Annotated in this window: 43 protein-coding genes, 3 tRNA genes and 1 pseudogene (2 of these 47 cut by a window edge); 27 read left to right on the top strand and 20 right to left on the bottom strand. The window is 40.2% G+C overall.

Features of this window, described 5'->3' with window-relative positions:
• Nucleotides 1–1,423: the 5' end (the start) of a hypothetical protein gene (locus tag ABIS04_RS10235; protein WP_350430999.1), read on the bottom strand. Its footprint begins 2,720 nt before the window's first position; only the first 1,423 of its 4,143 coding nucleotides appear in the window; it begins with the start codon at nt 1,421–1,423; the stop codon falls past the left edge of the window.
• A gap of 941 nt (nt 1,424–2,364) precedes the next feature.
• On the opposite strand from ABIS04_RS10235, the gene ABIS04_RS10230 reads away from it, so the two are divergent.
• Complete coding sequence (locus ABIS04_RS10230; RefSeq protein ID WP_350430998.1) at nt 2,365–4,110, top strand: protein adenylyltransferase SelO family protein; 1,746 nt, start codon at nt 2,365–2,367, stop codon at nt 4,108–4,110.
• Between the two features lie 291 nt (nt 4,111–4,401).
• Here the strand turns inward: ABIS04_RS10230 and ABIS04_RS10225 are convergent, their stop codons facing one another.
• A complete protein-coding gene (locus tag ABIS04_RS10225) occupies nt 4,402–6,291 on the bottom strand; it encodes a methyl-accepting chemotaxis protein (protein ID WP_350430997.1) in 1,890 nt (629 codons plus the stop codon).
• A gap of 1,138 nt (nt 6,292–7,429) precedes the next feature.
• Between ABIS04_RS10225 and ABIS04_RS10220 the strand changes: the two genes are divergently transcribed.
• From ABIS04_RS10220 to ABIS04_RS10195, 6 genes are all read left to right on the top strand, one after another.
• Nucleotides 7,430–8,074: a GntR family transcriptional regulator gene (locus ABIS04_RS10220; protein ID WP_350430996.1), complete on the top strand. Its 645-nt coding sequence runs from the start codon at nt 7,430–7,432 to the stop codon at nt 8,072–8,074.
• 54 nt (nt 8,075–8,128) lie between these two features.
• Nucleotides 8,129–9,007 carry a methylisocitrate lyase gene (prpB, locus tag ABIS04_RS10215; protein WP_350430995.1) on the top strand — a complete coding sequence of 293 codons (879 nt, stop codon included), beginning with the start codon at nt 8,129–8,131 and terminating at the stop codon, nt 9,005–9,007.
• 103 nt (nt 9,008–9,110) lie between these two features.
• Nucleotides 9,111–10,235 carry a 2-methylcitrate synthase gene (prpC, locus tag ABIS04_RS10210; RefSeq protein WP_350430994.1) on the top strand — a complete coding sequence of 375 codons (1,125 nt, stop codon included), beginning with the start codon at nt 9,111–9,113 and terminating at the stop codon, nt 10,233–10,235.
• 87 nt (nt 10,236–10,322) lie between these two features.
• Nucleotides 10,323–12,914: a Fe/S-dependent 2-methylisocitrate dehydratase AcnD gene (gene acnD / locus ABIS04_RS10205; RefSeq protein WP_350430993.1), complete on the top strand. Its 2,592-nt coding sequence runs from the start codon at nt 10,323–10,325 to the stop codon at nt 12,912–12,914.
• Between the two features lie 89 nt (nt 12,915–13,003).
• The gene (prpF, locus tag ABIS04_RS10200; protein WP_350430992.1) at nt 13,004–14,173 is read left to right on the top strand and encodes a 2-methylaconitate cis-trans isomerase PrpF; all 1,170 of its coding nucleotides are present in this window, start codon (nt 13,004–13,006) and stop codon (nt 14,171–14,173) included.
• A gap of 472 nt (nt 14,174–14,645) precedes the next feature.
• The gene (locus tag ABIS04_RS10195) at nt 14,646–16,832 is read left to right on the top strand and encodes a sodium:proton antiporter (RefSeq protein ID WP_350430991.1); all 2,187 of its coding nucleotides are present in this window, start codon (nt 14,646–14,648) and stop codon (nt 16,830–16,832) included.
• Nucleotides 16,833–16,924: 92 nt separating this feature from the next.
• Here ABIS04_RS10195 and bcp read toward each other — a convergent pair whose 3' ends face one another.
• Nucleotides 16,925–17,392: a thioredoxin-dependent thiol peroxidase gene (gene bcp / locus ABIS04_RS10190; RefSeq protein ID WP_140235569.1), complete on the bottom strand. Its 468-nt coding sequence runs from the start codon at nt 17,390–17,392 to the stop codon at nt 16,925–16,927.
• An 86-nt stretch (nt 17,393–17,478) separates the two neighbouring features.
• Complete coding sequence (locus ABIS04_RS10185) at nt 17,479–18,015, bottom strand: ACT domain-containing protein (RefSeq protein ID WP_350430990.1); 537 nt, start codon at nt 18,013–18,015, stop codon at nt 17,479–17,481.
• A 282-nt stretch (nt 18,016–18,297) separates the two neighbouring features.
• Here ABIS04_RS10185 and dapA point away from each other — a divergent pair, with 282 nt between their 5' ends.
• The 5 genes from dapA (at nt 18,298) to ABIS04_RS10160 (ending at nt 26,302) form a co-directional block, all read left to right on the top strand.
• A complete protein-coding gene (dapA, locus tag ABIS04_RS10180; protein ID WP_350430989.1) occupies nt 18,298–19,182 on the top strand; it encodes a 4-hydroxy-tetrahydrodipicolinate synthase in 885 nt (294 codons plus the stop codon).
• A gap of 4 nt (nt 19,183–19,186) precedes the next feature.
• On the top strand, nt 19,187–20,284 hold the full coding sequence (bamC, locus tag ABIS04_RS10175) for an outer membrane protein assembly factor BamC (protein ID WP_137227008.1): 1,098 nt from the start codon (nt 19,187–19,189) through the stop codon (nt 20,282–20,284).
• A gap of 511 nt (nt 20,285–20,795) precedes the next feature.
• Nucleotides 20,796–21,878 carry an efflux RND transporter periplasmic adaptor subunit gene (locus ABIS04_RS10170; RefSeq protein ID WP_350430988.1) on the top strand — a complete coding sequence of 361 codons (1,083 nt, stop codon included), beginning with the start codon at nt 20,796–20,798 and terminating at the stop codon, nt 21,876–21,878.
• Nucleotides 21,875–24,970 carry an efflux RND transporter permease subunit gene (locus tag ABIS04_RS10165; protein WP_350430987.1) on the top strand — a complete coding sequence of 1,032 codons (3,096 nt, stop codon included), beginning with the start codon at nt 21,875–21,877 and terminating at the stop codon, nt 24,968–24,970. The genes ABIS04_RS10170 and ABIS04_RS10165 overlap by 4 nt, the downstream gene beginning before the upstream one ends.
• Nucleotides 24,971–25,073: 103 nt before the next feature.
• Nucleotides 25,074–26,302 (top strand): IS3 family transposase gene (locus ABIS04_RS10160; RefSeq protein WP_350430986.1). Its coding sequence is split into 2 segments (ribosomal slippage): nt 25,074–25,425 and nt 25,425–26,302, totalling 1,230 coding nucleotides; the frame shifts between segments, so codons are not numbered across the junction.
• Nucleotides 26,303–26,472: 170 nt separating this feature from the next.
• Here ABIS04_RS10160 and ABIS04_RS10155 read toward each other — a convergent pair.
• Together ABIS04_RS10155 and fadE are read right to left on the bottom strand one after the other, a co-directional pair.
• Nucleotides 26,473–26,901 (bottom strand): PaaI family thioesterase, encoded by a 429-nt coding sequence (locus tag ABIS04_RS10155; protein WP_350430985.1) that lies wholly within the window; start codon nt 26,899–26,901, stop codon nt 26,473–26,475.
• A 91-nt stretch (nt 26,902–26,992) separates the two neighbouring features.
• A complete protein-coding gene (fadE, locus tag ABIS04_RS10150; protein WP_350430984.1) occupies nt 26,993–29,440 on the bottom strand; it encodes an acyl-CoA dehydrogenase FadE in 2,448 nt (815 codons plus the stop codon).
• Between the two features lie 259 nt (nt 29,441–29,699).
• On the opposite strand from fadE, the gene ABIS04_RS10145 reads away from it, so the two are divergent.
• Entirely contained in the window at nt 29,700–30,476 is a 777-nt protein-coding gene (locus ABIS04_RS10145; protein WP_350430983.1) for a class II glutamine amidotransferase, read from the top strand.
• Here ABIS04_RS10145 and ABIS04_RS10140 read toward each other — a convergent pair.
• The 3 genes from ABIS04_RS10140 to ABIS04_RS10130 form a co-directional block, all read right to left on the bottom strand.
• Entirely contained in the window at nt 30,462–31,454 is a 993-nt protein-coding gene (locus ABIS04_RS10140) for a DUF3108 domain-containing protein (RefSeq protein WP_371833601.1), read from the bottom strand. The two genes, ABIS04_RS10145 and ABIS04_RS10140, sit on opposite strands and share 15 nt — an antisense overlap.
• A 43-nt stretch (nt 31,455–31,497) precedes the next feature.
• A complete protein-coding gene (locus ABIS04_RS10135) occupies nt 31,498–31,842 on the bottom strand; it encodes an MGMT family protein (RefSeq protein WP_137227013.1) in 345 nt (114 codons plus the stop codon).
• A gap of 114 nt (nt 31,843–31,956) precedes the next feature.
• A complete protein-coding gene (locus ABIS04_RS10130; protein WP_371833600.1) occupies nt 31,957–32,640 on the bottom strand; it encodes a hemolysin III family protein in 684 nt (227 codons plus the stop codon).
• 255 nt (nt 32,641–32,895) lie between these two features.
• Between ABIS04_RS10130 and ABIS04_RS10125 the strand changes: the two genes are divergently transcribed.
• On the top strand, nt 32,896–33,507 hold the full coding sequence (locus ABIS04_RS10125) for a hypothetical protein (RefSeq protein ID WP_350430982.1): 612 nt from the start codon (nt 32,896–32,898) through the stop codon (nt 33,505–33,507).
• 78 nt (nt 33,508–33,585) lie between these two features.
• Here ABIS04_RS10125 and rrtA read toward each other — a convergent pair whose 3' ends face one another.
• Together rrtA and queC are read right to left on the bottom strand one after the other, a co-directional pair.
• Nucleotides 33,586–34,215, bottom strand: a complete 630-nt coding sequence (rrtA, locus tag ABIS04_RS10120; RefSeq protein ID WP_350430981.1) for a rhombosortase — start codon at nt 34,213–34,215, stop codon at nt 33,586–33,588.
• Between the two features lie 201 nt (nt 34,216–34,416).
• On the bottom strand, nt 34,417–35,124 hold the full coding sequence (gene queC / locus ABIS04_RS10115) for a 7-cyano-7-deazaguanine synthase QueC (RefSeq protein WP_350430980.1): 708 nt from the start codon (nt 35,122–35,124) through the stop codon (nt 34,417–34,419).
• Nucleotides 35,125–35,334: 210 nt separating this feature from the next.
• Here queC and queE point away from each other — a divergent pair, with 210 nt between their 5' ends.
• A complete protein-coding gene (queE, locus tag ABIS04_RS10110) occupies nt 35,335–36,003 on the top strand; it encodes a 7-carboxy-7-deazaguanine synthase QueE (RefSeq protein ID WP_140234271.1) in 669 nt (222 codons plus the stop codon).
• A 66-nt stretch (nt 36,004–36,069) separates the two neighbouring features.
• On the opposite strand, the gene ABIS04_RS10105 is transcribed toward queE, so the two are convergent.
• The 4 genes from ABIS04_RS10105 to ABIS04_RS10090 form a co-directional block, all read right to left on the bottom strand.
• Entirely contained in the window at nt 36,070–37,131 is a 1,062-nt protein-coding gene (locus tag ABIS04_RS10105) for a PLP-dependent cysteine synthase family protein (protein WP_350430979.1), read from the bottom strand.
• A gap of 361 nt (nt 37,132–37,492) precedes the next feature.
• Nucleotides 37,493–37,577, bottom strand: a tRNA-Tyr gene (locus ABIS04_RS10100).
• A 29-nt stretch (nt 37,578–37,606) separates the two neighbouring features.
• Nucleotides 37,607–37,691: transfer RNA gene (locus ABIS04_RS10095), tRNA-Tyr, on the bottom strand.
• Nucleotides 37,692–37,779: 88 nt separating this feature from the next.
• Nucleotides 37,780–37,864: transfer RNA gene (locus tag ABIS04_RS10090), tRNA-Tyr, on the bottom strand.
• A 125-nt stretch (nt 37,865–37,989) separates the two neighbouring features.
• Between ABIS04_RS10090 and ABIS04_RS10085 the strand changes: the two genes are divergently transcribed.
• The 3 genes from ABIS04_RS10085 (at nt 37,990) to ABIS04_RS10075 (ending at nt 41,480) form a co-directional block, all read left to right on the top strand.
• Entirely contained in the window at nt 37,990–38,487 is a 498-nt protein-coding gene (locus ABIS04_RS10085; protein ID WP_350430978.1) for a VC2046/SO_2500 family protein, read from the top strand.
• 133 nt (nt 38,488–38,620) lie between these two features.
• The gene (locus ABIS04_RS10080; RefSeq protein ID WP_140234268.1) at nt 38,621–38,908 is read left to right on the top strand and encodes a DUF406 family protein; all 288 of its coding nucleotides are present in this window, start codon (nt 38,621–38,623) and stop codon (nt 38,906–38,908) included.
• A 340-nt stretch (nt 38,909–39,248) separates the two neighbouring features.
• The gene (locus tag ABIS04_RS10075; RefSeq protein WP_140234267.1) at nt 39,249–41,480 is read left to right on the top strand and encodes an EAL domain-containing protein; all 2,232 of its coding nucleotides are present in this window, start codon (nt 39,249–39,251) and stop codon (nt 41,478–41,480) included.
• A 183-nt stretch (nt 41,481–41,663) separates the two neighbouring features.
• On the opposite strand, the gene ABIS04_RS10070 is transcribed toward ABIS04_RS10075, so the two are convergent.
• Nucleotides 41,664–42,155 carry a YchJ family protein gene (locus ABIS04_RS10070; RefSeq protein ID WP_350430977.1) on the bottom strand — a complete coding sequence of 164 codons (492 nt, stop codon included), beginning with the start codon at nt 42,153–42,155 and terminating at the stop codon, nt 41,664–41,666.
• Nucleotides 42,156–42,160: 5 nt separating this feature from the next.
• On the bottom strand, nt 42,161–42,748 hold the full coding sequence (locus tag ABIS04_RS10065; protein ID WP_350430976.1) for a DUF4440 domain-containing protein: 588 nt from the start codon (nt 42,746–42,748) through the stop codon (nt 42,161–42,163).
• 120 nt (nt 42,749–42,868) lie between these two features.
• On the opposite strand from ABIS04_RS10065, the gene smrA reads away from it, so the two are divergent.
• The 3 genes from smrA to ABIS04_RS10050 all read left to right on the top strand — a co-directional run bounded on the left by smrA (nt 42,869) and on the right by ABIS04_RS10050 (nt 46,959).
• Nucleotides 42,869–43,471, top strand: a complete 603-nt coding sequence (gene smrA / locus ABIS04_RS10060) for a DNA endonuclease SmrA (RefSeq protein ID WP_350430975.1) — start codon at nt 42,869–42,871, stop codon at nt 43,469–43,471.
• 558 nt (nt 43,472–44,029) lie between these two features.
• Nucleotides 44,030–44,671: a TetR/AcrR family transcriptional regulator gene (locus ABIS04_RS10055; protein WP_140234265.1), complete on the top strand. Its 642-nt coding sequence runs from the start codon at nt 44,030–44,032 to the stop codon at nt 44,669–44,671.
• An 11-nt stretch (nt 44,672–44,682) separates the two neighbouring features.
• On the top strand, nt 44,683–46,959 hold the full coding sequence (locus ABIS04_RS10050) for an acyl-CoA dehydrogenase (protein WP_350430974.1): 2,277 nt from the start codon (nt 44,683–44,685) through the stop codon (nt 46,957–46,959).
• Between the two features lie 266 nt (nt 46,960–47,225).
• On the opposite strand, the gene pyk is transcribed toward ABIS04_RS10050, so the two are convergent.
• Together pyk and ABIS04_RS10040 are read right to left on the bottom strand one after the other, a co-directional pair.
• Nucleotides 47,226–48,665 (bottom strand): pyruvate kinase, encoded by a 1,440-nt coding sequence (pyk, locus tag ABIS04_RS10045; protein ID WP_140234263.1) that lies wholly within the window; start codon nt 48,663–48,665, stop codon nt 47,226–47,228.
• 423 nt (nt 48,666–49,088) lie between these two features.
• Nucleotides 49,089–49,943, bottom strand: a complete 855-nt coding sequence (locus ABIS04_RS10040; RefSeq protein ID WP_137227030.1) for a MurR/RpiR family transcriptional regulator — start codon at nt 49,941–49,943, stop codon at nt 49,089–49,091.
• 335 nt (nt 49,944–50,278) lie between these two features.
• Between ABIS04_RS10040 and zwf the strand changes: the two genes are divergently transcribed.
• From zwf to ABIS04_RS10010, 6 genes and pseudogenes are all read left to right on the top strand, one after another.
• A complete protein-coding gene (zwf, locus tag ABIS04_RS10035) occupies nt 50,279–51,748 on the top strand; it encodes a glucose-6-phosphate dehydrogenase (protein WP_350430973.1) in 1,470 nt (489 codons plus the stop codon).
• A gap of 9 nt (nt 51,749–51,757) precedes the next feature.
• A complete protein-coding gene (gene pgl / locus ABIS04_RS10030) occupies nt 51,758–52,456 on the top strand; it encodes a 6-phosphogluconolactonase (RefSeq protein WP_140234261.1) in 699 nt (232 codons plus the stop codon).
• A gap of 11 nt (nt 52,457–52,467) precedes the next feature.
• Nucleotides 52,468–54,294, top strand: a complete 1,827-nt coding sequence (gene edd / locus ABIS04_RS10025) for a phosphogluconate dehydratase (protein WP_137227033.1) — start codon at nt 52,468–52,470, stop codon at nt 54,292–54,294.
• 20 nt (nt 54,295–54,314) lie between these two features.
• Complete coding sequence (locus ABIS04_RS10020; protein ID WP_137227034.1) at nt 54,315–54,959, top strand: bifunctional 4-hydroxy-2-oxoglutarate aldolase/2-dehydro-3-deoxy-phosphogluconate aldolase; 645 nt, start codon at nt 54,315–54,317, stop codon at nt 54,957–54,959.
• A 521-nt stretch (nt 54,960–55,480) separates the two neighbouring features.
• Nucleotides 55,481–55,888 carry a hypothetical protein gene (locus ABIS04_RS10015; RefSeq protein WP_350430972.1) on the top strand — a complete coding sequence of 136 codons (408 nt, stop codon included), beginning with the start codon at nt 55,481–55,483 and terminating at the stop codon, nt 55,886–55,888.
• A 233-nt stretch (nt 55,889–56,121) separates the two neighbouring features.
• Nucleotides 56,122–56,808 (top strand): annotated as a pseudogene (locus ABIS04_RS10010) (aspartate/glutamate racemase family protein).
• A 163-nt stretch (nt 56,809–56,971) separates the two neighbouring features.
• On the opposite strand, the gene adhE reads toward ABIS04_RS10010, so the two are convergent.
• Nucleotides 56,972–57,671 carry the 3' end of a bifunctional acetaldehyde-CoA/alcohol dehydrogenase gene (gene adhE / locus ABIS04_RS10005; RefSeq protein WP_350430971.1) on the bottom strand. The gene runs 1,898 nt beyond the window's last position, so the window shows 700 of its 2,598 coding nt (coding positions 1,899–2,598); the start codon falls outside the window, past its right edge; it ends in the stop codon at nt 56,972–56,974.

Raw genomic sequence — 57,671 nt, 5'->3', positions numbered from 1 at the left:
TTGCTACAGCACAAGCCAATAAAAATTTAATTGCTGATGCCTCTAATTTACCTTCTCTAACTTCAGTTCTTAAACGGCTAACCTGAGAACTAAGCCTTCCTTTAAGTGATTTAGTTTGAGTCAGAAAGAATACATATTCCAACAATGAACCGTTACCACTGAACCCTAACCAAGCTTGTTCAAAAGATGGATAAGGCTTGGCAACTCCTTTTTCTATCAAATTAAAGTAAATATGCTTAGCTTCCTCTTTGGAAAGCTGAAGCTGAACAAGGGCCGGGAAACCTAACTGATCATTTGAAATATTTTGTCGTGCCAAATCTTCTTCTCTGATTGATATGAGGATTTTTATGTTTGGCCTTTCAAGCAAAGCAGCTACTAGAGATGTCCAATCTGGATCCCTTGGGCTAACATCGATGTACAAGTATAAAGTCGCATCGAATATTGCTAATTGATCTGCAATAGCTAAAGCTATTGTTTGAGCGTGGGCTCGGTCTTCAATAAATTTAACTTGTAGTCGCCAGGCTTCAGGAACATATTCATATAGATAACGATAAGCTAAAGAGGTTTTTCCCTGACCTGATGCACCGTGAATAATGACTGTTTGAGATATTTTAAATTGGTTATCTATTTCTGTTAGTTGATCTTGCCTAAGGATATCTAATTGAGCTTGAATATGACTAAATCTAGTTGATACTCCTCGGTAGTATTCTTTCTCTAAACTATGTTTTTCGATGGTGTTATTGCTTTCTAAAGGTGTTACGGACTTAAACCATTCGTGATGGTGTGCCTCTCGCTCCGCAAAGTATCGACCTATTGAATTGATTTTTTCAAAAAGTATTACGTGAGTGATTTTCGTTCTTTTTTCTGATGCCTCTAGCAACCAAGAGGTTAACAATGATAATGCATGCTCAGTTGAACCTGATGTTAATGTTTTCCTCAAGCACTCAGAAATATCAAAGTCCAACTGCTCCTCCACGACAGAGCCCCAAACTAAACTTTTAAATAGTAGGTCAATTTGTGAATTACAAATTTTTAATTTTACTAATTTCTTCCTAAGCTTATTTTGGTTAGCCGCTTTATTTTTATCTGAGATAGACCATGCACTTTTAAGTTCATTACCTATTGTACCAAAGCTAATCACTTCTACTCGTGGGGACCCATTACTCTTTAATAAATCTAAGCTGCGATGAATAAATGTATCAGCTTTATCAGCCACGATGAAATCGGACAGAGTAAGAGGATCACTAAGTGCTTTTACTTGTACAGCTCTTACTAATTTTTCGCCTTGGTATACAGCTAAATCCTCGTTACCTTCTGGCTGAAAAATTAACCCAGAGTCTTTCGACTGTAGAATTTCGTGCAAAATGTATAAAGTTTGAAGTCTGTAACCTTTTAAAGCAGCTTTTGCACCTGAATTGCTCACATAATCCCTTATTCATTTGAAACCGACTGACAATCTAATATATTGATAACTTGAGTAAATTTCAACCAAAAACAGAGCCGTATATGGACGTTCCATACCCGTGAAGACAAAACTCTGCTGCTGGGGTAATTATTACTCCAGCTTTTAGTCAATCGTGTTATGACAATCTCTGTGTTTAATCGATGCGACTCATTTCCGCTAGAAGCGGGTGTATACCATTTAAGTGAGAAGCTTCTAAAACCAAGAAAAGACGGCACAGGATAACTTCTAGATTGTGCAAAAACCTTTCAGATTAGCTTTTCTATAGCCAAAGCTTTACTAGCCTTATTTACCTTTTGAACTGCCAAACTCACAATGGGGCAAAAACGAGTTAGTTTTATTGACTTGGAAATGGACCAGTTCAACTCTGAACTAGAGGGCGTTGAAGAAAATAGCGTGAATCCTGACATGGATGTCAGGCTAGCTTTCGGGGTACAGGATGTACCATCGGAAGCGTTAGCATTTTCGAATAAGTCCGAGGCGGAATAACAATAAAGTCAAAAGCTGGATCAACCCCATGGCGACCTTTTCGCTGTTTGAAAATGTTGCGGGGCGGCTGGGTGATCCAAGAGGGAACAGCCGTTGGTTTCCTTTTGGTCTGGTGTGGGTGAAGCGCCACGACGTTAGTGGCCGCAGGCCATAGCAGATATGATGGATCATCATATGACATGATCTCAATTTTGCAGATGCAGCAAGCTAAGCTTTCCATTAGTACAACGAGTCGTTACCATGGATGTCGGTTGTATTCATTTATCTCTGACTCTTTCAAATATCACAGCGCAGGCCTTCGACATATATGCTGACAAGATCCGCTTCCAGACATCGAAAAAATCGAATAATCGTCGACACGATGAACCATCAAGTTGTGAACAACCCTTCGACTCAAACAACAAGGTATCCCAATGACTAATCAACTGTCCCAGAAAACATCCGTTACTGTCGAGACAGTTGACGATCTCGCTAAATTGAACAACTACTCGTTGATGGACACGCTTAACTGTGATCCTGACGCAACATCAAACGGCGTCGACCACGCGCCGCGACAAGTATTCTCTGGCCACTACGTTCCTGTAAAACCGACTCCAATTGAAAATCCAGAGTATGTAGCACACAGCAACAGCTTCTTTGCTGAATTGGGTTTTGCCGACAGCATGGCGCAGTCTGCCGATTTTATGAGCTTATTCTCCGGCGACCTTTCAAACGTTCCTGAGCCAATGAGCAAGGTTGGGTGGGCATGCGGGTATGCACTGTCTATTTTTGGTACCGAATACATCCAACAATGTCCGTTCAGAACGGGTAATGGCTACGGCGATGGTCGAGCGGTTTCTGTGCTAGAAGCAGTGATTAACGATAAACGCTGGGAAATGCAGCTTAAAGGCGGTGGCCGCACGCCATATTGCCGCGGTGCAGACGGTCGCGCGGTGTTGCGCTCTAGTGTGCGTGAGTTTCTCGCACAAGAGCACATGCACGCGCTTGGCGTGCCAACGTCTCGTTCGCTGAGTTTATATGTGTCTAAAACCGAGACTGTCCAGCGGCCTTGGTATTCTGAGGGCTCTAACGCACAAGATCCTGACCAAATGATCACCGAGGCTGTTGCTATCTCGACGCGTGTGGCACCCTCGTTTATTCGGGTTGGTCAACTTGAGCTATTCGGTCGCCGCGCCCGTAAGCAAGAACACCCTCAAGCGATGGCAGAGCTTGAACAGTTGATGTTGCATTTAGTTGACCGTGAATACGCTGATGTTATCGACCAACAACTCACTAATGAAGAAAAAGTGTTTTTGTTGGCGCGCGAGTTCCGTAGTCGTCTGACGTCATTGATAGCGAACTGGATCCGTGTTGGTTACTGTCAGGGTAACTTTAATAGCGATAACTGTGCCGCTGGTGGCTTCACTCTCGATTACGGTCCGTTCGGATTCTGCGATGTGTTTAACCCACAATATCAACCTTGGACGGGTGGCGGTCAGCACTTTGCGTTTTTTAATCAAGGTGTAGCTGCAGAACGTAATTTCTTGATGTTTTGCACGGCACTAAGCCCATTACTGATGTCTAAACCAGATTATCTAGAACAGCTCCAGCAGTTGGTTAATGGCTTTTCAGCTGAGATGGAAGCAAAAATGGAGCAGATGTGGGCGGCTAAACTTGGACTTAACACTTTTGATACAGCGCTATTTAATGAGCTTGAAACGCTTATGCTGCAAACGCCAGTGGATTACACCCTGTTTTTCCGTGAGCTTTCGTCACTGCCTGATAATATTGGCCCACTGACAAAAAGCTTCTACCGAGATTTATCACAAGGGCCAAAGGGGTTGGAGCAACGCTGGTCTGCTTGGCTAGCACAATGGCAAACACTGCTCGACAGCTCTATGGTCGGAAGCACTAGCAGCGCGAATATGCCGCGCAACTGTGATGAGATCGCTTCGCAGATGAAACTCGTTAACCCTAAATATACCTTGCGAGAGTGGTTGCTGGTGCCTGCTTATCAACAAGCCAGTGTTGGCAATTATTCGTTGGTTCGAGAACTACAGGACGTTATGACGCAGCCTTACGCTGAGCAGTCTCAGGACGTTGAAGACAAATACTATCGAATCAAGGCATCTGAATTCTTTGGGGTAGGTGGTTGTTCGCATTTAAGCTGCTCGTCGTAACGTTTAGGCTATTGATTGTTAAGACGGATTACTCTGCCATTGAGGTTATGAATGGGTTTACATGGATTGGGTGATTCTGCTTTGGTTAAATCAATGGATAACTGAGATATGGTTATGATTGTATAACCGGTTTATTATTCATTGAGTCATTTCGATTACCGAGAAAATGACACTTGTAACGTTAGCCTAAGAATTTACCTTGAATAGATAAACTATAACATTATAAATTCTTAGGCTATCTGCATATCACCTTACTAAGTACACAATAAAAGGATTGTGTTGATTAAATCATTATTTTAATTTGAATTGCGCTAACAATTTTTCTAAGTTCTCTGCTAATTGATTTAAGTGCTTAGATTGATTAGCGCTATTTTCTGCATTTTTCAAGAAGTCTAATGATACGTTTTTAATCGATTCAGTATTTCTTGACACCTCATCAGTAACTTGGTTCTGTTCTTCTGCGGCAGTGGCTATTTGCGTTGACATATCATTAATGTCTTGAATTGCTGATTTTATTTTAACAAAACTAGTATTTGTTTCTGCTGCATTTTCTACACTGGATATTGCCAATGTATGACAGCTTTCCATGGATTTAACCGCAGTTAAAATAGTGTTGTTGAAAGCAGTTATCATGGACGAAACTTCTTCCGTAGATTGATGGGTGCGTTGCGATAACACTCGTACTTCATCTGCTACGACCGCAAATCCTCGACCTTGCTCACCGGCACGAGCAGCTTCAATGGCTGCATTTAATGCTAATAAGTTAGTTTGATCTGCAATGCTACGGATGGTTTCAACAATGGAGTTAACTTGTAAACTTTGTTTATCTAACTGAGTAATAATCGTTGCTGCACTATTTACTTCATTAGATAATTTATTAATGGATTCTTCACAACTGGCAGCAACCACTTGGCCTTGATTACTCATAGCAACGGAATGATTAGACGTTTCTGCTGTTTTTTCTGCATTACTAGCAATTTCATTAGTTGCTGAAGACATTTCTGTTACCGCTGCAGCCACCATGTTTATTTCATCTTGTTGTAGTCTACCGCTTTTCGTCTGTTCAGATGCTGAATGAGCAATGCTACTTGCTTCTTGGGTTAACTCTTCTGTTACTTTAGATATTTTTAATAAGATACCTTGGAGATGTTCAGAAAAATTATTAAAATTACTCGCAAGCTTACCTATCTCATCATCAGAATTAACGGGTATACGTTGGGTTAAATCACCGTTTCCTTCAGCCGCCAATTGTAATGCATCAGATACTGTCATTAAACTGGTCAAAAATAGCTTAATACCTTTTAATGCAAGAAATAGAAATAATGCAATTAATACCACTGCCAGAATAATAAGAAAGTTCATTAAATCACGTACTGGTTTTAATAAAACAGATTTTTTCCCAGCCATAACAATATAAAAAGTAGTATTCTCTAAATGTGTTTTTGAGGCAAAGTACTTTTCACCATTAAATTCCAATTCCAAAATTTTATTATTTAAACTTGTATTTTGTACCAAATCGTTCGTTAGAGTAGAGTTCAATTCTGAAAGAGGTTTGGTATTCAGATTGGCCTGTGGATGAGCGATAATAGTTCCTTTATCAGATACTATGAAGGAAAACCCATCACCAGGTACATTCAGTTTAGTAATGGTATTGACAAGGTAGTCTAAATTAACATTACCGCCTACAGCACCCACAACCTTACCACTAGATTCAATTTTTTTTGCTATACCTATTGCGATTTCACCAGTAGATGCAGAAGTAAAAGGATCTGTGGTGATAACGTCATTACTTGTTAACGCCATTTTGTACCACCCCCGTACTCTAGGGTCATAATCTTCTATGGTATTCAATCCTTCTCTTCGATAGGTATCACCATTTTCAATGCCATAATATGCGAGTGATAATGAAGAGCCTGCCATTACTGTTTCTATCAAAACAGCAATTTCTTTAGGGTCTGATAAACCCTGAACAGAAGTTGATAACGCCTCTATCCCGTTGCGCTTTACTTCTAACCAGTCTGATAATCGAGCCGCATTAATCGACCCAGTATCGATTAAATTATTAGCTATAGACGTTTGAGTTTGTTCATTAATATTATAAATAGCGACGGTTGTTAAAATACTAGAAAGTAAAATAAGCATTAATGAAGATAAAATAAAAATTTTCTTAAAAAGAGACATATATATACCTATAGAATGTAAGGGTTTTTAGAGTTTTTATACAATTATAGTATACAAAACGTAACTTTCAGCTTGACTTTCAACATAATTTTTTAGCATGTTTTTAGCATAAATAGTACTAAAAACGTCATTCCCCAATGATGATTTTAAATAGATTTTACTGCACATTTACCCATAATATCTTCTATATTAAACGACTTAACGTTAGCTTAAGTGATGGATAACTATTTATCGGCTGAACATCAGTTAAATTTAACCTTTAATCTTCTTCAGTGAAAAATGACCAAGCTTTATGATTATTACCCTTACATTTCTCTTGCTTTAATTCTGTATTTTTAATCTATATTCCTATCTTAGAAGATAATATATACAAATATTATAAAAGATAATTGATTCCACAATACAACAGTCTAGACCATGTTATTGACTTGCTAAGTAATTTTTCTTTATATATCCATTTCTATTTATTGTGAATGAGTCGTAAGAATAAAAAAAAGTTCGTAGATAATGAATTTTCTTGAAGAGAAAGAGATAAGAAACAACACCATGGTCTTTTGAAACTATAGTAGTTGAATAAAACTGTACACTGATATCCGGCAAGCTTTCGAGGGCGAAGCTCTATAGTGTTAGTTGTTGCAGGCAAAAAAAGGCCTCTATATCAATAGAGGCCCAATAATCTTATTCAGAATAAAAGCGATACCTTTAATCAGCCTCTATCCCCATTCCCATAGCAGATAGAGGCTGAGTAAAGTCACCAAGCATTGAGTAGACACTCAATTGTAACTCATCAATCTATGACCAATCAGTTTGCAACCAAACAACGCCAAAGTGTGTACCAAAACGAATAAACGTCAGCGAATTATAGTTATTAAAAGGGGGATGTCACTGACGTTATCCTTCTATTAATTTTGCTCCAACTTTGCCATTGCGACAATTGAATATCCCCTATCTGCGGCATTTTGTCGCAGGGGGGAGTCTTCCCTATAAACCTCTCTACATTGAGAGCAAGACAAAATTTACTCGTCAAGTAAATTATTGTCGACAATAAGCACCTTTTTTGCTTGTTATGTATTCAATAGGTGTTATATTGTCGACAACTTGTTGTGATAGATCAATTTTAAATGCCTAGGATACAAGCATGAACCAGCCGATTACTTCTGCAGATAAGACCTTTGTAGCCCTTAGAGACGATATAGTCGAAGGTCGTATTCAGGCCGGCTATAAATTGAGCGAAACTGAATTGTCGACAAAGTATGCTGTGAGTAGAGCCGTGATCCGTGAAGCCATTAACCGATTAGAGTCGTGCCATATTGTTGAGCGAAAAGCCAACGTAGGGGCTCGTGTGGTTGCGTTATCTCCACAAGGGTTGATAGAGCTGTATCAAGTTCGTGAATCACTTGAAGGTATGGCGGCACGTTTAGCGGCGACAAATATGAGTGATAACGAAATTGCTGATTTAAGTGCTTTATTACAATCTCACTTTGATGAAGTTAAAGGTGGCGAGTCTTATTACCAAGAAGCTGGCGATGTTGATTTTCATTATCGGATTATTTTAGGCAGTAAAAACAAACACCTAATTTCAATGCTGTTTGATGGCATTTATCATTTAGTGCGCATGTATCGGGTGCAACTTGGCATGGCGGGTCCTCGTGTAACAACTGCCTATGATGAACACAAACACATTGTTCAGGCCATTTCAAATCGTGACGCAGAATTAGCCGAAATGCTGATGCGCCGCCACATTATGTATTCTAAAAACAGTATTGAACATAAATTATCGTAACGACTTATCTGTGGCGTTAGTGTCCACGGTCTTAATTGCATAGAGGGAAATATCATGAGTGCAGGTAAAAAATTTCGTCAAGCATTAGCTAACAACAAACCACTGCAAATTGTCGGTACCATTAATGCTTATGCCGCCATGATGGCCAAGCAAATTGGTCATCAAGCGATTTACTTATCTGGCGGCGGCGTGGCTAACGCCTCTTATGGTTTACCCGATTTAGGCATGACATCGCTAACTGACGTGCTTGTTGATGTGCAGCGTATTACTTCAGCCTGTGATTTACCTTTGCTGGTGGATATTGATACGGGTTGGGGGGGGGCATTTAATATTGCCAAAACCATTCGTGACATGGAAAAAGCTGGCGCTGCAGCGGTACACATGGAAGACCAAGTGGCACAAAAGCGTTGTGGCCATCGCCCAAATAAAGAAATTGTCCCAGTAGAAGAAATGGTCGATCGGATTAAAGCAGCCGTTGATGCCCGTATCGATCCTGACTTTTTCATTATGGCGCGCACAGACTCGTTTGCTCAAGAAGGGTTAGAAGCCGCTATTGAACGCGCTAAAGCGTATGTGGCAGCGGGTGCTGACGGTATTTTTGCTGAAGCGATTCAAACAGAAGCGCATTATCGCGCCTTTGCTGAGGCTTTAGATGTGCCTATTTTGGCTAATATTACTGAATTTGGCCAAACTGAATTATGGAATAAGCAACAATTAGGTGAGTGGGGCGCTGCAATGGTGTTGTACCCATTGAGTGCATTCCGTGCGATGAACAAAGCAGCTGAAAATGTTTACAGCGCAATTTTAACCGATGGCGACCAAAAAGCAGTGGTTGATACCATGCAAACTCGTATGGATTTATACGACTATCTTGGTTATCACGATTATGAACAAAAATTAGACAGTTTGTTTGCGGAAGGTAAAAATAAATAGCGGCCTCAGTACAACAATAAGACTCGATTACAACTAAAATAACAATAGCCTACAACCGCGATTTAGCAGTGCTAAATCGTGAAAGCAAAAGAAGGAAAATATCATGGTAGACAAGAAATTATCAGGCGCAGGATTACGCGGTCAGAGTGCTGGCGAAACAAAATTATGTACTGTTGGTAAATCAGGTTCAGGCCTAACGTACTGCGGTTACGATGTCTCTGATTTAGCCGATAACGCTACCTTTGAAGAAGTCGCTTATTTATTATTTAATGGTGAGCTGCCGACTCAAACGCAATTGAGTGCTTATAAAACCGAATTAACTGCGCAACGTGATCTACCTGATGCGCTTAAATCGGTATTGAAGCTTATTCCTGCCGATGCACATCCAATGGATGTGATGCGAACAGGTTGCTCATTTTTAGGCAACCTCGAACCAGAAGTTGATTTTAGTCAACAACATAAAGCGGCGAACCGTTTACTAGCCGCATTCCCGGCCATCATGTGTTATTGGTATCGTTACACTCACGACGGTGTAGAAATTGATTGCACCACGGATGAAGAATCCTTGGGTGGTCATTTCCTTAAATTATTACGCGGTGAAACACCGTCAGAACAGCACCGTAAAGTCATGGACGTGTCGTTGATTTTATATGCTGAGCATGAGTTTAACGCATCAACCTTTACCGCTCGAGTGTGCGCATCAACTTTGTCTGATATGTATTCATGTGTCACTGGCGCCATTGGTACTTTACGCGGCCCTTTACACGGTGGCGCAAACGAAGCTGCAATGGACATGATCCAAAAGTTCAGTTCGCCAGCAGACGCCAAAGCGCAGATGGCATTGATGTTAGAACGTAAAGAAAAAATAATGGGCTTTGGTCATGCCATATATAGCGTATCTGATCCACGTAATGTGATTATTAAAAAGTGGTCTGAAAAGCTGGCACACGAAAATGGCGACACTTCTTTATACGACATTTCAGTCGCCTGTGAAGAGTTTATGTGGGACACCAAAAAGCTATTTTGTAATGCAGACTTTTTCCATGCATCGGCTTACCATTTTATGGGCATTCCAACTAAATTATTTACCCCAATCTTTGTCTGTTCGCGGTTAACCGGCTGGGCGGCACATGTGATGGAACAGCGCTCTAACAACCGGATTATTCGTCCAAGTGCAGATTATGTAGGAAGTGAGCCGCGTAAAGTGGTGCCTATTAGCCAACGTTAATCGGTTTGCCGAGTATCATTATGATGACTCGGTTTTTTTCGATATAGATTAGCGCTTATTACTTACATATTTATTGTGGATGAAGTTATGAATACTCAATACCGTAAAGCCTTACCTGGCACCCAATTAGATTATTTTGACACCCAAGAGGCTGTTGATGCGATTGAGCCTGGCGCCTTTGCCAAGCTTCCTTATTGTTCTCGCGTATTTGCCGAGAACTTAGTGCGTCGTTGTTCGCCAGAGACACTTACTGATTCGTTAAAACAACTGATTGAGCGCAAAAGTGATCTCGATTTTCCGTGGTATCCGGCTCGCGTGGTTTGTCACGATATTTTAGGCCAAACCGCGTTAGTCGACTTAGCGGGGCTGCGTGATGCCATTGCAGAAAAAGGCGGTGACCCATCTAAAGTAAATCCAGTAGTACCGACTCAATTGATTGTCGATCATTCATTAGCGGTAGAATATGCAGGTTTTGACAAAGACGCCTTTGAAAAAAACCGTGCTATTGAAGACCGCCGTAATGAAGACCGTTTTCACTTTATCAATTGGACCAAAACGGCGTTTAAAAATGTTGATGTTATCCAACCGGGTAACGGCATCATGCATCAGATTAACTTAGAACGTATGTCACCAGTGGTGCATGCACAAAACGGTGTTGCATTTCCTGACACTTTAGTCGGTACCGATAGCCATACACCGCATGTTGATGCTTTAGGCGTAATAGCCATTGGTGTGGGCGGTTTAGAAGCAGAAAGTGTTATGTTAGGCCGCGCATCATATATGCGTTTACCTGATATTATTGGTGTTGAGGTTACGGGTAAGCCGCAACCGGGCATTACAGCAACGGATATCGTTTTAGCGTTAACAGAATATCTTCGTGCGCAAAAAGTGGTGTCATCTTACCTAGAGTTTTATGGCGAAGGGACTACCCATTTAACCCTTGGCGATCGCGCAACCATTACCAACATGACCCCAGAATATGGTGCCACTGCTGCGATGTTTTATATCGATAGACAAACTATCGATTACTTAACGCTAACAGGTCGTGATGACGAGCAAGTTAAATTAGTCGAAACTTATGCTAAACAAGCTGGATTATGGGCAGATACCTTAACAAACGTAGTTTATGAACGGGTACTGCATTTTGACCTATCTTCTGTTGGGCGTAATATTGCTGGGCCATCAAACCCGCATAATCGCGTACCCACTTCAGAATTAGCCGCGCGTGGTATTAGTGGCGTGGTTGAAAACGAACCCGGTAAAATGCCCGATGGCGCGGTGATTATTGCTGCCATTACCAGTTGTACTAACACCAGTAACCCACGCAACATGATTGCAGCAGGTTTATTGGCTCGCAATGCTAATGCACGTGGTTTATTACGTAAACCTTGGGTGAAATCATCGCTGGCGCCAGGCTCTAAAGCAGTGCAATTGTATTTAGAAGAAGCAGGTTTATTGCCTGAGCTTGAAAACTTAGGTTTTGGCATTGTCGGTTTTGCCTGTACCACGTGTAACGGCATGAGCGGCGCGCTCGATCCGGTGATTCAACAAGAAGTAATTGATCGCGACTTATACGCCACTGCAGTGTTGTCGGGCAACCGTAACTTTGACGGTCGTATTCATCCTTATGCCAAACAAGCATTTTTAGCATCACCTCCCTTGGTCATTGCTTATGCCATTGCCGGTACCATCCGTTTTGATATTGAAAAAGATATCTTAGGCATCGATAATCAAGGCCAAGCGGTTACGTTGAAAGACATTTGGCCAACCGATGAAGAAATTGATGCAGTTGTTAAAGCAAGTGTTAAGCCTGAGCAATTCCGTAAAGTCTATGAGCCAATGTTCGACATTAAAGTCGAGTATGGCAGCCATGTAAATCCACAATATGATTGGCGTCCGCAAAGCACATATATACGCCGCCCACCTTATTGGGACGGAGCCTTGGCGGGTGAGCGCACCATGAAAGGTATGCGTCCATTAGCAGTGCTTGGAGACAACATCACCACCGATCATTTATCGCCATCAAATGCGATTATGCTCGACAGTGCGGCAGGGGCATATTTACACAAAATGGGTTTGCCGGAAGCTGACTTTAACTCTTATGCCACTCATAGAGGCGATCACTTAACTGCGCAACGTGCGACGTTTGCTAATCCAAAACTGTTTAACGAAATGGTTCAGGAAAACGGTAAGGTTAAACAAGGGTCACTTGCGCGACTAGAGCCTGAAGGCAAAGTGACCCGCATGTGGGAAGCCATTGAAACTTATATGGAACGTAAGCAGCCACTGATTATTATTGCCGGCGCTGATTATGGTCAAGGTTCGTCGCGTGACTGGGCAGCCAAAGGCGTGCGTCTTGCAGGGGTAGAAGTGATTGTTGCTGAAGGTTTTGAACGTATTCACCGCACTAACTTAGTGGGCATGGGCGTATTACCGCTTGAGTTCACTGCAGGCCATAATCGTCATACTTATCATATTGATGGTACCGAAACCTATGATGTGGTTGGTGAACGTAAGCCTGGTGCAATGTTACAAGTGATTATGACCCGCAAGAACGGTGAGCAAGTGACTATTCCGGTTAAGTGTCGTGTTGACACTGCCGAAGAATTGTCAATTTATGAAGCTGGTGGTGTATTACAACGTTTTGCTCAGGACTTTTTAGCCAACGAAACCAAGTAATTATGTGTTTTTGTGCCTTATTTAACCGGCAGCTTATAAGCTTATTGATGGCTTGCCGGTTTGGTCTTTTGTTATTTTAGGAATATGTGATGGCTCATTTACCACAAATGAAAATTCCAGCGACTTATATGCGCGGCGGCACCAGTAAAGGGGTATTTTTCAGTTTGACTGACTTGCCTGCAGCCGCTCAAGTGGTTGGCGCAGCCCGTGATGCAATGTTACTACGTGTTATTGGCAGTCCCGATCCTTACGGTAAACATACCGATGGCATGGGCGGAGCAACCTCAAGTACCAGTAAAACAGTTATCTTATCCAAAAGTACTCAAGCTGATCATGATGTTGACTATTTATTTGGTCAAGTCTCGATTGATAAACCATTTGTCGACTGGAGCGGAAACTGCGGTAATTTAACCGCAGCGGTGGGATCATTTGCAATTAGTAATGGTTTAATCGATCCAAGCCGAGTGCCTGAAAATGGCACCGCAATCGTGCGTATTTGGCAAGCTAATATTCATAAAACCATTATTGCTCATGTCCCTATTACCAATGGTGAAGTACAAGAAACCGGTGATTTTGAACTTGATGGTGTGACGTTTCCCGCAGCTGAAGTGCAAGTGGAGTTTTTAAACCCTGCTGACGGTGACGGCGCTATGTTTCCCACAGGTAACGTGGTCGATAAACTTGACGTGCCAGGCGTTGGGAGCTTTAACGCCACCATGATTAATGCGGGCATTCCAACAATTTTCATTAATGCAGCCGATATTCAGTATCAAGGTACTGAGTTGCAAAATGACATTAATAATGATGATAAAGCCTTAGCCATGTTTGAAACCATTCGTGCTTACGGTGCAGTAAAAATGGGCTTAATCGACCATATTGATGAGGCTGCAGCTCGTCAACATACCCCTAAAGTGGCCTTTGTTGCACCTGCTACGAATTATATTTCATCCAGTGGTAAAGCGGTTAATACTGACGATATCGATCTGGTCGTGCGGGCATTGTCTATGGGTAAACTGCATCATGCGATGATGGGAACCGCAGCGGTGGCGATTGGCACTGCAGCCGCCATCCCTGGCACATTAGTTAATTTGGCTGCCGGTGGTGGCGAACGTAAGGCCGTTCGCTTCGGTCATCCTTCTGGCACGCTTAGAGTGGGAGCAGAAGCAGAATTAGTGCAAGGTCAATGGCAGGTAAAAAAAGCCATCATGAGCCGTAGTGCACGAGTATTAATGGAAGGTAAGGTACGAATTCCTCAATAATAGCGCGGTTTATGCTTATAAAAACCTCAGCAAAAGCTGAGGTTTTTTTGTTTCTGAGCGAATTGAAGCTAAAAAACAAACGATTAGGGTGTATGGTTATAGGACTATTTGCTCATTTAAATCAGATATTTACTCATCTAACGTTTAAATGGTATAAAATGTGATATTGGTCAAAAAAGTCTTGATCCCTTGGTTAAATTAGTATGTTATATGCTGAATTTTGTCAGCCATATTTGTTGAACAATGTTTTTAAGCGCTGACATACAAACGTCATATAACGATGGGTTATTTATGATGTAATAAAAAATCAAACGGATGAATAATAGTGATTAATTGCTATTGATTATTTTACTAAATCAGCTTGGCATACCAACAATTATGCTGACTGCATTTAGAGTTGGATATTAAATTAAGCCACATTGCTTTTTAGTGTTAGTGATGGGCAATGAGAGCAATACAAAAGGAAATGATTATGGTTGAACACATTACAGGTATGCTGGCTTTAATCGGCGTGCTATCACTTTTGTGTCAATGGGTGGGGTGGAAATTACGTCTACCCGCAATTTTACCACTTTTATTGTGTGGATTATTGTTAGGGCCAGGGTTAGGGATCCTCGATCCTGATGAGATCTTTGGCGATTTGTTGTTTCCTATTATTTCGTTAGGTGTTGCGGTCATTTTGTTTGAAGGGGCATTGACGCTCAACTTTAAAGAAATTAAAGATCACGGCAGAATGGTGACTCACCTCGTTACCATAGGTGCTTTTATCACTTGGGCCTGTATTGCGCCTGCTGCACATTATCTGCTTGGTTTTGACTGGGCAATTGCGATGTTATTTGGTGCGTTAGTGGTAGTAACAGGGCCGACAGTGATTGTGCCTATGTTACGTACCGTGCAACCAAAATCCAATTTAGCCAGCATTTTACGTTGGGAAGGTATTATTATTGACCCCATCGGTGCCTTACTTGCGGTATTAGTCTTTGAGTATATCGCTGTCACTGCCGATCCTACTTCGCACGTGCTACATGCACTGGGTCTAACTTTACTGCTTGGTTTTGGCTTAGGCGCGGCTGCGGGTTATTTAACGGGTTTAGCGATTCGTAAAAACTTATTCCCGCATTACCTGCTTAATACCGCGGTACTGACTATCATGCTTGGTGTATTTGTTGGTTCAAATATTCTTCAAGAAGAGTCTGGTTTATTAACTGTGACTGTAATGGGTATTTTGTTAGCGAACATGCGCGGTGTCGATATAGCCGATATTCTCGAGTTTAAAGAGACGCTAACAGTATTATTAATTTCGGCATTATTTATTTTACTCGCCGCAAGATTAGACTCTAATGCAATGATAGATCTTGGTTTTGGTGGTCTAGGGGTTCTATTAGTTGCGATGTTTATTGCGCGTCCATTAAGCATTTGGATTTCTGGTTTAGGTACCAATTTAACGTCAAAAGATAAGTGGTTTTTAAGTTGGGTTGCCCCTCGCGGTATTGTTGCTGCGGCCATTTCATCGTTATTTGCGATCAAATTAGAATCAGTTGGCTTAGAAGGTGCGAGTTCAATTGTACCTTTAGTATTCTTGATTATTATCGGAACCGTGGTGATTCAAAGTTTAACCGCGGGTCGCTGGGCTAAGTATTTAGGTGTAAAGGATGGTTCTAATCAAGGTTTATTGATTTTCGGGGCATCTAAATTTTCACGCGAATTGGCTTCAATTTTGATATCTAAAAACATTAAAGTCATTTTAGCGGATAATAACTGGGACAGTATTCGTGAAGCGCGAATGAAAAATATTCCGGTATATTTTGGTAATCCAGCTTCAGAGCATGCTGCTAATTATATGGATTCAAGTGGCATTGGCCGAGTATTAGTGATGTCTCCTTACCGTCAGTTAAATCCGTTGGTGACTTTTCACTTCCAAGATTTATTGGGATCAGAAAAGGTCTATGGTTTAAACAATGGTGACAGCGCTAGCGCTCGTCATCAGTTGTCAGAGTCTTATCTAAAGCGCTTATCTTTGTTTGGTGAGAATATATCTTACGCCAAAATTGCCAGTTTAATGGCAAAAGGTGCAGTATTAAAAATCACTAATATTACCGAAAACTTTACCTTCGAACATTTCAAGAGTCGCTATGGTGAAACTGCATTGCCGTTGGTTTACTTAACCAAAGAAGGTAAAGTGAAAGTGATATCTGGTGCTGAAACCGTTAATCTACCTGTGGGGATAGAGTTAATTAGTTTGTTGCCTCAGGAAGCGCAAGAACAGGCAATTATTCAACGTGAATTAAATGAAGAGGCCGATCGCCAAGCCAAAGCATTGGCCGACGCTGAAGCTAAGGCGGCCGCTGAAGCAAGAGCTGTACGCGAAGCAGAAGAAGCTGAGCAACGTGCCATTGATAAAGCACAACGTAGAGAAGAAGAATTGGCACAGTTTGAAGCTGAAGAAAAAGCCCGCTTATTAGCTGATGAAGAAGCTACATTAATTAAGCAAGAAGCTGCGGAACTAGCAAAAATCAAAGCTGCTGAAGTGAAAGCGAAAAAAGCTGCAACCGTTAACGATGTTAAAGAGCCAGATACTGTGGCGGATGATAAAGCTGACGATACTATGGCCGACGATAGCAAGACTACTGAAAATGACAATTCACCAAAAGAGAGTTGATCATTAACTGACTTGAGTGGAGTTGTTTGTAATAAAAAGGCTTAGCAAATTGCTAAGCCTTTTTATTACGCGTTATCAAGCTAAATAGCAGCTTATTTTTCTAAGCTTGCTAATACAACTTCGTGATGATCTTTCGTTTTGAACTTGTTAAGTACATGGCTAATTTTGCCATCAGTACCGACGATAAAACTTAAACGATGAATGCCGTCATAAATTTTACCCATAAATTTTTTCTCGCCCCATACGCCAAATGCGTCAGCAACAGCATGGTCTTCATCACTGAGTAATGTGAAGTTTAATTGTTGCTTTTCCGCAAACTTAGCCAACTTTGCTACTGGATCTGGGCTGATGCCAAACACTGTGACATGTTGCTCATCAAGCTGGGCTTTAATGTCGCGTAGGCCTTGTGCTTGTACCGTACAACCTGGAGTAGAGGCTTTAGGATAGAAGTACACTAAAACAGGGCCTTTAGTGAGTGTGTCTTGTAAAGAGACTGATTCACCAGCTTGATTCTGTAGGGTAAATTTTGGCGCTACGTCGCCAACTTGTAATGTGTTCATCATGTTTCCTTTATCTGATCGTTATACCTTTATGTCGTCGACCTTATTACGTCAACTTTAGCGATAAAGTTCATTACTCTCTAAGGTTATTCTATTGCAATGCCTTGCATGCGCTTGATTGTGCACTCTAAAGACATTGATTCGGCCAGTTCATATATACCTTGTTCAAGTTTCAATAAATTCACTTTGTCGGGAATGTTTATGGCTAATATAATCGATTGAGTTTTAAGATTATTATTGTCATCAGCGTGAGAACGTACAGCGGCTAAATCAAGCCCTCTGTCGGCCAAAAACTGAGTGATACTTTTCATGGTGCCGCGCTGGTCTTCACCATTGAAAATCACTTCAATCCGAGAAACAAAGTTCTCAGGGGTATGTTTAGAGGTTCGCTTCATTACCGTCATGAGTTCAAGCTCAACACTCAAACTGGGTAATAAGCTTTCAATTTTTGTTATATCAGACCAAGAGCCTGATATCATCATAATTAAGGTAAATTCGTTACCAAATAATGCCATACGACTGTCGACGATATCGCAATCACATTCACTTGCTAAACGCGCTAAACGACTGACTAATCCCGGACGATCTGCGCCCATTGCCGTAACGACCAGATAATTGGTCATGGATTTTCCTCACTTGTTGATATCGTAGAGCGAAAACTTATGCAAAGTATATAAGTTTTGGTGGGGTGTTAATGCTATCATTTTTCACTAAAACACCTCAATATAGTAACCTATATCACTCACATAAATGTGATTATTTTTTAGATCTATGGCATTAAAGATGCTAGGTTACGTGGCAATAAATATCTTAAATGACTTATTTCAGATTATGGTTACCGTAGAGCTTGTCATTATTGGTTGGCATCAGTAACATAGCGAATCCTGAAACCGTGGGGAAGATAGATGATAAACGGAAGCATCGTAGCCTTAATCACTCCAATGAACAGTGATGGCACAGTAGATTATGCAAGCCTAGAAAGACTTGTTGAGTTTCATATTGAACAAGGTACTGATGCTATTGTTGCTGTCGGTACTACTGGCGAGTCAGCGACTTTGCCAATGAAAGAACATGCCAATGTGGTTAGTCAAACGGTTAAGTTTGCAGCAGGTCGCATTCCGGTTATCGGTGGTAATGGTGCCAATGCCACTGCAGAAGCAATTGATTTAACTAAATCAATGCAAAACTCAGGTATTGTTGCGATGCTTGGGGTGACACCTTATTACAATAAACCAACGCCTAAGGGATTGATTGCCCATTATACGGCCGTTGCTGCAAGTACTGATATTCCGCAAATTCTTTATAATGTACCAGGTCGTACCGCCGTGGATATGAAGCCTGAAACTGTCGCTGAATTGTCAACTGTGAGTAATATTATTGGTGTTAAAGAAGCCACTGGTGACTTAAGCCGTGTTGCACGTTTACGTGAATTATGTGGTGATGATTTCTTACTTTTCAGTGGCGATGATGCGACTGCACGTGAGTTTTTGTTGCTGGGTGGTGATGGCATAATTTCCGTAGCAAATAATATTGTTCCACATGCATTCAAAGCAATGTGTGACGCGGCGATAGCCAAAGATGCACAATTAGCTGCAAAAATTGATCAACCATTAACCGGAATATATCGGTCTTTATTTTGTGAAGCGAACCCAATCCCAGTCAAATGGGCTGTTCATCGTATGGGCTTGATAGCTAATGGTCATATCCGTTTACCTTTAACTGAACTTTCTGAGCAGTTTCATGGTCTGTTAATAGAAACAATGAAACAAGCTGATATTGAGGTAGAATAAATTCATGTTGAAGAAAGTCACTCCGTTACTACTAGTTGCAGCTGTTTCAGCTTGCAGTACACCATTAGATCGCCGTCAAGCCAACGGTTCTGATGAATTCGTTAATGCTGAATCTATACCATTACTGACTATTCCAGAGGGTTTGAACACACCTACTTATAGCAAAGAGTATGATATTCCTGCTGTGGGTAAAGACGTTAATAAACAGTTAGTGGGTAAAAATCTTGATATACGTGCACCATTGCAAGTATTGCCAATGGCAGAAGGCACACATATAGAAGAAAGCAGTGATAACATTCGAGTGGTGATAGAATCAATTGAAAGTACCACTGATTTAAAACAAGAAATCTTTGATGTTATCGATGGTTATTTAGCTAAAAATAATATTGCTATTCGTAATGAAGATTATGATGCTGGTTTTATTGAAACCGATTGGATTGAAAATGATGAAATCATTGAATCTAACTGGTGGAGTAGCGATAAGGTATATCAACTTCGTCAACGTTACCGTTATCAGGTTGATGTGAAACCTCATGGACGTTCTGGCTTTGTGTCGATTGATTTGGTTGAACATCAAGAATTTTACGATGATAAAGATCAACAAATATTATTAAGTGGTGAAGACAAACGTCGTTACACCACCGATATGCTGAATAATGCCATTGCTTATATGAGCATAAAACGAGATCAAGCTATTCGAGCTGCTCGCATTCAAAAAAGCTTAGGTATTAAAGTTGATTTAATGACTAATCCTACAGAACCTGCTTATTGGTTAGCTGATGCAAACTTTAATTCGGTATGGGATCGTTTACGTATCGTGTTACCGGAAATGGGTTTCGATGTTGTTGACATGAACAAGAGCGAAGGTTTGTTTTACATTAACTTGCAAGAAAGTGGTGGTTTCTGGAGCTCTTTGTGGAGTGAAGAGAAATTGTCACTGAAGAAAGGCAGTTATCGTTTGATGCTTAAAGAAACTGATAATGTCGATCAGACCAAAATATTATTACATGATTTAGAAGACAAACCGTTATCAGACGAGTCAGTTACCGAAGTGTACAATATTATTTCTGATTTAATGCAAGAAGACCGTAAAGTGCGTTAAACCTTTCGATTAACTCGTATTACTAAAAAGAGACGCATTTAGCGTCTCTTTTTTATTTTATATATAACCTATCATCGGTTTAAACCATTCTCATATTGACAGTCAATACACTTAATATGTCAATTAGTCACAATCATTAATTTATACAAATGAATCGTCTTAAACATTGGGTGATTCATGCGTTCATCTGCTTAATTGGCATGTAGTCATGCTGAGCTTCCATGTTCTTAATCTGCTTATGTTAGCTATTTGTCACAACATGTGTCGGTAATTATCTCTTAACATAACCATTTTATTTTAAATATGCATATAGGTGTTGTTTTTTGCATAGATAGTAATTATTTATCTAAATAAATGCATATTAAAATAAAATACACTATCTGTTTACTATGTTGGTAATTTGTAAGCAAAAGTAAAACGACTTGATGTAGATTCATTGCTAAGTACAATTACAGTAACTTAATAATCAAACATAGAATTCATTTAGGCTTCAATGCCTACGGACTTACAAATGAAAAAGATAATCATACTGATTGCCATCGCATTAGCTTCATTGTCGGCTTACTATTTAATGTCGCCTAAAGAGGCAATGGTTAAACGTCCGAGACCTATCCCTAATGTCGTCGTCGCCAAAGCGGCAATTATGCCTATTCGAGATGAAGTACAAGCTTTAGGTACAGGTAAAGCCTTTGAATCCATCATTGTTACATCTAAAGTCACCGACATAATCACTCAAATAAATTTCAAAGACGGTGATTTGGTTGAAAAAGGTGCGTTGTTAGTACAATTAAGAAATGACGAACATAAAGCTAAATTGGCTGTGACTGAAATTAAACTTGTTGAAAACCTACGAGAATTAGATCGAATCCGCTCACTGGTAACCAGTAAAACCATTGCAGAATTAGAACGCGACCGTTTGCAAAGCTTAATTGACACCACTCGTGCAGAGGTCTCGCAAGCTAAAGCTGCGTTAAATGACCGAGTCATTAAAGCACCATTTGCTGGAAAACTCGGTTTACGCCAAGTCAGTGTCGGCAGTTTAGTCACTCCTGGAGAGCAAATTAGTACCTTAGATGATGTCAGCAAAATCAAATTAGATTTTTCTGTACCAGAACGATTTATTCAGGAATTGCAGCCAGGTAAATTAGTAGAAGCTAGAGCCGTTGCCTACCCAGACCGTATATTCAAAGGTGTGGTGACTTCCATTGACAGTCGCGTCAATCCGGCTACTCGAGCGGTCATTGTGCGTGCCGTTATGCCAAATGATGATTACAGTTTGTTTCCTGGTATGTTGATGAAAGTGAAATTAATAAAAGAAAGCCGTGAGGCACTGTTATTACCCGAAGCCGCTATTATTCCTATTCAAAGCAAACATTTTGTTTATATTGTTAACGAAGACAATAAAGTCGTACAGCAACAAGTCACCTTAGGCACGCGTACTCGCGGTTGGGTTGAAATTACTCAAGGTCTTGAAGTTGGTCAGCAAGTGATTATCCGTGGTATTTTGAAGGTTCGTCCAGATGATGAAGTTAAGGTACAGCAAGCTGAAAACTTTAAGTTTGTACAGGTTGAAGGTATGGAGAAGTCAGCATGATATTAACTGACTTATCGGTTAAAAGACCTGTATTAGCTTCAGTTATTAGTATATTGCTGATTGTATTAGGTTTAGTTTCTTTTGGTAAATTGCCGTTACGTGAATACCCGAATATCGATCCCCCCATAGTTTCTGTAGAAACCAGTTATCGTGGTGCGAGTGCCTCAGTGGTCGAAAGCCGCATCACCCAGCTAATTGAAGACAAAATTAGTGGTGTTGAAGGCATTCGTCATATTAGTTCATCAAGTAGTGATGGCCGTTCAAATATCACTATTGAGTTTGATATTAATCGTGATATTGAAGCCGCTACAAATGATGTTCGTGATCGTATTTCTAGTTTACTAGAGCAGCTCCCAGAAGAAGCTGACGCGCCATCGATTTCTAAAGCAAACGGCAGTGATGAAGTTATCATGTGGCTGAATTTGGTCTCCGATCAAATGGATATCTTACAGTTAACCGATTACGCCAACCGTTATTTAGTTGACCGTTTCTCGGTTATTGATGGTGTATCAACCTTGCGTTTAGGTGGCGGTAAGGTGTACGCCTTACGGATTTGGATTGATCGCCAAGCGTTAGCATCGCGTAACTTAACTGTGTCAGATGTTGAAGCCGCGCTTCGTGCTGAAAACGTTGAATTACCCGCAGGTTCGATAGAATCAAAAGACCGTCATTTTACCGTTCGTTTAGACCGAGTATTTAAAACTGCTGAGGATTTTTCTAACTTAGTGATCACTGAAGGAGATGACGGGTATTTAGTCAAACTGGGTGATGTGGCTAAAGTTGAAATAGGCTCCGAAGAAGAACGTATTATCTTTAGGGGCAATACAGAATCGATGATTGGCTTAGGTGTCAGTAAGCAGTCGACTGCTAATACTCTTGAAGTGGCGCGAGCTGCCAATGCCTTAGTCGATAAACTTAATCCAACATTACCAGCAGGTATGGAAATTAAACGTGCATACGACAGCTCGGTATTTATTGAAGCATCGATTGACGAGGTATATCAAACCCTATTTATTGCGATGATTTTAGTTATTATAGTGATTTATCTGTTCTTAGGCTCTGTAAGGGCAATGTTAATTCCTGCCATTACCGTTCCAGTGTCTTTGTTAGCCACGTTTATCGTACTTTATGCGTTAGGGTACACCATCAATCTATTGACCTTACTGGCGATGATCCTAGCTATTGGTATGGTGGTTGATGATGCAATTGTCATGTTAGAAAACATTCATCGACGTATTGAAGAAGGTGACTCACCACTTAAAGCTGCTTTTCTGGGGGCGCGTGAAGTGGCTTTTGCCGTAGTGGCAACCACTTTGGTATTGGTTGCTGTGTTTATGCCCATTACTTTCTTAGAGGGCGATTTAGGTAAGCTGTTTAAAGAGTTTGCCGTCACTATGAGTGCCGCGGTGATATTTTCGAGTATTGTCGCACTAACACTTACGCCAATGATGTGTTCTAAATTACTCAAGCCTGCTGAGCAAGATCCTTGGTTAGTTAAACAAATCGATAAAATGATGACAACTTTATCTGGCTGGTATTTAGCCAGTCTAAAAACGGGGATGAAACGCCCTGTATTGGTGTCGTTAGTTGTGCTTATTGCTTTTGCTCTGAGTGGATATTTACTCAATAAAATTCCCCAAGAATTTGCCCCTCAAGAGGACCGTGGTTCGATGTTTTTAATCGTGAATGGACCTCAAGGTGCTAGCTTTGAGTACATTGAGAAATACATGGACGAAGTGGAAGGGCGCTTAATGCCCTTGGTTGAGAGTGGTGATATTAAGCGTTTATTGATCCGCGCACCACGTGGTTTTGGGGCTGGGTCTGATTTTTCAAATGGCATGGCCATTATCGTATTAGAAGATTGGAAAGAACGTCGTAGCGCTAACGAAATTATTGGCGATATACGCGGCCGATTAGCAGATTTGGCTGGCATAAGAGCGTTCCCTATTATGCGCCAAGCATTTGGACGAGGTGTAGGCAAACCAGTGCAGTTTGTACTTGGTGGGCCAAGCTACGAAGAATTAGCCGAATGGCGTGACATCATGCTGGAAAAAGCGAAAGAAAATCATAAGCTCATTGGTTTAGATCACGATTATCAAGAAACTAAACCTCAATTACGTGTGGTGATAGATCGTGAACGGGCGGCGGATTTAGGCGTATCAATTTCTCATGTTGGCAGAACATTAGAGTCAATGCTGGGATCTCGTTTGGTCACCACTTTTATGCGCGATGGTGAAGAGTACGATGTGATAGTGGAAGGTAATCGTGATAATCAAAACACAGCCACTGATATGGAAAACCTCTATGTTCGCTCGGATCGCTCACAAGAGCTAATCCCATTATCAAACTTGGTTACAGTGGAAGAGTTTGCCGATGCAAGTTCGTTAAATCGATATAATCGAATGCGTGCTATTACCTTAGAGGCCAATTTGGCAGATGATTATACTCTGGGTGAAGCGTTAGATTATCTCAATGATCTTGCTACAACTTATTTGCCTGCAGAAGCGGTTATCAGCTATAAAGGACCATCGTTGGATTACCAAGAGTCGGGTAATTCAATGAACTTTGTCTTTTTACTTGCTTTGGGTATTGTATTTCTAGTATTGGCTGCGCAGTTTGAAAGTTATGTTCACCCTATGGTGATCATGCTCACGGTACCACTGGCAACCTTAGGTGCGCTGGTAGGTTTATGGTTAACAGATCAAAGTATCAATATATACAGTCAAATCGGTATTATTATGCTGGTAGGGTTAGCCGCTAAAAATGGCATTTTGATTGTTGAATTCTCAAATCAACTACGAGACCGTGGTGTTGAATTTCAACAAGCCATTTTACAGGCTTCAACGCAACGCTTAAGACCTATTCTAATGACCGGTATTACCACAGCAGCGGGCGCTATTCCGTTGGTGATGGCTTCTGGCGCTGGAGCTGAAACACGTTTTGTTATTGGGGTGGTGGTATTGTCAGGAATTTTACTGGCGACATTTTTTACCTTAATCGTTATTCCTGTTGCTTATAGCTTGTTTGCCCGCAATAGTAGCTCACCAGAAACAGTAGCAAAGCAGCTGGAAATAGAGTTACAGGAAGATTAGTTTTATTGATAATTCCAAATTAGAAAGCCAGCCATTCATATGACTGGCTTTTTTGTTATATTTGTCCCGTCCTGAGATAAGTTGACACATTGGAGACTTATCTATGAAACCTTCAGTATCAATCAATATAAAACGTACTCAACGAGATTACACATTAGGCTTTAAATTAGCGGTTGTTAGTCAAGTAGAAAAAGGCGAGCTAACGTATAAGCAAGCTCAAGACCACTATGGCATTCAAGGGAGAAGTACCGTCCTAACATGGTTACGAAAACATGGTAGATTAGATTGGTCCCAGCCGATTGAGCATTCACCTATGTCCAAATCTACAGAAACACCCGCCCAGAAAATCAAACGATTAGAGAAACAAGTCTCCAATCTCGAAATGAAAAATATGATTTATGGCGATATGGTCGAGTTACTTAAAAATGAGTACGGTATTGATTTAGAAAAAAAGTACTTAGCCGAACGATCTGGCTTGCCAAAGAAAAAGGCACTGTAAAGCTAGCGACAGCGAGTCGGCAGTTTAACCTATCAAGACAAGCTGTTTATCAATGGAAGCAGCGCTTAGCAGCAAGAGCTGACATGTTAAAACCGGTGATGACGATGGTTATGTATTGGCGTCAGTTCATGCCCAGAGTGGGTACGCGTAAGCTTTATCAACTCATCAAGCCACAGTTACTTGAACAAGGCATAAAGCTAGGTAGGGACGGCCTATTTCAGTATTTAAAACAACACAATATGTTAGTAAAGCCTAGGAAGAATTACACCAAGACAACCCATAGCCACCATTGGTTGAGAAAACACCCAAACTTACTCAAAGACAGAGTGGTGAAGAGCGTTGAAGAGGTATTTGTCAGTGACATAACCTACGTAAAATCAGACGAAGGAACTCACTATTTATCATTAGTCACAGATGCATATTCAAGAAAAATAATGGGTTATGAATTAAGTGATGAAATGAAAGCCAGTGATGTTGTTAAAGCATTGGAGATGACGATAAAGAATCGTCAGACAACCAGTGATGTCATTCATCATTCAGATAGAGGGATACAGTACTGCTCAGCAGAATATCAACATAAATTGGCTGCGAATGCGATAAGGCCATCGATGACAGATGGATATGATTGTTATCAGAATGCGTTAGCTGAGCGAGTGAATGGTATTTTGAAGCAAGAGTTTTTACTTTACCGCTGTCGTACGATGAAGGAGCTGGCAATACTCATCAAAGAATCTATTAGGATTTATAACGAGTTAAGACCGCACCTTAGTTTAGGAATGAAAACCCCAAACGAAGTGCATGAAAAAGCCAGTCGGGAGTTCCAACTGGCTTAATAAAAACCGTCAACCTATTTTAGGACTAGACAATTTTATAAGGAGGTTATTATGCTTTCAACAATAAGTCTTGTACTGCGCGACAGTGTTGAGTACATCATTAGTGTAATCAGCATTATAGTCGCTTTAGTCCATAGCACTGCGTAAAAGATAAGAGTTTACCCAACTATCTATGGACGAAGAATAAGACAGGTTGCTGTTGCTGTTGCTAATAATTTACCGTCTTCAGTGGTTAATGTCCCTTCAGAAATACCTAACGATTTGGATAAGTTCATTAAGTTTCCCTTTGCGATTAAACGCTGATTTTGTGGAACAGGACGAACCATTTTAACGTTTAAATCAATGGTTGAATAATTGACACCAGCCGGAAGTGCTGAATGAACAGCGCAGGCAGTTACTGTGTCCATAACCGTTGCGGCAAAGCCTCCGTGAACACCACCCATAGGATTAAGATGACGTTCATCGGCATGGGCTTCAAAAGTCACAGCGCCTTCACTCACCTCAATGGCTTTCATCGGTATGGTTTGCGTAATCGAAGGGGCTGGGAAATCGCCATTTAGCATGGCTTGCATCAGTTGTAATCCACTTAAATGTTTCATTATTGTCCTTCCAACATCATTAAACTGTAGAGATAAAAAAGGGTAAAGCTTGCGCTTTACCCTTTTTAGTTAGGCTAATTAACCTGAACAGCTAGGCTGCTTTTTCTTGCTTTGCTTTAGGTGCAAGTTGCGCACGAAGCTCATCGGGATCAAAGTCATCAACGTTAATTGATTTAAGACGACCAATTTCAGCTCGTTCAAGTAAAGCGATTTCGCTGTCGCTTAACACACCAAGCGCTTTACCTTCTGCAGCAACTTTGTCTAACCACATAAATGGCAGACGCTTACCCGCAGCTTTACAGACTTTGTCATACAGTGGCTCTGCTGCAAGGATATCTTTGAACGTTTGCTCTTGGATGCCCACAACATTGAACTCAGATGCAGTCCAGAACTGGCCTTTACCTAAACGGTCTCGGCTAGCACAAGGGGTTTGCATGATTTTAGCCACTTTGTGATCTAATACATCACTCGGACGCTTAATTGGACGACCAAACGGGAAGATAACAGCACGGAGCGCAATACCTAAACCCATAGGGAAGTTGTTAAGTAAGTCGTCTAATGAATCTTGTAGCTTGTATAATGAATCTTCAACAGCCCACTGCACTAAAGGTAAATCTTCAGTTAAACGGCCATCATCTTCATAACGCTTTAACGTTGCTGAAGTTAGGTACAGTTGACTTAATAAGTCACCTAAACGTGCAGAAATACGTTCTTTACGTTTTAGGTTGCCACCTAATGTTGCCATCGCTAAGTCAGATAACAATGCTAAGTTAGCACTGAAGCGATTCATCTGTTGATAATAACGCTTGGTTTTATCTGAGTAAGGGCTATTGGTGAAATAAGATGAGGTTAATCCCATCCAGAAGCTACGTATAAAGTTAGACGTTGCAAAACCAATATGACCGAATATAGCAGAGTCAAAGTTGTCTAGACCACGGCTAGCATCAGTATCAAATGCTGATTCCATTTCGGCCAAAACATATGGATGACAGCGAATTGCGCCTTGTCCATAAATGATCATTGAACGGGTTAGAATGTTGGCACCTTCAACGGTAATAGCAATCGGTGCTGCTTGATAGCCACGGCCTAAGTAGTTATTCGGGCCAAGACAAACACCTTTACCACCGTGAATGTCCATTGCGTCAATAATACACTTCTGCATTCTGTCGGTTAAATGGAACTTAACGATGGCTGAAACAACCGATGGCTTTTCACCTAAATCAATCGCGGTAGTGGTTAATGTCGCAACAGCGTCCATAAGGTAAGCATTACCGCCTAAACGTGCCATTGGCTCTTCGATGCCTTCTAACTTACCGATAGGTAATTTAAATTGACGACGAATACGAGCATAAGCACCTGTAGCAACAGCGGCTGTTTTAACACCACCAGCTGAGTTTGAAGGTAAAGTAATCCCACGGCCTACAGATAAACACTCAACCAACATTCTCCAACCTTGGCCGGCCATTTCTGGTCCACCAATGATGAAACTTAATGGAACAAACACTTCGTTACCGCGTGTTGGTCCATTTTGGAACATACAGTTCAATGGGAAATGACGACGACCAGTTTCAACACCTGGAATGTCAGTAGGGATAAGCGCACAAGTGATGCCTAACTCTTCTTTGTCACCCAATAAATGTTCTGGGTCACGCAGTTTAAATGCAAGACCTAATACGGTCGCAACGGGTGCAAGCGTAATGTAGCGTTTGTTCCACGTTAGTTTCATACCAAGCACTTCTTCGCCTTGGAATTCACCTTTACACACCACACCAAAATCTGGGATAGAACCAGCATCACTACCCGCTTCGGGGCTTGTGAGTGCAAAACATGGCACTTCTAAACCTTGAGCTAAACGGGGTAAGTAATGATCTTGCTGATCTTTAGTACCATAGTGTTGTAATAGCTCACCAGGGCCTAACGAGTTAGGAACACCTACTGTTGAAGCGAGTTCGCTACTGACACCAGCTAGTTTTTGCAGTACGCAAGACTGAGCATAAGCTGAGTATTCTAAACCACCGTATTTCTTCTTAATGATCATGGCAAAGAAGCCGTTATCTTTAAGGAATTGCCAAATATCTTGCGGCAAGTCACCAAGTACGTGTGAGACTTGGTGTTGATTAAGCATTTTACACACTTCTTCAACAGGGCCATCTAAAAAGGCTTGTTCATCTGCACTTAAGCGTGCTTTAGGGTAATTATGCAGTTTGCTCCAGTTAGGGTTACCGGCAAACAAATCAGCTTCCCACCAAGTGGTACCTGCTTCAATGGCTTCTTTTTCAGTAGTAGACATTTCAGGCATAATGCCGCGATAAACTTTAAGCAGTGGTCGACTGATAAAATTCTGTCTGAATGATTTAATATTTAATGGAAGTGCAATAACAAGGAATACTATCCATGCGATTACACCAATAATATCCATTGAGCTACCGACGACTAATACAATTGCAGCAGCAATCGTTGTCGATAATAGCGATACTCTTAGGTATGCCATAGCGCCGAGCACAAAGATCATCGCGATGATCCAAAGTAGGGTGGTCACTGTACTTCTCCTTAAAGCTATTTTTATAGGCCAAAATAGCTTATTTATTGTTGATCTTATTCACAAGAAAGCCCGTGGTCAGACCTGTGTCACGTAAAAGTTAACCTTATGACGCCTCGATTACAAGTATTTTTCAAACAATTGTTTAAATAATTGTGTGTTTGAAATATTCCACTTAATAAGCATAGTAGATACAATACGTTCGACTAAGTAAATTTGGTCAGATTTGCTCGATTAAACAACAATAAAGGCAAGCTTAATGTGTGAGTTACTGGCGATGAGCGCCAATGTACCAACAGATATTGTGTTCAGTTTTACTGGGTTAGCTGAACGCGGCGGTGTAACGGGTCCTCATGTTGATGGTTGGGGAATTAGTTTTTATGAAGGTAAGGGTAATCGTACTTTTAAGGATGCTTGTCCTAGTAGTGAATCGCATATAGCTGAGCTCATTAAGTCATATCCAATTAAAAGCGAAATCGTGATCAGTCATATTCGTCAGGCTAATCGTGGTTGCGTGTCTTTGGTTAATACTCATCCGTTTAGTCGGGAGTTATGGGGGCGATATTGGACTTATGCACACAATGGCCAATTAACCGGTTATCTCGATAAATTTAAGGTGTCGCGTTTTCAGCCTGTTGGCGACACAGACAGCGAATTGGCCTTTTGCTGGATTTTAGAATCTGTTGTAAAACAATTTGGCGAGCAAGAACCAGACGACCTAGAGCCAGTATTCGACTATATTGCTGGTTTAGCAGATGGAATACGCCAACTAGGGGTGTTTAATATGTTGTTGAGTAATGGCGTTGATTTGATGGCTTATTGTACTAACAATCTGTGCCATATTACTCGCCGTGCTCCGTTTGGCAAAGCAACACTAATTGACACTGATGTTGTGATTGATTTTAGTAAAGAAACCACACCCAATGATGTGGTCACTGTTATTGCAACCAGGCCATTAACCAATAATGAAAATTGGGTTGTGTTAAATTCAGGTGAATGGAAACTTTTCAGGAAAGGTGAATTAATCCGCAGCTAACATTTTAATTTGCTCTAGTTCTGACTCACTGATGCCGGTTTCATTTTCAACCTCTGAAGTGAGTTGTCCGGCAGCTGTTGAACTTCCAGGGTTTGGGCCATCGATCAATGCTGGCGTCATCGGTGGCAATGGTTGTTCAAATTGGTAGCTCGCTAACTGAATATCCAGCTGCTTGCTGCCTTTTGAAAAATGACTTAATCGTACTGGTAAATAGGCTAAATCAGGTGCCATCCAGAAAAATGTTTGCCTTTTAGTGCTGTCGCGTACAACTTCAACTTTTACTGTATCGTAGGTACCACTGTCGAGCACAACTTGTTCTTTGCCTATGACTCTAAATTGATAGTCATCAATTTCTTTTTCTTTCACCATTTTATAATCTAATGGCCTAATATTGGCGGCGAGATCCATTCTAAATTGCAATTGCACCATTAAAGGGTCAAATACTTTGTCTTCATAAGGCAGTTTTAATGCATCTTCCTTGTATATGGTATGGATGAACTGTTGTGCTTTTGCAAAGGCAGTCTGTTCGGTGTAATCACTACCCGTTCCGGTTCGTTCCTGAATGTAGCGAAATGGTACCAGTTTACCGTTTTCTAAGGTAAATTCACTGGTAAGATGACGCTGATCTGATAATACAAATAGACTGACATCACTGTCAAAATGGTAACTGTAAAAACCACTATCAGTAGCTGGTAATCGGTAATTGGCCACTCCTAATTCGATGCTGCCATAAAATACCTTGTATTGAGCCGTGTGTGCCGTGAGTGGCGATAAAATAGCAGCTTGTTCAATGTCACTTAATAACAATGAGGGGGTCACCTGTTGATGCTGCTCTGCAATAATAGTCTTTTCCGCCGTAGCTAATTGAGCCGTCGACTCAGCATCGCCAATCAGCGGTTGCTGATTGTCAGCCTGTGCATTAATAGCAGGACTAATACACAAAATTAACGTGAGTAAGCGAGTTAAATTATTGACCAATGTGCGGTTACCTTTAAGTATGAAAATAGTTAACAGTCTGAGATTAAAAGGGTAATGTCATTACCAAGGTGGCAAGATCGGGTTTCCATTGATATTGAGACAACAAAATTTTGCCTGCGTTCACTTTAATACCCTCTAACCTTAATAATTCTAGCTGAGTTTGAAAAGGTTCAGAGTATTTTTCGAATGATATCTTACCTTGACTATTAATGACCCTATGCCACGGAAGCGCCAGCGTTTTAGGCGCTAATTTTAATGCTCTTGATACATAACGTGCTCGGCCAGGTAAGCCGGCTAAATCTGCCACTATTCCGTAAGGTAACACGGTGCCTTCAGGGATAAGATTAACAATAAACCATATTCGTTCCATGGGAGGCATTTGTGTCATGGGGTTTCCAATAGCGTTTATAAATCATTTAGCAGTTTATTAGCAATAGATAATAGAAAAATAGCGGCTTTAGTACAACCGCAATTTTTTAGAAGTGATAACGATATTGTCGAATTATAGCACTGTAAGATAAATACATAAAAAATGACTAAATGCGCCACCTAGTACAAATAAATGCCAAATTGCATGGTTATACGGAATGCGTTTACCTACATAGAAAATCACTCCGAGACTATAAAATAACCCCCCAATAATGAGTAAATTTAAGCCTAAATCGTTCATATGAGTTTTTAAATCGCCCATTACAGCGACACAAAACCAGCCCATCACTAAGTACAGCACCACACTAAAGACTTTAAAACGACCGATAAACAATGTCTTAAATATTATTCCTGCTAACGCTAATGACCAAATGGCGGAAAGTACAATAGTGGCCCGTGAGCTTTGTAAACTGATGAGCATCATAGGGGTGTAAGTGCCGGCAATTAAGGTATAAATAGCACAATGATCTGCCATTTTAAACCGTTTGCGCCACAGTGCGCTTTTGCTAGAGTGATATAAAGTAGAAGCAAGAAACAAAGCAATAATGCTAATGCCATAAATTGTTACACCAGCCATTTGCACAAAAGATAAACTATCGGGTGCTTTAATTAGCATCAGGATTAAACCAATAATGCCCGCAATGACACCTAATGCATGTGAAATCGCATTGGCTTTTTCTTCTGTATAACCGTAATCTGAACCAGAGGACATTGTAGCAGAATGCTGGGGTATTGAAGTGTTTGATGGTGAGTTCATAATATCCTGTAAATAACGCTGATTGGATTTTGAGCAACACTAGTCTATCAGTCTCGAAACTAAATAGCTATAATTAGGTGTACACGTGTAAGCTCAAATTTATTGGTCGGTAATGTAGGTTTAATATTGAGTCTATTTATAACATTGTATAAGAGTTTATTAATGAACAGACCTTATTAAATGTACAAATTAGCTGTTACTCAAAGAGGATGTAGAGGTTATACTTAAACGATAATTCTTAGCAGATTAGTCTTTATGTCTGAAAAAAATAAACATTCCCATCCGCATCAATCTGCAACTTCCAGTAATGACGCACCTGCTTGGGATAACAAAGCAGGGAAGCAAGACAATTGCGATAGCATCATTTTTGACAAAGATGTGACATCGTTTATTGAGTCAGATGAGGTAGCCGTAGACCCAAAAGAATTACAAGATTATCAACAACATGTCGCTGATGAAATTCAACTGCAATTTACGGGCACTATTGATAACACCACTAACAACAATGAACTTTTATTGCTCTCGGAACATCCCACTCAAGATGGTCACTTTTTGCAAAGATTCACAGCAAAACTCAGAACTAAATTCACTGGTAATAAACATATTTTTATCATAGTTATTTTAGTACACGTGTTCATTATCTCTATAGCATTGATATTTGGCAGAGTTGATATCAGTGGTATCAAAGATATGCCAATTACACCCAGTTCGGCAACACCATTACCGCCTTTGAAAAGCTATTTAATTACTCAAACAGAATACGATAAGTTAGTTGAGCGAGCACAATCAAGCGCAGTTGAACAATCTAACGAAGCTGAAGTTGAAACTTCAGAAGTCGCGCCTAAAACGAGTTCCAAGAAAGATTAAATTAGTGACAGACTCAATATCAACACTGTTCACGTTTGTATTAATGAAATACATAACTAATTTATTAACATTGATAGTCTAACTAAGTTTGTTGTATTTTAGACGCTTGACAAGCATCGACCAAAATATGGCACACATTATGCCACTCACCAAACCAACCAGATGGGATTCAGTGGCGACTCGGGCATTAATCAAATGTGTAATACTGTGACTGGCACCAAAATATTGCTCATAAGCGACTTTTAAAATGACACCAATAAGCAGTAGGTAACCTGAGCGATAACCTTTGCGGATATCCATTATCGCACCAAATACAAATAGCCCATGTAATAAACCACTTAAGCCAACATAAGCTTTTAAATTGGGATAAAACAGATATAACCCCATTCCCTCTAATAGGCATAAACTGACAAAAAGCAGCATTAATTTACCAGGATTGCGCTTAAAGTGAACTTCATACAGAAAAATGATGACCCAGAATCCCGCTAAATTCATCAGTAAATGCCATATATTGGTATGTAGTAGATTACCGGTGATTAATCGCCAAATTTGACCATGAGCAATTGCATCATATTGATAACTAAAATACTGGTCGATGGGTAAAAATGCAGGCGAAGGTACTTCTACAGCAAATAACCCTATGCAAATAAGACTGATCACCACAACAAGATGATAGAGTCTAACAGTGTGTGTTTTGTGTGTTTGCAAACGAACCTCTACATGAACCGTAAATCTCAGTCAAAATAATGTAAACCAAAAACACAAAACTTACCGCAGCGTGAAAAAGTCACATGGTTAACCTTGTGTTCTTTGGTGTCGCCGTAAAAATCTTCATATAAAATGATTAATGACCATTTTGCGGCAGTGACTAAACGCTATTTTAACTACCCGCTATTTTTTACAACACGATTATAATTTACTGTTTAACGACGCCATCACTGATTGGCTGTTTTGTAGGTAATCTTCTAAGCCCCGTTGACGTAATAAACAAGCAGGACAATCACCACACCCTTCACCCACTATACCGTTATAACAAGTTAATGTTTGATGTTGCACTAAGGCTAATTGATGATATTTGTCTGCTAATGCCCATGTTTCAGCTTTATTGAGCCACATTAACGGGGTAATTATCTTGATGGGTTTATCCATTCCTAGTGCTAATGAGTTTTGCATGGATTGTATGAATTCGTTACGACAATCTGGATAACCTGAAAAATCGGTTTCGCACACCCCAGTGATGATGACATCACAACCTAATTGGTAAGCGTAAATGCCAGCTAAAGTTAAAAATAGAATATTACGTCCAGGTACAAAGGTATTGGGTAAACCGTTGTTCATCAACTCATGTGAAACTGGAATGTCATCACGGGTCAATGCAGAAATGGCTAACTCGTTTAGTAATGTGGTATCCATCACTTTATGGCTGACCAACTTTAACTCTGTAGCCAAAGATTTAGCCACTTCGATCTCTTGACGATGGCGCTGGCCATAATCAAATGTGATCCCGTGAACTTGGTCATACTGGGACAAAGCCTGAATGAGACACGTCGTTGAATCTTGGCCGCCACTGAATACAACAAGGGCTTTAGTTGGGATGTTTAGATTTGAATCTGACATGAATATACTCTTAACGTACTGAACTGACTGGTAAGATCGGTATGATCAACGCTGAGTGGTTCAAGACAATATAAATGATATTTTACCTAAGGCAGGCGCAACTGCAAAGCCATAGGTGTAAATACTTGCAGCTAACAGTAAAATACTCTATAAATGCCGACCCGTTGTCAGTCAGGTAGCCAATACTTGTCTATAAAAGAAAGGTAAACGATGAAATATCCGGTTAACGAAGTATTTGAAACAATACAAGGTGAGGGTACTTATACTGGTGTACCAGCATTGTTCGTTCGCTTACAGGGTTGCCCTGTAGGTTGTGCATGGTGTGATACTAAGCAAACTTGGGATGTATTACCCGAAAATAAAGTGACCGCGGATCAAGTTATTCAGGTTGATGGTACTATCGGCCGATGGGCTGATCATACTGGTGGCACATTATTACAAGCGTTCAAGGACAAGGGATTTACTGCTAAACATATTGTGTTAACCGGTGGAGAGCCGTGTTTGTATGATTTAACTGAGTTAACTCAGGATTTTATTGCAGCAGGGTATCAGATCCAGATTGAAACCAGTGGCACTTTTGAAGTGAAATGTCATCCAGATGTGTGGGTCACGGTATCTCCTAAAATCAATATGAAAGGGGGCTATAAGGTGCTAGAACAAGCATTGAACCGTGCCAACGAAATTAAACACCCGATAGCCACAGAGAATCATATTGAAGAGTTAGATGCACTATTAATCGGCATCGACATCAGTGATAAAACTATTTGTTTACAGCCGATCAGCCAAAAGGCTCGCGCTACAGAATTAGCGATGAAAGTGTGTATTGCACGTAATTGGCGTTTGTCTATTCAGACTCATAAATATTTGAATATTGATTAATGCTACTGGTTGATAAATACAAAAATGCCGTTGCTTATAACAACGGCATTTTTGTTGATAATATTGCTATATCAATAATCCAGTATCATTAAATTTCAACAGCTTATCTTGGTAATGTTTAAAGCAGCCAATATTGCTGTTAACCCATTCAGGGTCATAATAAGTATCTAAATAACGATCGCCTGAATCACAAATTAAGGTCACAATTGAACCTGTTTGTCCTGCTTGACGCATTTTAGTCACGAGCAATAATGCACCGTACAAATTAGTGCCGGTCGAAGCGCCTGTTTTACGACCAAGGAGTTGCTCTAACCATTGAATTGTCGCAACTGAGGCTGCATCGGGAATTTTTATCATACTATCAACAACGCCCGCAATAAATGAAGGCTCAACTCTTGGACGTCCTATACCTTCAATCTTACTGTTTTTGTTGCAAACAATACTGGCATCGCCACTGTTAAAGTAATCATAGAAGACAGAGTTTTCTGGGTCGACAACACACAATTGAGTTGTTTGTTGTTGGTAACGAATATAACGACCAATAGTAGCGCTAGTGCCACCAGTTCCCGGACTCATCACAATCCATGTTGGGATAGGATGGGGTTCTTTTTCCATCTGATTAAAAATTGAATCCGCAATATTGTTATTTCCTCGCCAATCCGTAGCACGTTCTGCATAAGTAAATTGATCAATGTAATGGCCCTTCAATTCATTGGCTAAGCGTGCCGATTCAGGGTACATCTGACTGCCGTTTTCTACGAAATAGCATTGACCACCATAAAATTCAATTTGTTGGATTTTCTTTTTTGCTGTCGTGCTTGGCATTACTGCAATAAAAGGTAACCCAAGTAAGCGGGCAAAATAAGCTTCTGATACCGCTGTACTGCCTGATGAGGATTCTATAATCGGCGTGTTTTGTTTTATCCAGCCATTACATAAGGCATATAAAAATAGTGATCGGGCCAGGCGGTGCTTTAAACTGCCCGTTGGGTGAGTGCTTTCATCTTTTAAGTAAACATCAATGCCAACAAGTTGGGGAAGATCTAACTTAATAAGATGTGTATCTGCTGAACGTTGATAATCGGCTTCTATTTTTGCGATGGCCTGATTGACCCAAGTTGATGACATGCAAGGACACTCGTTATTCCAAAAAGGAATAAATAATAACTAAAATGTTAGTGTGTGAATAGTGCTTATGGTCACAAAGGAGTGTTAATCATCGTAAACATGACCGAACCAAATGTGGATATCGATATAGATAGTAAAACCACGATCAAACAAATATTAAATGATAATGGTCGTAGAAATATACACAACTGTATTTGACTGATTGAGTCGGGAGTTATTTATATAAAATTCGATGAATTTTGCCGGTCAAAGCAGGGAAATGAGAACGTTACACTGAAGAAAATAATATAGTAGGGCAGGTATTAAAGATAACGAGATTAGTGTTTGGAAGTGGAAGTAGCAGATAAACTAAGATGTAAAATGGTGGAGGGAGAAGGATTCGAACCTTCGAAGGCTGAGCCGTCAGATTTACAGTCTGATCCCTTTGGCCACTCGGGAACCCCTCCACTGCAAGATAAATAGGAATAAAGAAAGATGGTGGAGGGAGAAGGATTCGAACCTTCGAAGGCTGAGCCGTCAGATTTACAGTCTGATCCCTTTGGCCACTCGGGAACCCCTCCACATATTTTCTTTTTTCTTACTCTCTTTTTACATTCTAACTCTTTACAGCATTAATACTTTTAAATTGAAACTTTGAAGCAACGCAAATGGTGGAGGGAGAAGGATTCGAACCTTCGAAGGCTGAGCCGTCAGATTTACAGTCTGATCCCTTTGGCCACTCGGGAACCCCTCCTCAATTGCGGCCGCCATAGTAGTCAGAAACCTTTTGTATGTAAAGTATAAAATTGAATATATTCCTAAAGTTTATGACTGTTTGGTCGATAAATTAGCATCGAGCATAAGTAGTGATGTTTTTATATGCAAATTGAATCAACATTAGTCAATGAATTACAAATAGGAAACCGATTAAACGCCGCGATTGAACATAATCGTCGCGGTGAATTTGGTTTGCTATTGGCTATGTTGTCAGTTGACGCTCGTGATATGGCGCAATTTCAATTTGATAACGATGTAGAAATCACTCAAAAACTACGTAATAAATTTTCTGTACCGCAGCCACAGTTGTTGGTTGATGACATATCTGTCCACCCAGACACCACCGACAACGCTACTGTGTTTCAGCAACATGGTGCTAAGCAGTTTCACCTTCAACAAGCATTAACACCTGAAGCGCTAGTCATTAGAGGCTCACAACCAGATTCAATGATCGAAGTGTTGAATAACTGCGATTACCTGACAAAAAATAAAGCCATTAATGCTTACCAACAACACACACCATTAGAAGATATGAATTTTCTGGATCAATTAAGCACCCAACGAAAGATTTCTGAAACTATATCGCACCAATTTGCTTAACCGTTGAGCTGTAAATTTTGATGTTAATAACATCTAATTAATATTTGTGGTAATTGTGAGGATGACTAGTAAAAATCATTCAAAACTACGATATATTTACACTGATAATTATCGATATTGACGGAGTAAACTAATGATTAAACAAATTAAACAGCAACAGGGTAACGTCAGTGACAGTTGTACTGAGTGCGGCAGTTATGTTGATATTGGTGCCGTTGTTGAAGCTGACGATACGTTATTAGTATTAAACTTTTCCGGTGATGATGCATTGGTGCAAGCTCAAGCGATGCAAACAACAGCGCAACAACGTTTTAGTGACACCAAAGCTAACCTTGTCGATAAAGATAATATGATTACTCTAACGTTGGATTTTACTTTTAGTGTAGAGAAAATGATTTTTCAACTTGAAAATGAGCTTTAATTTTAGTCTATGTTAGTGGTTAATAGAAGGGTACCAAATTATTGTTGTTAAAACGTTTTTTTGGGTATAGCTACACTCTACTGCAATGCTCACAAACCGTAACAATATGTAACGAAGTGATTGCTGTTTATGAGTATCGCGTGTAATGTGCTTTACTTAATCAAGGCATAGTCGTTGTTACTAATATAGTAAAGTGAATGCTTTTTAGTGCAAGTTTTGCTCCCAATGTATTGCCTAATTATTTGACTCATGCTCTTAAATTCAGTGCTAATAACAATAAATAGAACTGATTTGATGTTTTCAAAAAGTTAGGGAAATGAAGCCATTTTTCGGGATTTAAATGAATCGACAAGATCAACAGCATTTATTGGAATTAATTGTAAATTCTAATGCTAAACAACAAGGTGATTTTACAAAAACCTCTGAGTTTGTGTGTCAACTGCTGCTCGAATATTTCGCCGCATCGTTTGTGTCCGTTTGGACCCTAGGAAATAACACCGCAAATGACGGTTTAGTTGTCAATGATAATTCTATTGTCGATGGTAGTTGTGTATGTGAGCATACTTTAGTTGCCAGTCAAATAGCTGATCAATTAGTTCATGTGTCTAATCTGAGAACAACAGCTATTGAACCTCAATATTTTGATGAATTGCGTTCCCACCGCTATATCTTATCCAATGGTAATTCTCAGATTAATCTAATTCACACATTTTCTGAGTACTACCAGCATCATAACATTGTCACTAGTGTTGATATTGCCATTCGAATTAATGGCCATATTGAAAGTGTACTATCGATTGAAAACTGCGAAGAGATAAATTGGCTAGATTCTGATATTCAATTTGCTATTCAATGCGCTGACCAATTAGCGTTAGCATTAGCGACTCGCTACTCCTATGACAGCAACGAACAAATTTATCTATTGCGAAATGCAACTGAACAATCTGACCATGTGGTCATGCTGATAAATACCGATAGTCGTATTATTGAGTATGTTAACAGTGCCCATGAGAAAATGACCGGATTACCGCGTATCTCGGTAGAGTACAATAACGTAATTAGCCTTGATTTATTTAAGGATACACCACAGCGTCTTGACCTCCTTATTAATAAATTACACAACAATGAAACGGTCAAAGGCGACCTTAAGTTGGAACGAATTGATGGCAGTGAATATTGGTTAAATTATCACATTACCCCATTTGTGACAGAACAAGGCAAGCGTTACGCGTTGGTGTCTAGCTTCGATAATTCAGCAGAATTTTTACATAAAGCAGAATTGGAGCGTCTAGCCTGGCATTGCTCATTAACTGGGTTGCACAATCGTAGTCATTTTATCCCTATGTTAGAGCGTGCTAAAGAGGGCACGTTAATCCTGATTGATTTATTAGGCTTCAAACGTTTTAACGATACTCATGGTCATGATAATGGGGATAGTTTATTAGTAGAAATTGCGCGACGTCTAAAACATTTTGCTGTGGCAGCAAACGCAATAGATGTCGCTAGAATTGGCAGTGATGAATTTGCTGTGTTATTGCCACCCATTGAGCTTGAAACCGATACAGAGCTAATGGTTAGCAAGTTGTATTTGAATTTAGCTGCGCCATCTATAATTTCCAGAGAGAAAATAGAGCCGAAACCGGCAATTGCCGTGGTTGATATTAAATCTGTAGTCGGATTATTCTCCCCATTATCTTGTGCTGATATTACCCTACAACATGCTAAGAAAAGAAATGATGTTCATTATCAGCTATTCAATGAAAAGCTCCTCGATACCTTTACCATTAATGCAGAAATAGAGCGTGATTTACATCATGCTATTAGTGGCCGAGAGTTTGAATTGTATTATCAACCTTTAATGGACTTACAAAATAACCAATACATTGGCGCAGAAGCGTTAATTCGTTGGCATCATCCTAAAAAAGGTGTGCTATATCCAGGGACATTTATCGATATAGCCGAGAAAAATGGGGTGATTAACCAAATCGGTGAATGGGTATTAGAAACCGCCTGCAAACAACTTAATTTATGGCAACACAAAAATGTAAATATCACCATGCACGTGAATGTGGCTCCAAAACAGTTTTTTAGTGGCAATTTGTATGAACAAGTTTGGCGATTGGTCACTCGTTATCGGATAAAACCAAAGACCTTAATCTTAGAAATTACCGAAACAGAGTTAATGGGAGATATTCGTTACGCTATTAAATTGTGCCATGAGTTGGCCGAATTAGGCGTCGGTTTGGCTATTGATGATTTTGGAACCGGTTATAGTTCAATGAAGTACTTAAAGCAGTTCCCGATATCTAAATTAAAAATTGACCGATCGTTTATCATGGATATTTCATCAAGCCATGAGAGCCGTGAAATTGTGAGTGCAATCATCGCAATGGCTAAGGCTCTGAATATTTCTTTAACGGCAGAGGGTGTAGAAACCAAAGAGCAAGAAGAGTTTTTAACCATGAGCGCTTGCCATCATGCGCAAGGCTTTTTATATAGCCCAGCAATACGTGTTAACGACTTTGCTCTGTTTATCAACGCCCACGAGACAAAACGACTTCATCATGCATAAGTGACTCTAACATCAGGTTGGTTGTCATTAATCATATTGGTGGTTTAAAAGAGTTATTTCGATTTTGTACTTAGCCACTATTGATTTAACTTAGTTTACATTAGTGAACAATTAACACTCTCCTTGTTACCTATTCTTTCGTGTTTTAATCATTATTGATAATAGTGGCCTTTTAGGTTGCTGCTAACTTAAACGCTTAGCACAGCATTGCTTGAATTTTTTGCCGCTATTACAAATACAAGGATCATTTCTTCCCGGTAACCTGGTTGTCATTTGTTGTCCCTGAGTATAAAACCAGCGATTCTGTTGTTTAACAAATGATGAACATTCATAAATCGCATCAATCTGCTTGTTATCAATAAACCAGGCTTTAAATGTCACCTCAGCATGATCAGATTGTTGTTTTGACGACACTACTTCTAGTCCAAGCCACTGGGTATTTCCTTGAGCTAACTGTTGTTCCGTTAACCCCTGTAAATAGTCAGGATGGTGGGTCAATATTAGATAGGTAAAGTGGCGTAATACAAATGCGCTATACCGTGAACGCATCAAGCGCTCTGGTGTGTCCGCTACACTATAGTTCAAATGATATGGTTCACAACATTGCACATAGGTTTGTAAACTACCACAAGGACATTGTGAAGATGCTGAGTCCACAGAGTTGATATTAACCATGATGATTATTCTTTTGTGGTCGCTTCAATAAATTGTCGACCATAATACAGATTAGGCACAGGTTTCGCGTCATAGTAAAAATGTGGTGCCGTATGAGTATTTGAATCAACGCTGATTTTCCATTGCTGCTTGTTATCTTTCGTGAAAATGGTGACAAATTTCCCTGCAAACTCACTCACAGGTTCTCCCGATTCTTTTCCTGGGTGAAAGCGCACTAAATAATAACCGATATCAGTTGCGCTATTAGGCTCTATAGATCGTACAAGAATCCTAAAGTCGACCTCAAGTTTGGCATTTTTACGTTTTATTTTATTAAAGAATCGGCTATATAAGTTTAGAATATTTTCCTTACCGATAATAATGCCTCTATCTTGGGTTTCAGAGATATACACTGCATCTTCAGTGTATATATCTTCCATAGCGGTTAAATCTAATTGTTCAAAAGCGTGAGTTAATTTTTCAAAATTAGCATTTAAGGTTTGATCTGCAGTCAGTTCTGTTGCAGACACGTTAAATGCAGTTACACACAGACTGAGTATGATTAACCGTGTTGTTAACCATGACGTATTGGATAAGGTCAATATACTTTTCAAGGGTTGTTCTCTTTTTATCTGACAATCAATAATTACAAGCGATACCGTTAGTATGACTATAAATTATTCATTTACTTTGCTAAAGCATAGAATGTTTACAAAATATGTAGGAGATGACATATGCCGTTAAGTGATGACCAATTATTTCTACAAGAAATGGCCGATGTGATGCCTCTTAAAGATGAAAATCAATCATCATTAGCGAATGCGTTACTTCATTGTGCAAGTATAACCGATGCTCAACTTGCAAAGCGAGCTGCTGCACAACAACATGAGTTATTACAATTACTACCAACGGAGCCATATTTGATTCATGCCGTGAAGCCTGATGAGGTCGTAAGCTATAAAATTGATGGCATCCAAAATGAGGTGTTTACACTATTAAGTCAGGGTAAGTATCCTGTTAAAACAGTCCTAGATTTACATCAGTACCGACTTAAACAAGCTCGTGAAAGTTTAATTAATTGTATTTTTAGTGCCCACGAACGGGGCGAACGTAATCTGCTTATTATTCATGGTAAGGGTTATAAAAGTAAACCCTACCCAGCATTAATGAAATCGGCAGTGTGTCATTGGTTGCAACAAATTGAACTCGTTACAGTATACCATTCAGCAACTTATAACCATGGTGGTGTCGGCGGGGTATTTGTGATGTTGAAGAAATCGCAGCAGAAGAAAGTGGAAAATAGTGAGTTAAATCGAAAGGGCTGTGGTTTTAGATAACAACATAATGCTAAATATTTTCACTACATTATAAGTTCTATGCCTTTTTTACATTAGCTTATAAACGATTATTATGAACAACCCCATTTACGCTATCATCAACTAATCATCTTAGTTTGAAGGTCTTGTTCATCTAATTATAAAGATATTAGTGCAAGTGTTTTAATACTCTTTTACTGCCCATTTTAATCGTAATTTCTACATTTAGCGCTTCTGGTAATGGTTGGCTTGGAGTTATGTTCAACATCTGGCGAGCCTAGTTCGAAAATTAACAGTTGTAATATTTCAATTTTTATAAGATTAAAACCTGATTTGAGTAATGCATTAAGTTCAATTTGAGACGGCCGTTTTAAAGGCAAATGTATTATATTAACATCGATAATTTTTATCTATGTGTGTGTTCATAAAGTTGAGGATTTTACATAAAGGCGACTAATTTGATGGTGGTGTTACCATTTATGTTACTTAACTAGATCAATAAAGCTGATAATTTCGATTGACATCTGTGCGCTCAATGATTAATTTAAACGGGTGTTTAAATTAAACTTGGGTCCTGGAATGGCAAGCCGTACTGATACAAAAACAAGAATACTTGATGCTGCTGAAAAGTTGTTTGCTGAAAGAGGTTTTTCTGAAACTTCATTACGACTAATCACCAGTAAAGCTGAAGTCAATTTGGCATCGGTCAATTACCATTTTGGTTCGAAGAAAGAGTTAATTCGTGCAGTATTAGCTAGATACTTAGATGTGTTCATGCCAAGCGCCGCGATAGAAATTAAACGTATACACCATGCACCTGAAGATGCATCACTTAACGAGATTTTTTCTGCTCTAATTAAACCGTTACTTGAGCTCAATAAAGTCCGTAACGGTGGCACGATTATATTTTTACAGTTGCTGGGGCGTGGCTATATTGAAAGCCAAGGTCACTTACGCTGGTTTATTACTACGCATTATGGCGAGTATTTAGCCACATTTGTACAAGCAGTTTCGGCCAGTGCGCCGCATATACCAGCTGCTGAAATGTTCTGGCGTTTGCATTTCACTTTAGGAACGATAGTATTCACTATGGCTTCTGCTGATGCATTAAATGAAATTGCTTCGGCCGATTACGGTGAACATAATGATATTGAAGCAATTCTTCGTAAAGTAATCCCTTACATGGCAGCTGGTGTTGCTGTCCCTGTGTTAACAAACTAAGAAGGTATAAAATGAGTATCATCATATTGCTAGTTATAGCGATTATTGTCCTCTTTGGTGTACGTAATATCAGGATGCAAGTTATTACGCGTCCTGTATTTTCGTTCTTCAAAAAAGTATTGCCTCCTTTATCGAGTACCGAAAAAGAAGCAATGGAAGCGGGTGATGTTTGGTGGGAAGGTGAATTATTTCGCGGAAAACCAAATTGGAATACCTTACATGGTTACGGTAAGCCTACATTAACGGCTGAAGAACAAGATTTTATTGATAATCAAGTTCAAACTGCATTAACTATGATTGACGATTTCGATATCGTCCATAATCGTAAAGATCTACCTCCAGAGTTGTGGCAATACTTTAAAGAGCAAGGTTTCTTTGCATTAATCATTCCTAAAAAGTATGGTGGACGTGAGTTTTCAGCTTATGCAAACTCAACCATCGTGGCTACCATTGCGACTCGTAGTGTAAGTGCAGCTGTTACTGTAATGGTACCTAACTCTTTAGGCCCTGGTGAGTTACTCACGCATTATGGTACTCAAGAGCAGAAGGAACGATGGTTACCTTCACTTGCTATTGGTAAAGATATCCCTTGTTTTGCCTTAACGGGTCCAGAAGCGGGCAGTGATGCTGGCGCAATTCCTGATTTAGGTATTGTTTGTCGCCGTGAGTTTGAAGGTGAAGAGACATTAGGGTTAAGCTTAACGTGGAACAAGCGTTACATTACCCTAGCACCAGTTGCGACTGTATTAGGTCTTGCATTCCAAATGCGCGATCCTGACGGTTTGCTAGGTGATGTTAAAAATCTTGGTATTACGTGTGCTTTGATCCCAACAGACCATGAAGGTGTTGAGATCGGTCGTCGTCATAACCCATTAATGATGGCATTTATGAACGGGACGACCAGCGGTAAAGATGTCTTTATTCCATTAGATTGGATTATTGGTGGGCCTCAGTTTGCCGGTAAAGGCTGGCGTATGCTGGTTGAGTGTTTATCTGCAGGACGTGGTATTTCATTACCTGCATTGGCTACAGCATCGGGCCATGTATGTACTAAAACGACCACTGCATATAGTTATGTTCGTCAGCAGTTTGGTATGCCAATAGGTAATTTTGAAGGCGTACAAGAAGCTATGGCGCGTATTATTGCCAATACATATCAGCTTGAAGCGGCACGTCGTTTAACCACTCAAGGTATCGATTTAAAAGTGAAGCCTTCAGTTGTGACTGCTATTGCTAAATATCATATGACCGAGTTAGGTCGTGATGTATTAGAAGATGCAATGGACATTCAATCTGGTAAGGGTATTCAACTTGGACCTAAAAACTATTTAGGTCACGCCTTTATGGCTAATCCAATCTCAATTACAGTAGAAGGTGCAAACATTCTAACTCGTTCATTGATGATTTTTGGTCAAGGCGCAACACGCTGTCATCCATACGTATTAGCTGAAATGGAAGCGGCGGCAATGGAAGATGAAACATCGGCTTTAGATCGTTTCGACTCATTGTTACTTGGCCATATTGGTTATGCTGTAAGTAATGCATTACGTTCATTTGGTAGTGCATTAACAGGCAGCCGATTTGCCAGTGCACCAGTGAGTGGTCCTACACAGCAATATTATCGTGATATGACCCGTATATCCTCTTCACTTGCGATCATGACTGATTTATCAATGTTGATTATGGGTGGCGATCTCAAACGTAAAGAGATGATTTCTGCACGAATGGGCGATGTATTAAGCCAGTTATATTTAGCGTCAGCAACATTGAAACTGTTTGAAGATAATGGCCGTCAGCAAGATGATTTAGCGGCAGTACATTATGTGATGACAGAGCGTTTACATTTAGCGGCTAAAGCGCTTGAAGATGCAATTCGCAACTTCCCAAGCAAAATTGCAGCTGTGTTACTTCGGGTATTAATTTTCCCATTGGGTAATCATTTTAATGCGCCAAGTGATAAGTTTGCTGTCGATTTAGTTAAAGGCATGCTTAAGCCTGGAGCTGCACGTGATCGAATTACATTCTTGTGTAGTGAATTTGATGGTGACACAAGTGGCATAGCAGAAGTAGAAAGTGCCTTCTTAGCTAAATATGCTGCGAAAGATTTATATAAGAAACTTAAGAAAGCGCAACGAAGCGGCCACATAAAATCTAAGCTTCCTATGCTTGAGTTATTTGATGTTGCATTAGAAAAAGACATCATCACTGAAGCTGAGCATAAACAGCTTGTAGAAGCAGATGTAATGCGTTTAGCTGCTATCAACGTTAATGACTTTGAAAAGCTATAATGTAAGTTAATTACATTAATCTTAAGTTTTAGAAATACTTATGTACATCAGCCCCGACTCTGTCGGGGCTTTTTTTATCCATCATGTTACGGATTAACGATGAAGCAGGGGAATGGTAGCTACTTTTAAGGTCACTTTATTAAGGTATAGCGTTAATGTTCAAAAAAATCGATAAAAAAGCCAATCCGAAGATTGGCTTTAGTGTTAACGAGTGTATCACCGCGTGCGAGTAGTGAATGTTCCTCGTTATATTTGGTTAGACTTGATTAAGCAACAATCAACACTTTACAAGTGTTCGTGCCACCGATGGTTTCCATCACGTCACCTTTAGTCATTAGAACCATATCCCCACTGACTAAATAACCTTTGTTCACTATGCAGTTTAATGCTTCTTTAGCGAGTTCTTCAGCAGGATATGCAGTAGAGTCAAAATTAACTGGCTGAACACCACGGTACATACACATACTAGCTAAGGTTTTTGGATGACGAGTTAATGCAAATATCGGCAAACCAGAGCTAATACGAGACATTAATTTAGCCGTCTCACCTGATTCCGTTAACGAAATAATCGCTTTGACACCAGGTAAGTGGTTAGCTGCATACATAGTTGATAGAGCGATGGTCTCTTCAATAGATGAAAACTGCTCATTCATACGGTGGTTGGATACATTCACACTTGGATGTGCTTCTGCGCCAATACAGACATTAGCCATTGCCATAACAGTTTCTTCAGGGAAATCACCAGCAGCCGTTTCAGCTGACAGCATTACCGCATCTGTGCCATCTAGAACAGCATTTGCTACGTCCATAACTTCAGCACGTGTAGGCATAGGGCTCGAAATCATCGATTCCATCATTTGTGTTGCAGTGATAACCGCTTTGTTTAACTGGCGTGAACGTTGAATTAAACGTTTTTGTACCGCAACAAGCGCAGCATCACCAATTTCAACACCTAAATCACCACGGGCAACCATCACAACATCTGATGCTCTAATTACATCATCCATTGCTTCGTCTGATTCTACTGCTTCAGCACGTTCAACTTTTGCGACAATAAGTGCTTTACTGCCAGCTTCAAGCGCTAAAGCACGTGCTAAGTCTAAGTCAGCACCAGTACGTGGGAATGACACGGCAAGGAAGTCAACATCAATTAACGCGGCAGTTTTAATGTCTGCCATGTCTTTTTCTGTTAAGGCTGGGGCTGTTAGTCCGCCGCCTTTTTTGTTAATGCCTTTGTTGTTAGATAACGGGCCTGCAACAGTAACAGTAGTAAAAACCTTTCGATCTTCAACTCGTTCAACTTTTAATTGAACTCGACCGTCATCAAGCATTAAAATATCACCAATAACAACGTCATCTGGTAATTGCTTGTAATCAATACCAACTTGATTTTCGTCGCCTTCACCTTTGCCTAAATCGGCATCAAGTACAAAAGCATCGCCTAAATTAAGTTTGATTTTTTTGTTGTCTTTAAAAGTAGATATTCGAATTTTCGGACCTTGTAAGTCACCTAGAATAGCGACAGTTTTGCCCAATTCTTTGGCGATCCTACGTGTATCAGTCGCGCGTTTTAAATGATCTTCTGGTAAACCATGTGAAAAGTTAAGTCTAACAACGTTAGCGCCTGCTATGATAATTTTACGTAAATTGTCATCGCGATCAGTTGCTGGTCCGAGTGTAGTAACGATTTTAGTTCTGCGGAACATAAGATACTCCGTTAATGATAAGAAAGATTTTGTGTTAAATAGAATTCGGTTATTTAAAGTACGCCAGCTATCTTAGTACTTAAATGATACAAGTATATTAACAGAGATTCGGCTAAATGTAGTAAAGTTACCAACAAAAAGATCGTTTTTAATGTGTGATTTATGTGACAGATTAGCGGTTTTTATAATAAAAAAGGTCAAACAGCAATGCTGTTTAACCTTAATAACAATGTTCATTGTTGTATTAATGGGCTCAAATGGTCGAAAATAACTGAATCTTGTAATTATTATCCAGTTATCCTATTACGAATATGCTTAATACATCATAAAAAGCTTGTGATATCTAGAGTAAGTATTACTGTAAGTATTAGGGGCGAGGGTGTAAAAAGCCCTCTATCCATTACTTGTAAGATGCACTTAGGTTTATATGGTTAAATCCTTGTTCACACGAGATTCCTTTAATACTTCTTTAACGCGTTTTAAATTATCTCGGAAACGTGGGCCTCGGCGTAAGGTAAAGCCTGTGGCTAAGACATCTATGGTGACCAACTGTGCTAAACGTGATGCCATCGGTAAATACATATCCGTATCTTCAGGAACTTCCATTGTCACAGGCAGAGTGCATTCTAGAGACAATGGCGAATTGCGGGCGGTAATACCGATTACTGCAGCACCATTCTCACGAGCTATTCGGGCTATTTCAATCAATGATTTTGTCCGACCTGTGTGAGAAATTAACACTACGACGTCACCTTCGTTGCAGTTAATACAACTCATTCGTTGCATTAACACATCATCGAAACAAATTACAGGTACGTTAAAACGGAAGAATTTATTTTGTGCATCATGAGCGACAGAAGAAGACGCTCCGAGACCAAAAAATGAAATGGTTTTTGCTTGAGTGAGTACGTCAACGGCTTTGTTAATTGCCGCAGTATCAATGCTTTGACGTGCAGTATCAAGTGATGCCATTGAAGATTCGAATATTTTAGTTGTATAAGACTCTGGAGAGTCATCTTCTTCAACGTGACGACTAACATAGGGTGTGCCATTAGCAAGACTTTGGGCCAAATGTAACTTAAAATCAGGGAAGCCCTTAGTATCTAATCGACGACAAAAACGATTAACCGTTGGCTCACTGACATCGGCCATTTTGGCTAATGTCGCAATACTAGAATGTATAGCTGTTTGCGGTGAGGCTAATATGACTTCGGCAACTTTACGTTCCGATTTACTAAATTGGGTAAGGCTTTTTTGAACCTTTTCAAGGGTATTCATAAGCAAGCATCCGCTAAATAGTAGCTAAAAGTAGGTGATGTAATTTTATACCATAACTTACATGATATTCGTAAATTAAGTTATTTTTTTACCATTAATTCGTTTCTATGGTTATTTATCAAAACATAGATCACGATTAAATGGTTCAAAAGCCTTGTGGTATGCGGGAAATAATAGCAGATAATGGGTACATATAACTAGATTAACAATAACGCAATATTTATAAATTAAAGATGCAATATTGATGTTCTGTTGTTATATTACAACAAAAGTGTGCTTTTATTCATCGTTCGAATTCGGATAGCACACACATATAATTAGGAGAGCTTTCAACAATGGGTAAATCAATTGGAGCCAAGGCTTGTGATTTCGTACTTTTCGGTACTAAAGGCGATTTAGCAAGGCGTAAATTATTACCTTCTTTATATCAACTAGACAAAGCAGAATTACTAGACAAGGAAACCAAGATAATTGGTGTAGCAAAAGACGCATTTACTCATGAAGAGTTTATTGCTCTCGTTACAAAAGCTTTGAACACATTTGTTAAAGATGAAATTTGCCCTACTACGTTAGCCCGCTTCTTAAGTCGTTGTCATTATATAGGCACTAATTTTACAGAGCCAGAAGGCTACCATGCTTTCCACGAGTTACTTGAGCCAAGTAAACGCGTGATGGTGAACTATTTTGCGACACCTCCTTCTCTTTTTGGCGTTATCTGCCGCTGTTTACATGCACAAGACCTAATTCATTCAGATACTCGTGTTGTGTTAGAAAAGCCAATTGGTACTGATCTAGAATCATCACGTGTGATTAACGACCAAGTAGCCGAATTTTTTAATGAGAATCAGGTATACCGTATTGACCATTATCTTGGTAAAGAAACGGTACAAAATTTAATAGCGCTGCGTTTTGCTAATTCCTTGTTTGCATCTAAATGGGACAACCGTACTATTGATCATGTACAAATTACCGTAGCTGAAGAAGTTGGTATTGAAGGGCGTTGGGGATATTTTGATGGCGCAGGTCAGATGCGCGACATGATCCAAAATCACTTATTACAAGTGTTAACTTTGGTTGCTATGGATCCTCCAGTGAATTTAGATGCTGACAGTATTCGTGATGAAAAAGTGAAAGTACTTAAATCATTACGTCCAATTAACCTCGATAATGTGTATGAAAATACCGTTCGTGGTCAATACAGTGCAGGCTTTTTAAAAGGTTCACCTGTTCCGGGTTACTTAGAAGAAGAAGGTGCCAACACTAATTCAAACACTGAAACGTTTGTTGCATTGCGTGTAGACATAGATAACTGGCGTTGGGCTGGAGTGCCATTTTACTTACGTAGTGGTAAGCGTATGCCGTTCAAGAGTAGTGAGATTGTGGTGTATTTTAAAAACCCTCCACATAACTTATATCGCGCAAGCTACCGTAATTTACCACCTAATAAGCTAACCATCCGATTACAACCTCATGAAGGTGTTGAAATTCAGATGATGAACAAGGTTCCAGGTCTAGAGCAAAAGCAACGTCTACAAACGACTAAGCTCGATTTAAGTTTTAGTGATACGTTTAAAAATGAACGTATCGCAGATGCATATGAGCGTTTATTACTTGAAGCAATGTTAGGTAATCAAGCCTTGTTTGTTCGTCGTGACGAAGTAGAGCAAGCATGGAAATGGGTTGACGGGATCATCCAGTCTTGGGAGCAAAGTGGCGAAAAGCCAAAGCCATATCCAGCAGGCACCTGGGGGCCGGTTTCGTCAGTGGCATTAATCACCAAAGATGGCCGTTCTTGGGACGAGTAGGGAGTAACCATGATCAAAGATACTGTATTTAAATCATTTGAAACGCCCGCTGCACTTGAAGCTAAGTTAGCCGACAAAATTGCCCAACAATTGCAAAATGCCGTTGATACTCGTGGCAAGGCCAGTTTAGTGGTATCTGGCGGTTCAACACCGTTGAAATTATTTGAGCTATTAAGCCATAAGTTAGTCGATTGGAGTGATGTTTACATTACTTTAGCTGATGAGCGCTGGGTTAATACTGATGAAAAAGATTCAAATGAAAGGCTGGTTAGAGAGTATCTATTACAAAATAGGGCCGCCAGCGCTAAATTTCGCGGCTTAAAAAACATGTTTGCAACGCCTGAAGCCGGTTGTGATATGACCAGTGAATCGTTAGCGAACTTCCCACGTCCATTTGATGTGGTTGTACTGGGAATGGGGACTGATGGGCATACTTGTTCATGGTTTCCGTGCAGTGCAGAACTAGATAATGCATTAACAACTAAGGCTTTGTGCGTCGCTGTGAATCCAACTACAGCCCCGCATGCACGCATTACCTTGTCAAAAGATGCTATTTTAAATAGTCGTCAGATTTATTTGCATCTTGTCGGAGAGCCTAAATTAACTGTATATCATCAGGCACTTGAAAATGATGATGTTACCCAAATGCCCATTAGAGCTATATTAGCGCAGCGTAAAACGCCCGTTGATGTGTTTTATAGCGCGTAAGGAGTTTTACCATGCACTCAGTAGTACAAGCGGTTACCGATAGAATTATTGCTCGTAGCCAACAATCTCGTTCAAGTTATTTATCTGCATTAGACGATGCCAACACTCGAGGCGTTCACCGTAGCGCATTAAGTTGTGGCAATTTGGCCCATGGATTTGCAGCTTGCCAACCAGAAGCAAAAGATTCATTGCGTCATTTGACTAAAGCCAATATAGGTATTGTGACAGCATTTAATGACATGTTATCTGCACATCAACCATACGAGACATACCCAAATATGCTTAAGCAAGCATGTATGGATGTGGGCAGTGTGGCACAAGTGGCTGCAGGTGTTCCTGCTATGTGTGATGGCGTGACTCAAGGTCAGCCTGGCATGGAACTGAGTTTACTTAGTCGCGAAGTGATTGCTATGTCTACCGCAGTTGGCTTATCGCACAATATGTTCGACGGTGCTTTGCTACTTGGTATCTGTGACAAGATTGTTCCTGGGTTATTAATTGGCGCCTTAAGTTTTGGCCATTTACCAATGCTATTTGTGCCAGCTGGGCCAATGAAGTCAGGTATTCCAAACAAAGAAAAAGCCCGTATTCGTCAGCAATTTACTCAAGGTAAAGTGGACCGTGCAGTATTACTAGAAGCTGAAGCTAAGTCTTACCATAGTGCAGGTACTTGTACTTTTTATGGTACTGCCAACTCAAACCAGTTAATGCTAGAAGTAATGGGATTACAGTTACCGGGTTCTTCATTTATTAACCCTGATGACCCAATACGAGATGAATTAAGCAAGATGGCTGCTAAGCAAGTATGCCGTTTAACATCAATGGGCACGCAATATACTCCAATTGGTGAAATTGTTACTGAAAAGTCTATTGTTAACGGTATTGTGGCCATTTTGGCCACCGGTGGTTCAACCAATTTAACAATGCATATTGTCGCTATTGCGCGTGCTGCCGGTATTATTGTCAACTGGGATGATTTTTCTGATTTATCAGACTCTGTGCCATTACTCGCTCGTGTTTACCCGAATGGTCAAGCTGATATTAATCATTTCCATGCTGCAGGCGGCATGGGGTTCTTGGTTAAAGAGTTACTTGATGGTGGTTTATTACATGAAGATGTCAAGACTGTCGCAGGTTTTGGTTTACGTCGTTATACCCAAGAGCCGCGTTTAATTGAAGGCGAACTTAAGTGGGTTGATGGTGTAACTGAAAGTCTAGATAAAGAAGTATTGACTCATCTAGATACACCTTTTCAAAAGAATGGCGGTTTGAAACTGCTTAAAGGTAACTTGGGTCGTGCGGTGATTAAAGTCTCTGCAGTGCCTTCAGCAAATCGAGTCATTGAAGCTCCAGCAGTCGTCATTAACGATCAAAATGAAATTGACGAGTTGTTTAAATCTGGATCGCTAGATAGAGACTGTGTCGTTGTTGTTAAAGGTCAGGGGCCTAAAGCTAATGGCATGCCAGAACTACACAAGCTAACTCCTTTCTTGGGCACCTTACAAGATAAAGGGTTTAAAGTTGCATTAGTGACTGATGGACGTATGTCTGGTGCGTCAGGGAAAGTACCTGCTGCTATACATTTAACGCCTGAAGCCCTCGATGGTGGATTAATTGCTAAGGTTGAGGATGGCGATTTAATTCGTATCGATTCAACCACAGGTGAATTATCTCTGCTTGTTGATGAAAAAACACTTGCTAGCAGAATTGCTGGGAAAGTTGATTTACATCACTCGAGCTATGGTATGGGGCGAGAGTTATTTGGTGTCTTACGTCGTAGTTTAAGTAGCCCTGAAACGGGTGCTAGAAGTACTAGTGCTATTGATGAATTATATTAAAAATAAAGGAAGTCGGTAATATGCTTAAGCCTAATAATTGGTTGCTACAACCACAAGACGTGTTTAAACGTAGTCCGGTTGTTCCGGTCATGGTGATTAATAAAATTGAACAAGCTGTTCCATTAGCAAAAGCATTAGTGGCAGGTGGTATTAGTGTTTTAGAAGTGACTTTACGTACTCCTTGTGCGTTAGAAGCGATTGCTAAAATAGCTAAAGAGGTGCCTGAAGCGCTTGTTGGTGCTGGTACTGTGTTAAATGAAAGTCAGCTTAAACAAGCCGTTGAAGCAGGTGCCCAATTTATTATTACCCCAGGGGCTACTGTTGATTTATTAAAAGCTGCCAAGAATGGAACTGTACCGTTAATTCCAGGTATCGCTAGCATTTCAGAGATAATGGTAGGAATGGAGTTGGGTTACACTCACTTCAAATTTTTCCCAGCTGAAGCCTCTGGCGGTGTTAATGCATTGAAATCTTTCTCTGGCCCACTGTCTAATATTCATTTCTGCCCAACAGGTGGTATTAGCCTTGCCACTTATAAAGACTATTTGGCGTTGCCTAACGTTGATTGTATTGGTGGTAGCTGGATTGCTCCAACAGACGCAGTTGAAAATGAAGATTGGACTCGTATTACGCAATTGTGTAAAGAAGCGTTAGCTGGTCTTTAATTAATTGTTTAATCGCAGCACATTAAAAACCAGCTTAGTAAGCTGGTTTTTTTATGCCTTGTACGCTTAGCCATATGGCCTTAGGCCATCTCTTAATTTGATCGGGTCAGAGTGATGTTGGTTAAATATGCTTGTTAACAATCACTTACAGATTTTTGCGCCACAACATTAATTGTAAAATTGTGACTAGCTAGAAACATTGCATACACCATTCCAACCTCCTTTAAGCGCTCAACTCAATGCTCATGAAAACTGATAAGTGAAATTTCTGATCTACGTTGACTCCAAAACAAATTAGGAGGAAATTGGTAGTACAGGGAACATACATAAATAAGTTTTTGGTGGGTAATGTAAGTCCAAATCTAACACAAAGCACTACATTCGTTCCCTTAGGTCACTGGGACCCATAAAGCTGCACCGTAAAGTGATAATCGTGCAGCGTTTCACCCGTAGGCTTAACGTTAGGTGGAATGACATCAAAAGGCACTTGCTAAAGACTCTTTATCTAAAAGGAGTGCATTATGAATAACGAACACAATCATGACTATAGCGATCACAAACAAGACTATAGTGACCACAAACATGACCACTTGGATCATGAACAATGGCAAGCCGACCATCAAAGTTGGCGTATCGAACACAGTAAGTTGCTTGCCACCCTGCACAGCATTGAAGCCGATATTCACGAACATGAGGCGCAAATTCTAATGCATGAGCAAGAAATTATGGCTCATGAGATTGAGATGGCGCGTCACGAAGAGATAATTAGTGCACATAAGCGCTCGGGCGAGCGAGCAGGACATGATGGCGCTCAGGTTAACCATGATACTCAGCATAAGGCTCACAAAGCTTTTGCCAGTGAGCATGAGCAATTGAAAGAACGTCATCGGGCCATTTGTAATAAGTTTAAAGAGTTGAACTTGCACTGATTAGCCTAGAAGGTGGCTTATTTGCTACCACACGACTAATGATTCTGGTGCTTGGGTTCATAATAAGTCTGATTGCGATAATCGGCGGGATATTGACGAGCCTGTAGAATGTTCAAGTGCAGGCTGAAACCCATTTTTGCTGCGGGAGAGTTACTTAGGATATTTTCTATAACGTGTTCCCGCATGAATTAATTGCTTAGCAATTGTAGTTTTTCGTATTGCTCTGAATTTAATTGAGTAAAATATGCATGAATGGCAGTATGAGTTGGGAGTCGGCGTAAAGCTATTATCAGGCGATTAACCAAGGGGTTAAGACAGTTTTAGGTGACTTACATTCAGAGAAAATATGTTTGTACAGTGTCGGTTTTGCTGAAATTGAAGCGTCACAGCATCAAGGGGGATGGATGTAGCTGATGCCGCTTTTGTGGTAGAAGCCGGTGACGCTGATTTTGTGATTATTTGTACCAATACCATGCACAAAAGTGGCTGATGAGATCCAAGCACAAATCTCTATACCCATTTTGCATATTGCTGATGCTACAGCTACAGCCGAGGTGTTGTTAGCCGATGGGATCAATAAAGTCGGCTTGCTGGGCACGCGCTTTACCATGGAGCAAGACTTTTATAAGCAGCGAATAACTGCTAACTATCCCATTAAGGTTTTTGTACCTTCGCTAGGCGAGCAAATATTAATCCATGATGTGATATATCAAGAGCTATATCTTGACACTATTAATCCGCAATCACGGCAATCCTATCTTGGAATTATTGACAAATTTTATGAGCAAGGAACTGAGGCTGTCATTTTAGGTTGTACTGAAATAGCCTTACTTGTGCAGCAACAACATACTCATGTGCCTTTGTATGATACTACTCAACTCCATGCAAATAGTGCCGTTATGCTGGTATTGGCTAAGTAACATTAATTGGGGATAACAACTGTCTTTCAAACTGCTTATTACCTCGTAACAGTTAAATTGAGTGCAGTCGATTCATTTTCAAATGCATTCTTAAAACAATAAAAAACGCCCTACAATATTGTAAGGCGTCTTATTAAAAGCTTACTGCTTATTCTCGTTTAGGCTAGTCTTTATAAGCTCTGCCATAGAAGCTGTCTAACAGCACTTGTTTTAGCTCTTTGATTAACGGGTAACGTGGATTAGCACCAGTACATTGATCATCGAATGCATCTTCAGCCAGTTCATCCAGTTTGGCGATGAAATCTGCTTCATTAACTCCAGCATCTTGAATTGATGCAGGAATACCAATGGTTGTTTTAAGCTCTTCAATCTTTTCAATCAGTTTTTCAACTTTTTGAGCATCTGTTTTACCCCCTAGCTTTAAATAATCCGCAATGGCAGCATAACGGCACAGCGCTTTAGGGCGATCATATTGACTAAAAGCCGCTTGCTTGGTTGGCATGTCTGTCGCGTTAAAACGGATCACGTTAGAGATTAATAATGCGTTAGCCAAACCGTGAGCTAAGTGGAACTCAGCCCCTAATTTGTGCGCCATTGAGTGACAAACACCTAAGAATGCATTGGCAAAAGCAATACCCGCGATGGTGGCTCCATTATGGACTTTTTCTCGAGCCACTGGCGCTTTAGCGCCAAATTCATAAGAGTCTGGTAGGTATTTAAATAATAGGTCTAATGCTTGTAACGCTTGGCCATCACTGTACTCGTTTGCCATCACACTTACATAAGCTTCTAACGCATGTGTGACAGCATCAATGCCACCAAAAGCTGTGAGTGATTTAGGCATGTCCATGACTAAATTAGGA

It is taken from the genome of Shewanella sp. H8 (assembly GCF_040285065.1).
GTDB lineage: Bacteria > Pseudomonadota > Gammaproteobacteria > Enterobacterales > Shewanellaceae > Shewanella > Shewanella polaris.
The sequence above is the reverse complement of the archived record's forward strand: the minus strand, read 5'-3'. Positions and strand labels throughout refer to the sequence as shown.

Bases quoted from the DNA above. Each gene is read 5' to 3' on its own strand.
- queE (WP_140234271.1), top strand. From the start codon at position 35,335: ATGAAATATCCGGTTAACGAAGTATTTGAAACAATACAAGGTGAGGGT.
- ABIS04_RS10155 (WP_350430985.1), bottom strand. From the start codon at position 26,901: ATGAAACATTTAAGTGGATTACAACTGATGCAAGCCATGCTAAATGGC.
- zwf (WP_350430973.1), top strand. From the start codon at position 50,279: ATGGGTAAATCAATTGGAGCCAAGGCTTGTGATTTCGTACTTTTCGGT.
- ABIS04_RS10085 (WP_350430978.1), top strand. From the start codon at position 37,990: ATGCAAATTGAATCAACATTAGTCAATGAATTACAAATAGGAAACCGA.
- smrA (WP_350430975.1), top strand. From the start codon at position 42,869: ATGCCGTTAAGTGATGACCAATTATTTCTACAAGAAATGGCCGATGTG.
- ABIS04_RS10165 (WP_350430987.1), top strand. From the start codon at position 21,875: ATGATATTAACTGACTTATCGGTTAAAAGACCTGTATTAGCTTCAGTT.
- ABIS04_RS10055 (WP_140234265.1), top strand. From the start codon at position 44,030: ATGGCAAGCCGTACTGATACAAAAACAAGAATACTTGATGCTGCTGAA.
- ABIS04_RS10020 (WP_137227034.1), top strand. From the start codon at position 54,315: ATGCTTAAGCCTAATAATTGGTTGCTACAACCACAAGACGTGTTTAAA.
- bcp (WP_140235569.1), bottom strand. From the start codon at position 17,392: ATGAACACATTACAAGTTGGCGACGTAGCGCCAAAATTTACCCTACAG.
- bamC (WP_137227008.1), top strand. From the start codon at position 19,187: ATGTTGAAGAAAGTCACTCCGTTACTACTAGTTGCAGCTGTTTCAGCT.
- ABIS04_RS10135 (WP_137227013.1), bottom strand. From the start codon at position 31,842: ATGACACAAATGCCTCCCATGGAACGAATATGGTTTATTGTTAATCTT.
- ABIS04_RS10225 (WP_350430997.1), bottom strand. From the start codon at position 6,291: ATGTCTCTTTTTAAGAAAATTTTTATTTTATCTTCATTAATGCTTATT.
- edd (WP_137227033.1), top strand. From the start codon at position 52,468: ATGCACTCAGTAGTACAAGCGGTTACCGATAGAATTATTGCTCGTAGC.
- ABIS04_RS10220 (WP_350430996.1), top strand. From the start codon at position 7,430: ATGAACCAGCCGATTACTTCTGCAGATAAGACCTTTGTAGCCCTTAGA.
- ABIS04_RS10195 (WP_350430991.1), top strand. From the start codon at position 14,646: ATGGTTGAACACATTACAGGTATGCTGGCTTTAATCGGCGTGCTATCA.
- ABIS04_RS10050 (WP_350430974.1), top strand. From the start codon at position 44,683: ATGAGTATCATCATATTGCTAGTTATAGCGATTATTGTCCTCTTTGGT.
- prpB (WP_350430995.1), top strand. From the start codon at position 8,129: ATGAGTGCAGGTAAAAAATTTCGTCAAGCATTAGCTAACAACAAACCA.
- ABIS04_RS10125 (WP_350430982.1), top strand. From the start codon at position 32,896: ATGTCTGAAAAAAATAAACATTCCCATCCGCATCAATCTGCAACTTCC.
- ABIS04_RS10230 (WP_350430998.1), top strand. From the start codon at position 2,365: ATGACTAATCAACTGTCCCAGAAAACATCCGTTACTGTCGAGACAGTT.
- pyk (WP_140234263.1), bottom strand. From the start codon at position 48,665: ATGTTCCGCAGAACTAAAATCGTTACTACACTCGGACCAGCAACTGAT.
- ABIS04_RS10145 (WP_350430983.1), top strand. From the start codon at position 29,700: ATGTGTGAGTTACTGGCGATGAGCGCCAATGTACCAACAGATATTGTG.
- acnD (WP_350430993.1), top strand. From the start codon at position 10,323: ATGAATACTCAATACCGTAAAGCCTTACCTGGCACCCAATTAGATTAT.
- ABIS04_RS10185 (WP_350430990.1), bottom strand. From the start codon at position 18,015: ATGACCAATTATCTGGTCGTTACGGCAATGGGCGCAGATCGTCCGGGA.
- ABIS04_RS10015 (WP_350430972.1), top strand. From the start codon at position 55,481: ATGAATAACGAACACAATCATGACTATAGCGATCACAAACAAGACTAT.
- ABIS04_RS10075 (WP_140234267.1), top strand. From the start codon at position 39,249: ATGAATCGACAAGATCAACAGCATTTATTGGAATTAATTGTAAATTCT.
- prpF (WP_350430992.1), top strand. From the start codon at position 13,004: ATGGCTCATTTACCACAAATGAAAATTCCAGCGACTTATATGCGCGGC.
- prpC (WP_350430994.1), top strand. From the start codon at position 9,111: ATGGTAGACAAGAAATTATCAGGCGCAGGATTACGCGGTCAGAGTGCT.
- dapA (WP_350430989.1), top strand. From the start codon at position 18,298: ATGATAAACGGAAGCATCGTAGCCTTAATCACTCCAATGAACAGTGAT.
- ABIS04_RS10170 (WP_350430988.1), top strand. From the start codon at position 20,796: ATGAAAAAGATAATCATACTGATTGCCATCGCATTAGCTTCATTGTCG.
- ABIS04_RS10080 (WP_140234268.1), top strand. From the start codon at position 38,621: ATGATTAAACAAATTAAACAGCAACAGGGTAACGTCAGTGACAGTTGT.
- ABIS04_RS10105 (WP_350430979.1), bottom strand. From the start codon at position 37,131: ATGTCATCAACTTGGGTCAATCAGGCCATCGCAAAAATAGAAGCCGAT.
- pgl (WP_140234261.1), top strand. From the start codon at position 51,758: ATGATCAAAGATACTGTATTTAAATCATTTGAAACGCCCGCTGCACTT.
- ABIS04_RS10070 (WP_350430977.1), bottom strand. From the start codon at position 42,155: ATGGTTAATATCAACTCTGTGGACTCAGCATCTTCACAATGTCCTTGT.
- ABIS04_RS10040 (WP_137227030.1), bottom strand. From the start codon at position 49,943: ATGAATACCCTTGAAAAGGTTCAAAAAAGCCTTACCCAATTTAGTAAA.
- queC (WP_350430980.1), bottom strand. From the start codon at position 35,124: ATGTCAGATTCAAATCTAAACATCCCAACTAAAGCCCTTGTTGTATTC.
- ABIS04_RS10130 (WP_371833600.1), bottom strand. From the start codon at position 32,640: ATGAACTCACCATCAAACACTTCAATACCCCAGCATTCTGCTACAATG.